This is a genomic window from Flavobacteriales bacterium (assembly GCA_020435415.1).
Classification (GTDB): Bacteria; Bacteroidota; Bacteroidia; order JACJYZ01; family JACJYZ01; genus JACJYZ01.
The window spans coordinates 57,672-102,149 of sequence record JAGQZQ010000002.1; the positions used below are offsets into that span (position 1 = coordinate 57,672).

Annotated in this window: 25 protein-coding genes (1 of these 25 cut by a window edge); 20 read left to right on the forward strand and 5 right to left on the reverse strand. The window is 47.6% G+C overall.

Translation table 11 applies throughout. From position 1 onward, the window contains the following. A protein-coding gene (locus KDD36_00980) for an MBL fold metallo-hydrolase (GenBank protein ID MCB0395192.1) crosses the window boundary here: on the forward strand, positions 1–199 show its 3' end. The gene continues 923 nt to the left of window position 1, outside the view; only the last 199 of its 1,122 coding nucleotides appear in the window; its start codon lies off the left edge, out of view; it ends in the stop codon at positions 197–199. A 160-nt stretch (positions 200–359) separates the two neighbouring features. Continuing rightward, on the forward strand, positions 360–1,160 hold the full coding sequence (locus KDD36_00985) for a hypothetical protein (protein MCB0395193.1): 801 nt from the start codon (positions 360–362) through the stop codon (positions 1,158–1,160). A gap of 59 nt (positions 1,161–1,219) precedes the next feature. On the opposite strand, the gene KDD36_00990 is transcribed toward KDD36_00985, so the two are convergent. Together KDD36_00990 and KDD36_00995 are read right to left on the reverse strand one after the other, a co-directional pair. Continuing rightward, positions 1,220–3,310, reverse strand: coding sequence for a M13 family metallopeptidase (locus KDD36_00990; protein ID MCB0395194.1), 2,091 nt, complete (start codon positions 3,308–3,310; stop codon positions 1,220–1,222). Between the two features lie 102 nt (positions 3,311–3,412). Beyond that, on the reverse strand, positions 3,413–5,158 hold the full coding sequence (locus KDD36_00995) for a glycosyltransferase family 39 protein (GenBank protein ID MCB0395195.1): 1,746 nt from the start codon (positions 5,156–5,158) through the stop codon (positions 3,413–3,415). Positions 5,159–5,201: 43 nt separating this feature from the next. Here KDD36_00995 and KDD36_01000 point away from each other — a divergent pair, with 43 nt between their 5' ends. From KDD36_01000 to KDD36_01015, 4 genes are all read left to right on the forward strand, one after another. Continuing rightward, positions 5,202–5,609 (forward strand): DUF1801 domain-containing protein, encoded by a 408-nt coding sequence (locus KDD36_01000; protein MCB0395196.1) that lies wholly within the window; start codon positions 5,202–5,204, stop codon positions 5,607–5,609. A gap of 3 nt (positions 5,610–5,612) precedes the next feature. After that, positions 5,613–6,455, forward strand: a complete 843-nt coding sequence (locus tag KDD36_01005) for a hypothetical protein (GenBank protein MCB0395197.1) — start codon at positions 5,613–5,615, stop codon at positions 6,453–6,455. A gap of 1,333 nt (positions 6,456–7,788) precedes the next feature. Continuing rightward, positions 7,789–11,031 (forward strand): PKD domain-containing protein, encoded by a 3,243-nt coding sequence (locus KDD36_01010; GenBank protein MCB0395198.1) that lies wholly within the window; start codon positions 7,789–7,791, stop codon positions 11,029–11,031. A 117-nt stretch (positions 11,032–11,148) separates the two neighbouring features. After that, positions 11,149–11,340: a cold shock domain-containing protein gene (locus KDD36_01015; protein ID MCB0395199.1), complete on the forward strand. Its 192-nt coding sequence runs from the start codon at positions 11,149–11,151 to the stop codon at positions 11,338–11,340. Between the two features lie 261 nt (positions 11,341–11,601). Here KDD36_01015 and KDD36_01020 read toward each other — a convergent pair whose 3' ends face one another. Continuing rightward, a complete protein-coding gene (locus KDD36_01020) occupies positions 11,602–12,195 on the reverse strand; it encodes a DNA-3-methyladenine glycosylase 2 family protein (protein ID MCB0395200.1) in 594 nt (197 codons plus the stop codon). A gap of 228 nt (positions 12,196–12,423) precedes the next feature. On the opposite strand from KDD36_01020, the gene KDD36_01025 reads away from it, so the two are divergent. From KDD36_01025 to KDD36_01090, 14 genes are all read left to right on the forward strand, one after another. Further along, positions 12,424–12,861, forward strand: coding sequence for an OsmC family peroxiredoxin (locus KDD36_01025; protein ID MCB0395201.1), 438 nt, complete (start codon positions 12,424–12,426; stop codon positions 12,859–12,861). A 74-nt stretch (positions 12,862–12,935) separates the two neighbouring features. Next, positions 12,936–14,513 (forward strand): SulP family inorganic anion transporter, encoded by a 1,578-nt coding sequence (locus KDD36_01030; GenBank protein MCB0395202.1) that lies wholly within the window; start codon positions 12,936–12,938, stop codon positions 14,511–14,513. A gap of 92 nt (positions 14,514–14,605) precedes the next feature. Beyond that, positions 14,606–15,061, forward strand: a complete 456-nt coding sequence (locus KDD36_01035) for a DUF1801 domain-containing protein (GenBank protein ID MCB0395203.1) — start codon at positions 14,606–14,608, stop codon at positions 15,059–15,061. A 2-nt stretch (positions 15,062–15,063) separates the two neighbouring features. Continuing rightward, complete coding sequence (locus tag KDD36_01040) at positions 15,064–15,552, forward strand: DUF4199 domain-containing protein (protein ID MCB0395204.1); 489 nt, start codon at positions 15,064–15,066, stop codon at positions 15,550–15,552. Further along, on the forward strand, positions 15,549–16,037 hold the full coding sequence (locus tag KDD36_01045; protein MCB0395205.1) for a MarR family transcriptional regulator: 489 nt from the start codon (positions 15,549–15,551) through the stop codon (positions 16,035–16,037). Before KDD36_01040 ends, KDD36_01045 begins: the two co-directional genes overlap by 4 nt. 234 nt (positions 16,038–16,271) lie before the next feature. Then, positions 16,272–17,798 carry a BCCT family transporter gene (locus KDD36_01050; protein MCB0395206.1) on the forward strand — a complete coding sequence of 509 codons (1,527 nt, stop codon included), beginning with the start codon at positions 16,272–16,274 and terminating at the stop codon, positions 17,796–17,798. Then, positions 17,795–18,622 carry a methyltransferase domain-containing protein gene (locus KDD36_01055; GenBank protein MCB0395207.1) on the forward strand — a complete coding sequence of 276 codons (828 nt, stop codon included), beginning with the start codon at positions 17,795–17,797 and terminating at the stop codon, positions 18,620–18,622. Before KDD36_01050 ends, KDD36_01055 begins: the two co-directional genes overlap by 4 nt. 3 nt (positions 18,623–18,625) lie before the next feature. Further along, on the forward strand, positions 18,626–19,465 hold the full coding sequence (locus KDD36_01060; protein ID MCB0395208.1) for a methyltransferase domain-containing protein: 840 nt from the start codon (positions 18,626–18,628) through the stop codon (positions 19,463–19,465). Between the two features lie 247 nt (positions 19,466–19,712). After that, a complete protein-coding gene (locus KDD36_01065; protein ID MCB0395209.1) occupies positions 19,713–21,224 on the forward strand; it encodes a hypothetical protein in 1,512 nt (503 codons plus the stop codon). Positions 21,225–21,278: 54 nt separating this feature from the next. Further along, positions 21,279–22,613 (forward strand): hypothetical protein, encoded by a 1,335-nt coding sequence (locus tag KDD36_01070; protein ID MCB0395210.1) that lies wholly within the window; start codon positions 21,279–21,281, stop codon positions 22,611–22,613. Positions 22,614–22,674: 61 nt separating this feature from the next. After that, positions 22,675–23,205 (forward strand): hypothetical protein, encoded by a 531-nt coding sequence (locus tag KDD36_01075; GenBank protein MCB0395211.1) that lies wholly within the window; start codon positions 22,675–22,677, stop codon positions 23,203–23,205. Between the two features lie 71 nt (positions 23,206–23,276). Further along, positions 23,277–23,699: a hypothetical protein gene (locus KDD36_01080; GenBank protein ID MCB0395212.1), complete on the forward strand. Its 423-nt coding sequence runs from the start codon at positions 23,277–23,279 to the stop codon at positions 23,697–23,699. Positions 23,700–23,768: 69 nt separating this feature from the next. After that, positions 23,769–26,024, forward strand: coding sequence for a TonB-dependent receptor (locus KDD36_01085; protein ID MCB0395213.1), 2,256 nt, complete (start codon positions 23,769–23,771; stop codon positions 26,022–26,024). Continuing rightward, positions 26,021–26,437: a hypothetical protein gene (locus KDD36_01090; protein ID MCB0395214.1), complete on the forward strand. Its 417-nt coding sequence runs from the start codon at positions 26,021–26,023 to the stop codon at positions 26,435–26,437. The genes KDD36_01085 and KDD36_01090 overlap by 4 nt, the downstream gene beginning before the upstream one ends. Before the next feature lie 268 nt (positions 26,438–26,705). On the opposite strand, the gene KDD36_01095 is transcribed toward KDD36_01090, so the two are convergent. Further along, positions 26,706–33,989: a hypothetical protein gene (locus KDD36_01095; GenBank protein MCB0395215.1), complete on the reverse strand. Its 7,284-nt coding sequence runs from the start codon at positions 33,987–33,989 to the stop codon at positions 26,706–26,708. A 501-nt stretch (positions 33,990–34,490) separates the two neighbouring features. Continuing rightward, positions 34,491–44,303, reverse strand: a complete 9,813-nt coding sequence (locus tag KDD36_01100) for a T9SS type A sorting domain-containing protein (GenBank protein MCB0395216.1) — start codon at positions 44,301–44,303, stop codon at positions 34,491–34,493. Positions 44,304–44,478 lie beyond the last annotated feature (175 nt).

Consider the following 44,478-nt stretch of genomic DNA (forward strand, 5'->3'; position numbering starts at 1 on the left):
GGCGGCCGTGGACCTGAACACGAAGGTTATGATGCCCATCCACTGGGGCGCTTTTACCCTCTCTTTGCACGCATGGAATGAGCCTCCGACACGCCTGATAAAGAGTGCATCGGAACTGAACATGCCCGTTATCACACCCAAAATCGGTGAGATGATTTTATTGGATCATTTGATGGAGTCCGGTTCAAAATGGTGGTAGCGCATACGAATAAATTCCACCCTTCACTATCCGCTCCACCATGTTCAAAAGGTCAATACAACAGCCACACTTCTTGCTATATTCCCAATTTTGCGCTTTCTTTAGTGCATACGTCCGACCGGAAGTTGGAAAGGATGCCTGATAATAGTGTCATGGAAGAATGAGAAGGCTTGTCTATATTATTTTTATTGCCGGAATTCTGAATTCATTCGGAGCACATGGACAATCAAATGCCGATACATCCGAAGTTCGTGCGAATGAATTGCTGGAGAAGCTGGCCTTCTATCCACTGACCCTTGATGAAAAGAACGAGCTCAGACATATCACTTTTTATATCCAGAACAAGGGTTTTCTACTGGAAGAGCAACATCGTAAGTACCGCGCCGCACTTAACTACATTGATAAAGCCTTGTATATCTGGCATGCGGTCAAAGACACTTTGAGCGAAGCCAATCTCCGAAAATACAGGGGCCTTTTACTGGGGCAACTGGAGCGCTATAACGAAGGTAAACATGAGATCCACATCGCGGAAAATTTATATGGACTTGTAGGTTTTACCGACGGATTGGCTGTGTGTCATTTTGATCTCGCCAAAGTTTATGGCCTGGAGGGGCGTTATGACTCTGCCTGCTTTTATGCACAAATGGCCATGGATCACTGGGATGCAAAGAAGGACACTTTCCGGATTGTGACCGTTCGCAACCTTATGATCCACCTCAATCTGAGCAATAACGATCTACAGGCCGCTGCCGAATTGGTCAGGATCACCGAGCCATTTCTGGTTTACCGGGGACTGCACTGGCTGCCCATGATCGATTTTTACTTTCTGGGATATGAAGTACATAAACTAATGAATTCGGGAGACCTGGCTGATAAATACCATACCCTTTATTACGACAGGCTGGTATGGTTGAAACAAAAAGAGATAGAAGCACGGTCAACGTACGCTCCGGATTCCTGATAAAAAAAGAACCGTCCCTTTTCAGGAACGGTTCTCTACAATCCGATTGATTTCTTTTATTACCAGATCACAGCCCGCTTATCCCCGGACTGCACCATGGCATCGCCTTCTGAACATCCGAATGCTTCCTTGAATTCGGAAATATTCGCAAGCGGTCCGAGGATGCGCTGACGTCCGGGTGCATGAGGATCGGTGACCAGACGCTGACTCAACTCAGCATCATTGATGTTCTGCTTCCACACATTGGCCCATCCGAAGAAGAACCGCTGATGATAGTTGTATCCATCAATATCCGCAGGCTTTTCTTTTCCCTCGTATGACTTTTCAAGTGCGTAATACGCAAGTATCAATCCACCCAGGTCTGCAATATTCTCTCCGAGCGTCAGGCTTCCGTTTACAAACTCTCCCGGCAGCGCCTCGAATTGATTAAACTGTGAGACCACCATTCCGGAACGGTCGTCAAAGCGCTTGCGGTCTTCATCACTCCACCAGTTATTCAGATTACCACTGCCATCATATTTACTGCCCTGATCATCAAACCCGTGGGTAAACTCATGGCCGATCACCGCACCGATCCCGCCGTAGTTCACAGCGTCATCCGCGTTCGGGTTATAGAACGGTGGCATGAGAATGCCAGCTGGAAAAACGATCTCATTCTGGTTCGGACTGTAATATGCGTTCACCGTTTGCGGCGACATGAACCACTCGTCTTTATCAATAGGCTTGCCCAGCTTGTCCACCATTTCCTTGAACTCATACTGTGACGCACGCTGACTGTTCAACACCAGGGATTCCCGGTCGATATGAAGTGAACTGAAATCCTTCCACTTATTCGGGTATCCGATCTTGTAGGTAAACGCTTCCAGTTTTTTCAGGGCACTGGCTTTTGTTGAATCACTCATCCATGTTAATCCGTTGATTCTTTCACGGAAAGCGGAGCGAAGATTTTCAACCATTTGCTCCATGTACTTCTTGGAAGAGGGAGGAAAATATTTCCCCACAAATGCCCTTCCCAATGCTTCACCCAATGCACCATTGGTCATTTGGAGCGCCTTTTTCCAGCGTGTCTTTTGCTCTTTTGTTCCCCTTAATACGGTATTGTAAAATGCAAAATCCGCATTCACGAAATCGCTGCTCAGGTAAACGGAGGAATGTTCCAGCAGATGCCAGATCATGTATGTTTTCCAATCATCCAGTTTCACATTGGTCAGGGTCACCTGAAGCGCTTTGAAAAATTCCGGTTGTCCTACCACAAACTCTCCTGCCACTTCACTATTCACACCCGCTCCGGCCAGAAAAGCATCCCAGTCCAATGAAGGGGCAAGGCTTTTCAACTTGGCCAGTGGCATCTTGTTATAATTCTTTTCCGGGTCCCTTAATTCAATCCGGGTGCGCGAAGCTTTCGCCAGTTTGGTTTCAATGTCCATTACGGTCTTGGCTTTGGCGGCTGCAGTGGCTTCATCGGCACCGATCAATTTGAACATGGTAGCCAGATGCTTCAGGTATTCATCCCGGATCATTTTGGAACGATCATCGGTATTGAAATAGTAGTCGCGATCCGGAAGCCCCAAACCACCTTGATAAAGCTGAGAAATGTATTGTGAACTATTGCGATCGTCCTGAGCTACAAAAAAGCCGAAAAGATTACGCACTCCTTTGGTTTGAAGGTTGGCAGAAAGCGTGGTCAGTTCCTTCAGTGAGGTAATGGCATTGATCTCTTCCAATTGGGCTTTGAGGTCTGAAGCGCCCTTCTTTTCAATATTATCGGTATCCAGTGCGGAGTAATAGTAGTCGGCTGCAACCTGCTCATAACTTCCCACCGACAGGTTTTCCTTTTGCAACAGTTCTTCGAGCAGACCTTTGAGCCGTTCATTATTTTCTTCTCCCAGAATATTAAAGCTACCCCAGCGACTTTCCGTTGAAGGCACCGGATTGTTCTTGATCCAGTTCCCAACGGCAAACTGCTCAAAGTTGGCACATGGCGATACTGTCGTATCCATGTAAGCAATATCAAAACCGACGGGACCGGCCGGCTTGCTTTCACCTGCAGTTTCTTCGCCGGTGGTTTTTTTTCCTTCACCGCATGCGGTCATGATCAGGGCCAACGAATAGGCCAGAACCCTTGCGGGACTAGTAAATGGGTGTTGCATAGAATTAGTTTTGAAACGTTAAGGGAGCCCCAAGATATTAATCCTTTTGGAGATTCCGAACAACAGACGGTAATAATTATGCGATGTTGCAGCAGGTTGAACTTACTTGACAAGAACTTCATAGGAAGGGCTGGACGCCCACCGGGTTTCCTGCAACTCACTCAGGTGAAAGCTCAGCATATAAACCCCTCGCTTCTCCGGCGTGGGAATACGCACCCTATGCACAACGGTATCCTGCCAGGGACGATCCACATCAAACACCGATGCATCCCAGGTGATGAGTTCATTGTGCTCTATATCCCGAAAATCAGCTGAAATAAATATCGGGTGATCTTCCGGACCAGGTGGCATGATGACTTTTCCCGGCGGAATAACAATACTAAGCGTGGCTCCGGCATAACGATCTTTGTGGAAAGTTGAAGCGATCTTCACCGCACTGATCTTCACAGCTCTCCAGTCATGAAAAGCATGAAGGTCCTGAACACGTAAGGGTATGCCGGTCGGGCTGACCATGGTATCACCGCCAAGTAAGTACTGATCCACCAACAACACCGAACGACCTTCCAGTTCATCATATCCGTTTGTCAGGTCAAACTGGTTGGGGCGGCGGCTGATGTTCAGCGGCATAACCTGCTCCCCTCCGTAATACCACAACTTGGACGCCAGCTGATATCCGCCGGCCACAACCGGACGACCACCGGCCCTGTCCATGATCTTCCCGGCGAAGGTCTTCCACCCATGAAATTCAGACAACTTTTCATTCATCGGACCAAAAGAAGCATCGGGAAAAAACATCATCAACCTAACGGTGAGCAAACAAGCAGTAACCGGACCTGCTATCCATAAAAATACTTTTCTCAAATCCTGTCGTTCAGATAAAAATCCATGGGCCAGGTATATCAAAGGAAACAAGGCCGACGCGGTCCAGTTGGCTTCCATCTTTCCCTGGATCGACCATCCAAGGAAAAAAAGGAAGATGCCTGCTAGGATAAATTTAAGGGTACGCTCATAGGGATTGTCACGACGATGACGCAAGGCAGCATACCAGATAAGCAATCCGCTCAACGGTCCCATCACAATGGCCTGACCGCTCAGGTAATCCAATACATTCATGATATTCGGAGTGCCTTCAAACCTTCCGTTCAGGGCAAAACCGATACCATCAGCTCCCCTGCTGTTCAACCACCAGAGGTGCGGCAGATATAACACAACGGAGGCCAGTGTCATCAGCCAGAACGAACGCCTCATCAGCCAGGACGGATTCGCCATCACCGTAAGGAGGATCACAATGGCACCATGATACTTACTGTACATCACGAAGGTAATACTGAGCACCATAAAGAGAACTGCCTTCGGTGTTGGTGCCTCCATATATTTTCTCAATGCCATGTAATAGCAAGTGACCGCCAGACCCAGCGGACTATCGGGAGCGGTAACAAAGCCTCCGGCATTCAACAGGATATTGGAAGATATGAGAGCGATCAATAAAAGAGGATCTTTAAAAGAAAGCATTCGCGCCCATAGCCATATGACCAGGGTTGAGGCGATTACCGTAAGGAAGCGAACACCCAGTTCTCCGTGAAAAATGCTGGTTCCTGCTTTGATCCATAGCGCCACCATCGGAGGATGCTCAATGTATCCCCAGGCGGGAAACAAAGACCATGTCCAGTAATAAGCCTCATCATGTGCCAGCTCCACCCATGCGGCCTGGAATAGATTAAGTAGCGTCCAGCCTATCAGAAATGATGGGAAAAGAAGTCGGTATGTACTGCCCGGTGATGACATGAGAAACAAATATAAAGGTTCAAAAGGAGATGAATGATGAATGTATTTCAATGCCTTCTCCATGCGGGTTGTGCATATCTTGATGTGATTTGCTTATCTTGTATTTATGCGGACAAGTTCAGATCAACCCATGAAGCAATCATCCATCGAAACGGTAGATGAATATATAAACAGTCAGGCGGCTCCATTTAAAAAAACGCTGACCGAACTCCGCGAACTGATCCTGTCCGTGGCACCTGAGGCAAAAGAGATGATCAGTTACCGTGTGCCATGTTTCAAGTACCATTATATGTTGGTTGGCATTGGTGTAAATAAAAAGTTTTGCAGTCTGTATGCCATGAACACCGCACTGCAAAAGGAATTGAAGGAAGACCTCAAAGGCCTGCGCATTTCCGGATCCACCATCCACTTCATACCGGGAGAGCCATTGCCGAAGAACCTCATCAAAAAAATCGTACGCTTTAAGAAAAAGCAGAATGAGGAAAGGGTGATGAAGAAAGAGAAAAAGAGCTAGCATATGAGATTGATGGGGAAACCCTTTTTCCGATTCGCTATCCATCTCTGCCTGTTTATCTCGCTTACGACGGGAACCCAGGTAGGGGGACTGATCTACCTGGCCTGCCTTCCCCTTTTCAAAATAATTAACCGAAAATACGCCGGGTACTGGAAACGCCTTACCGGAAAAACCGTCCTTTTCTTTCTTACCTACCTGATCACGGTGGTGACGCTGGTCCCTCCCCTGGCCGTTCGCCTTGGCAGGGTGCCATTGCCTCTATTCGGGAATAACAACCTTAAACCGTTGACACTGTTTACCTGTCTGCTGAACCGCCATTACGTCAAACCGGAACTGAGGGCATCTCTTGAACGCGTCGCCGATCAACTTCAGAAGCAATACCCCGGAACGTCGATCAGTTACCTGGATGCCAATTTCCCGTTCATTAACAAGTTTCCGTTGTTTCCGCACCTCAGCCACAATGATGGTAAGAAGGTAGATCTGGCATTTTTTTATACACAGAAGGGAATTGAGTTAAACGGTGTTTGTCCCTCTCCCATAGGATATGGCGTTTACGAAGGACCTGCCAGAAATGAATTTGATCAACCATCCGTCTGTGCTGCGCAAGGATACCGGCAATACGGGCTTCTTGAAAAACTGGTACCGCAATCTAAAAAAGGGCAAATGCCTTTTGACTCCGCCAGAACCAGAACGCTGGTTAACATGCTTGCCGGAGAACCCTTCATAGGTAAAATCTTCATTGAACCACACCTGAAAACCCGGCTGAACCTTCACTCCACCAAGATCAGATTTCACGGTTGCCAGGCCGTGCGGCATGACGACCATGTGCATGTTCAGCTTCGTTAATCAAGCACAACCCCGGAAAGAGGTCGAAACACCTAACCTTTCGGTTCCCCACCTCGTAAATAATTACGAGGTGTGGCTTTATTTAGAAAACTAAAATTTTTTTAGTAATTTCGTTCCATGCCCCCAAGGCATAATTGGTAGAGACTTAGAGTGTAATTCTGTATTTATTGCTTCACGAACCGACCGGGTGTTTAAACCCATGGTCGAATATAGCGGGTATTTCGTTAGATCGGAAACCTAAATATTTCGTAACCTAAACGTTGAACGAAATGAATGTTCATGTCCGTAACCTGATCATTGTATTCCTGTTGATGTGCGCTACAAACATCAGGGCACAAATCCATTCTCACCATGAATCATTGCCCTCCTGGGATGAAATCATGGCAGAAGAGGCCATCCAAACACAAGTCGTTCTCGACTATCATTTCCTGAACATTGAACTCAAGGAAGCCATCTTCAGGAGACTAAGGGACGCTCATCCGGAATTTGCTTCCATGCATGAGTTCTACTTCAAACACTATTACCTGATCACGGATGGCATGTACTATGAACTGGCAGGCAAACCATCCGTCACCCCGGCTGAATTAAAGGAAACGGTTGACCGTCTTGCTGAATCCATGATCGGACACTTTAAGAATTCCGGGTATACTCAATCTGCAAATACCAATGCAGTCACTCCTATTGACCCTATCAAGCTAAGCCAGGATAAGTTCAGACGGACACCTCAGGGCCCGGGAGATGATTGCAACAACCCCGATTTCGAAACGTGTGACTTCACCGGCTGGGAAACCTATATAGGTGAAGTGAATCCTAATCCATACCAAATGGTGAACATCACCTCCACCAATGTCTGGTGCAGCGAAGTCACCAACCAGTGCACCAATATGCCACCACCGGACCCGACCTGCGGATGCGACCTGGGTAACGGGCAAACCCAATGTGGAAATGGCTGTACGGGATCTTCTACGATCAATGGTGTTTGTACCTGCACCAGTTGTCCATGTGCAACCAATAGCCACCACTATATTGTGAACGGTGGCATAGATGAAGTCAGCAATGTGATTCCAAAAGTATTTCCTGGCGGCGGCGGGTGCACAGCCCTGATCGGCGATAAGACCGGAACCGGTGGCAAGGCAGCCAGCATCGTTCAAACTTTCAGGGTTAGTAAGGCAAACGCAAACTTTATCTACCACTGGGCGGCTGTACTGCAGGATCCCGGTACAAGCCATACAGCAGGAGAAAAACCTTTTATCAAGATCAACTTTTACGATTCCAATGGCAATACGATCCCATGCGGAAACTATGAGGCCTACTCAGGAGACGGCAAAGACGGATGGGTCGCCGGAGGTGCATTCAGTCAGTTTGTGTACAAGAACTGGACAACGGTATTTGTTCCGTTGGATGCCTTTATCGGTCAGGAGTCACTTTTGAATTCATTGTCGGAGACTGCTCACAGGGAGGACACTACGGCTATGGATATGTAGACCTCAGTTGTAACTCCTTTGACATCCTCGTAGGCTCGGAAGTCCCCTGCGGTGAAACAACACTGTGCGCCCCTGCCGGTGCAGCATCTTACCAATGGTCTACCGGTGAAACCACCGAATGCATCAACCCTCCGGTCACCGATGATTACTATGTAACCGTGACACCATACACGGGTGTTTCCTGTTCCGCCGTACTTGACACCTCCGTGGTCATCGGTCCGAAATCCGTGACGGCAGATTTCACTGCTACCAGCGGTTGTATTGGTGACGTGATCAACTTTACGGACAACTCAACCGCCTCTGGAACAACATTGGATACCTGGTCATGGGACTTTGATAACAACGGTACCATAGATGATACCAACCAGAACCCAACCCACATCTACAATACCGCCGGCACCTATACCGTAAAACTCACGGTAACAAGCCCGGATGGTTGCACCCACACCATCACACACACCGTAACGATTTCAGAATGCGGCGTTGATGTGGATCTTACCGGCGACGTCATCTGTGAAGGTGAATGCACGGACCTGGAAGCCACCATCGTATCCGGCGCAGGCCCCTTTACCTTCAGCTGGAGCCATGACCCGTCACTTACCGGGGCCGGACCGCACCAGGTCTGCCCAACCGTAACCACCGACTATACTGTAACCATTACCAACGGCTCAGGGTTTACGGACCAGGCCACTGCCACGGTCACTGTCAACCCGTTGCCCACGCTCACCACCTCCATGACAGGAACATCCTGCGGCGCCTGCGATGGTAGCATTACTGTTAATGCATCCGGCGCCACATCATACACCTATCAATGGAGCAGTGGTTGCTCAACTGCCACCTGCAACAACGTTTGCGCCGGGCCCTATTCTGTCACAGTAACCAGCGATGCAGGCTGCGTGTCCACAGCATCCGTTACCGTAACCAATACCAACGGACACCAGATTGAACTCGACTCAACAGATGTCGCCTGCTTTGGTGATTGCACGGGAACTGCTACCGCCAACGTGACCGTACCCGGTACACCACCATATACCTATACCTGGTCCAATGGTGCAACAGGGAACGGAACCAGCCACACGATTACCGGATTGTGTGCCGGAACATACGATGTGACCGTCACAGATGCCTCGGGTTGTGAGGCTATCGGAAGTACATCCGTTAACGAACCACCCGCATTGGTCATCAGCCATACGTCGGTTAACAACCCATGCTTCGGAGATGCTTTGGGGTCAATCGACCTTACCGTCTCAGGAGGAACATCAACGTATACCTATGACTGGGACAACGACGGAACCGGTGACAATAATGACACCGAGGATTTATCCAACCTGCCGGCAGGCACTTACTCAGTTACGGTAACAGACGCCAACGGATGCACCATCACCGATCAGGTAGTGATCACCGAACCAACCCAACTTGTAGTCAGCACAGTGGTAACGAATGTTAGCTGCGGAGGGGCCGACGGAGCCATTAACCTGACCGTTTCCGGGGGTACAACGGCATACACTTTCAACTGGAGCAACACCGCAACCACCGAAGACCTGACGGGTATATCGGCGGGTATCTATACCGTAACGGTCACCGATGCGAACGGCTGCACGATCAGCATCACCGACACAGTGATCGAACCTTCAGCCGTCGTATTGTCCGTGACCACGGTTGATAATCCGTGTTTTGGAGATCAAAGCGGAAGCATCGACCTGACCGCCAGCGGAGGCAACCCGGGATACACTTTCAATTGGAGCAATGGCTCAAATGCGGAAGACCCAACAGGTCTTGCCGCAGGGACCTATACAGTTACTGTGACGGATGCCAGTGGTTGTACGAAAACAATATCGGCTATCATTAACGAGCCTGCACCACTGGTGATCACCGGCTCCACCACCGATGAAAGCTGTGAAAACTCAAATGGAACGGCTACCATTTCTGCCTCCGGTGGCACACCAAATATTGGATACCTCTGGGATAACAATGCCACTACCTCTGCTATATCCGGGCTTCCTGCAGGAACCTATTGTGTCACGGCCACAGACGACAATGGATGTACCATTGACACCTGCCTGAGTCTCATCAATATTCCGGGTCCGGTTGCAGGTATCACCGGCACGAATGTTTGCCTGGGAACTCCAACGGATTTCACTGACCTGTCCACCGGAAATGTCGCTACCTGTTTGTGGGATTTCGGTGATGGCACAACCTCAACAACATGCGGAGATCAACCACATACCTATCAGGACACGGGCACCTATACGGTCATACAATGTGTTGCAGATGCAGGTGGTTGCCAGCATTGTGACAGCACCCAGGTGAGTGTTTACCCTGCACCGGTGGTCTGCTTCAGCGACTCTCTTACCGGATGCGTACCGCTCACTCAGCAATTCACGAATTGTTCCCAGTTCACCGGTACATGCTATTGGGATTTCGGAGACGGCAGCACCTCAACCGACTGCAACCCGAGCCATGTATTTACCATACCAGGATGTTATGACATCACCCTGACCGTCACATCACCGCAAGGGTGTGTGAGTTCACTTACCAAAGATTGTTATATCGAAGGGTATCCATGGCCAACTGCAGACTTTATCAGCAACCCTACAGAGGTCTCCGTGCTGGACCCCATTATCGATTTCTTTGATAAGAGCACGGATGCCGTGAGCTGGGAATGGGATTTCGGCGACAGCACATCGGCTGAATTCATCCAGAACCCGAACCATACATACCAGGATACTGGCTGCTATACAGTAAGACTGATCATCGAGAACCAGTATGGCTGCATTGACACCATGTACAGGGATGTTTGTGTGAAGGACATCTCTTCCATTTATGTACCCAACGTCTTCTCTCCGAACGAAGACGGCGTCAACGACATCTTCAGACCGGTCCATTACGGTTATTGCGAACTGGAGATGTATATCTTCGATAGATGGGGCAACCTGATTTACCAGACCACCTCACTGACCGGAGGCTGGGATGGAACAGCGAATAACGGCCCGGATCCCGTCCAGGAAGACGTATATATCTGGCTGATCAAAGCGGTGGATTGCAATGGCGAACCATGGAAAAGAATAGGCCATGTTAGTGTTGTACGATGAGTTGATCGGTCATTTCCATTCGAAATATGGTTTGAATGGTTGAAAAGGAAATTTGGCAATGTCGGAAATAACACTATCTTTGGCTCTTAACACATTTTTTAACAGTACAATACAATAATGAAAAAAGGAACAGTAAAGTTCTTCAATGAAACAAAAGGTTTTGGTTTCATCAATGAAGACGAGTCAAAGAACGAATACTTCGTACACGTATCGGGATTGATTGATGAGATCAGACAAGGTGACGTAGTGGAGTTTGAACTCAAAGAAGGAAAAAAAGGCATGAATGCAGTAAACGTGAAAGTCGTTTAATCATTCTACCTTAAACTTTTAACTGAAGCCCGCTGGTACCAGCGGGCTTTTTTTGTGGATGTTGCTAGGTGTGAGGTGGTGATTTGGTGATGTGATGACCTGCCAGCCGAAGCGCCAGCCATTGTGATAGCAGGCTGGCCTGCCAGCCGAAGCATTAGCCATTGCGCAGGCAGGCTGGTTGGGAAATTGCTACACTTCGGGTAACGACAAGCATACGGTACGGCAACTTTAAACCTTAAACCTTAAACTTTAAACCAGAAACTAACTTTCCAACGACCGCCACAAATACCAGCAACCGATGGTCCGGTAAGGTTTCCATGGGCTAGATATGCGGTTCATCGTGCGTTCGGAGGGGCCGGATTTAAAGCCGTATTGTTCCCGTATCGCCCGTTGAATGCCCACATCACCTACCGGAAGGATATCCATCCGGTTAAGGGAGAACATCAGGAACATATCTGCGGTCCAGCTTCCGATCCCTTTCAATTCAATCAGGTTCTTTTTAACCGTCTCGTCATCCATGTTTTTCATGGCATGGAAATCCACCATCCCTTCATGCACACGTTTTGACAAGTCCAGCACCCAGCTGGCTTTGGCATTGGATAATCCGGCGGCCCGTAATTGATCCGGGGAGTATCTTAATATGTTTTGCGGATTCATATCGTGATTAATGACATCCATCATCCGTTTCCAGATGGTATCAGCAGCTTTGGTAGACAATTGCTGGGAAACGATGGCCCCAAGCAAGGAGTGGTAGGGTTCTTTAGGCTTAAGGGTATATGGTCCATGGTCACGGATCAATTGCTTCATCACCGGATCAGCAGTAGATAAATGGTTAAGGATTTCTTCTTTCTTCATGGACATTGAAATTTGATAAGGCCTTACGCGCAGCCGCCAAATTAGACAAACTCCTGTTTTTTATTTACCCCCGCACGAAAATGCGATAACTTTTCCCAACGGTATAATCCATCTGCCATAACTTGTGATCGGGGTGGGGCCTGCAGCGTCCCTCACTAACTACTATCTACTATCTACTAACTACTATCTACTAATTCGTAACTTCGGGGTTCACAAAAAAACATAACCATGTCTATCAGAAAAGCCAATGCCGTATGGAACGGCACACTCAAAGAAGGAAAAGGCACCATGGCCTTTACCGGATATAACGGTCCGTTTACTTTTGCTTCCCGTTTTGAGGAAGGCTCCGAAACCAATCCGGAAGAACTGGTGGGTGCTGCCCATGCAGGATGTTTCTCCATGTTTCTTTCCGCTTTGCTCTCTGGCGAAGGACTGAACCCTGAAAGCATTGAGACCGTTGCCAGTGTGACGCTGGAAAGAGATGATACCGGTCCGGTCATCAACCGCATTGTTCTGAACAGCAAAGTAAAATGCGAAGGACTTTCAAAGGAAAAGTTTGATGAACTGACCGCCAAAGCAAAAGCCAACTGCCCCATCTCACGTTTGTATGCCGGAAGCACGGCAGAGATTGTGCTGGAAGCAAGTTTGCAGACAGTTCTTGCGTGAACGGGCAGTTCACGCCAAAGTTTTTCACTTTACTAAAACAAGGCATTTCCAGAAAGCAACTGGGTATCGACGTCATGTCCGGTATCGTTGTAGGCATCGTAGCGTTGCCTCTGGCTATTGCTTTTGCCATAGCTTCGGGAGTATCACCTGAAAAAGGATTGATAACAGCGATAGTTGCCGGCCTGACTATTTCCATCTTTGGAGGCAGCAAGGTCCAGATCGGTGGTCCTACCGGAGCTTTTATAGTGATCGTATTCGGCATTGTACAGCAACACGGTGTAGGTGGCCTTATAATAGCAACGTTCCTGGCCGGTTTTCTCTTAATCGCTCTGGGGTTGGTTCGTGCAGGTAAGTACCTTCGTTTTATCCCACATCCACTGATCATTGGTTTTACCAGTGGCATAGCGGTTGTGATATTTTCTTCGCAAATCAATGAACTGTTGGGGTTAGGGATTGACCATATTCCCGCTGGATTTGTGGAAAAATGGAGATCATACACCTCGCATATAAACAGCCTCAACATCTATGCTTTGGGGATTGCTGCCGGCACTATTATTATTACCGCGAGCTTTCACAGATTGTCTCGAATGGTTCCGGGGTCTATCATCGCTATTCTCCTCTCCACAATTGCCGTTTACGTTTTCCACCTGCCTGTTGACACCATTGAAAGTCGTTTCGGTGAAATCCCGGGCAGTCTGAGTTTGCCGGTGATTCCCGAAGTAGACTTCAACACCATGGGTTCGTTAATCAGGCCCGCTATTACCATTGCATTATTAGGAGCGATCGAATCACTTTTATCGGCCGTGGTAGCAGACGGGATGATCGGGGGAAGGCACCGACCCAACATAGAGCTGGTGGCACAAGGTGGTGCCAATATCATATCGGCGATGTTTGGAGGTATCCCTGCGACAGGAGCCATTGCACGTACAGCCACCAACATAAGGAATGGAGGAAGAACCCCCGTTGCCGGGATTGTACACGCGCTTACCCTTCTGATCATCATGATAGCATTGGCTCCATACGCCAAACTCATACCACTAAGTTGTCTTGCGGGAATACTTTCAGTGGTTGCTTATAACATGAGTGAATGGCGTCAGTTCGTATCAATACTAAGGAGCCGCAACCTTGAGATACTGATCCTTCTGACTACATTTCTACTTACAATTATTTTTGACCTTGTACTGGCTATTGAAATCGGGTTGCTGTTATCCTGTTTTCTTTTCATGAAAAGAATGAGTGATACCTTTTTGGTTCAGGGCGCAATTGTCAATCATAAAAGAGAGGATGAACTTTTCCAGCAAGAACTGAATTACCCTGCTGATAAGGTCACGTTATATGAGATTAACGGACCACTATTCTTTGGCGCTGCTCAGCAATTTGCCGATACATTGACCGACTTACGTGTCAAGCCCGGCATCATTATTCTGAGGATGCGTTATGTGCCGTTTATTGATGCAACGGGCTACCACAGACTTAAAGAAGTTATTCGTTCTTTTGAAAAGCAAGAAACATGTGTGTTAATTTCCGGCGTAAGTGAGGAACTCATGAAAGATTTTGAAGTCAACAACCTATTCACTTATGTCAAACAAGAAAGAGTATTTAAGGAAATTGAAGGTGCATTGAACTACGTACGGTCCGAACTAATTTGCTGATATTTATCAAATATGATATTCTCTTATATGGTTTTTTCACAAAGAATATCCATTTTTAGATTAATATATAGGTTAACAATATAACATAACCCATGCAGGTCAAAGCAAATTCCCCGGAAGATTACATCCGGAAGATACCGGAGGAAAGACAGGCGACAATGCAAAAACTGCGGCAGGTGATCAGTGATCACTTGCCGCCGGGTTTCACCGAAACCATGAACTATGGCATGATCGGGTATGTTGTGCCTCACTCCGTTTACCCCGATGGATACCACTGTGACCCAAAACAACCCCTGCCTTTCATGAATATCGCTTCACAGAAGAACTATATCTCGGTATATCACATGGGATTGTATGAGGGGCCCCTGCTCGATTGGTTTAAGACCGAATATCCAAAGCACACCGGTGCCCGGCTGGATATGGGAAAATGTTGCATACGTTTCAAAAAGCCGGAACAGATACCGTTTGAACTGATCGGTACACTTGCCGGAAAGGTAACTACAGAAGAGTGGATCCGGATCTATGAAAGTCAAATCAAGAAGCAGTAAGAATGGGAAAAATAAGCACTGAGATAAAATGGGCTTTGATTTTTGTTGTGACTTCCCTCACCTGGGTCACAGCGGAAAAACTTGCCGGTATGCATGATGAACATATCGATGTACATATGCTCACCACTTCTTTGTTTGCCATACCGGCACTCCTTATTTATGTGCTCGCTCTTCTTGAAAAAAGAAAGAAGTCGTTCGGTGGATTCATGACCTACAAGCAGGGTTTTTTGAGTGGCATGATCATCACCCTGATCATTACCGCCCTCAGCCCGGTTAGTCAAGTGATCAAATCCCTCGTGATCACACCGGATTATTTTGCAAACATGATTCAATATACTGTGGACCACGGACTGCTGCTTCCGGAAGATGCCGCTGCAGAATTCAATCTGACCAGATATATCAAAGGAAGCATATTCGGCGCATTTTTTATGGGTACCATTACAGCCGCAATCCTGGCGTTTTTCACCAAAAAACTACCCAACGGGCAATGAACGACTATTCAGATATTCTGACCGATATCCGTAAGATCGTTCGCTCGGTGAACCTGGAGTCTAAAAGGATTCAAAAGGATTTCGGAATCAGCATTCCCCAACTTCTTTGCCTATCACATCTGAGTCAATGTGAAGAATTCCAATCGACCCATAAAGACCTTACACGAATTCTTCACCTCAATTCCAGCACCGTTACCGGTATTGTAAACAGACTGGAAAAGAAAGGCCTGATCGCCCGGTTACCAAAAAAGGACGACAAGCGCGTTACCAATATCGCACTCACATCCGCCGGGTACGAAATGCTTGAAAAGACCCCTGATCTGCTGCATCAAAAACTGCTGGCCAGGATTACCGCATTGCCTGAAGAGCAGGTTCACTCCATTAAAGCTGCCCTTCAACTGATCATCACCGCCCTTGGCGTTGAGAACCTGGACGCCTCCCCGATGCTCACCATCGAAGACAACATCACACGGGACGCTACCTAAACACATCACCCCACCTTTCCCCTTGAACCTGTCACAATAGGCTTTATCTTTCTTTTTTGTATATTTGTTGTATCGAACATATTTTTAGATTTAATATGTCTATTTTACCCTTTTAAGTTTTAATTTATTCCTAAAATAACGTAATCATCAATTTTTTTAATAGCAATATCCTTTATAAACGTTATTTTGTTTCTACACAACCTTTCAGGTCACTAACTGCAAACCCCGACCGTTTTGCCTGAACATAAAAGCAAACGGTCCTCTTACCACGCCATACACCACCATGTGTTCTGGCCATCCCTGGCGGTGATCATTCTGTTTATCGTGGTTACACTGCTGAATCACAAACGTACCGGCGCCTTTTTCTCCGACATACAAACCATGATCTCGGTGAATACAGGCTGGCTAATGATCCTGGTTGTAAATATCCTTCTGATATTCTGCCTCTACCTGGCATTTGGGAAGTATGCCAATATCCGGCTCGGAGGACCACGCGCTAAACCGGAATTCTCTACATCTGCCTGGTTTGCCATGCTGTTCAGCGCCGGAATGGGTATCGGACTTTTATTCTGGAGCGTCGCAGAGCCGATCTCCCACTATGCCAATCCCCCTACCGGAACCGGAATGACACCAGCTGCCGCACAAACAGCGATGAATGTGACTTTTCTGCACTGGGGACTCCACGCATGGGGAATTTACGCACTGGTTGGACTGGCATTGGCGTACTTCACCTTTAATAGGAAGCTCCCTCTCACGATCAGTTCACTGTTTCATCCGATCCTCGGAAAACACGTAAACGGCCCGATCGGACACATCATTGATACCCTTGCCGTCATCGCTACGCTGTTCGGATTAGCAACCTCACTCGGTTTAGGTGCCAGACAGATCAATGCCGGTTTGCATTTCCTTCTCGAAACAGAAATCAGTACCAACGTGCAGATTTTCATCATCGCCGGGACAACCCTGGTAGCTACCGCTTCCGTTGTACTAGGACTAAAAAACGGGGTGCGGCGACTGAGCGAACTGAACATGTACCTGGCCGCCGCATTTCTCGCAGCCATGCTGTTGTTCGGTCCCACATTATTTATCATCGACTCCTTTGTTCAGAACACGGGGAGTTACATTCAACAGCTACCCCGCCTGAGCTTTTGGGCAGAAGCCTACAAACAAACCAGCTGGCAGAATGACTGGACCATATTCTACTGGGGGTGGTGGATCGCATGGTCACCATTCGTAGGAATGTTCATCGCCCGTATATCCAAAGGACGTACCATCCGGCAATTTGTTCTTGGGGTATTGCTGGTGCCCACCCTGCTTACATTCATATGGCTGTCAACATTCGGCGGGGCCGCCCTTCATTTGCAGATCACCGGTATGGCAGACATTGTGGGCGCTGTAAACGATAATGTGGCTACAGCCCTGTTCAAACTGCTCGCCCATTACCCCTACGCCTTTATTTCCTCCACCATCGGACTTGTGCTCATTTGCAGCTTTTTTGTCACATCCTCGGACTCGGGCTCACTGGTCATCGACAGCATCACCTCGGGTGGCCGGCTGGATGCACCTGTCGGACAAAGGATCTTCTGGGCTCTCACCGAGGGCGTCGTTGCAGCCATTCTTCTGATCGGAGGCGGATTACAGGCATTACAAACCGCTTCAATTACGACCGGACTTCCTTTTGCCGTGGTGTTGCTGGTCGTTTGCTACTGCCTTTACAAAGAATTAAATAAACACGAATCACCAAAAAAACAACAACCATGATGACGAAGGATTTGATGAAAGAGAAAAAGAACCAGGATTTTGGAAATAATCCAACTGAAGTCAGGGAAACAGATCACTACAAAGACGAATACGTTCACAAGTTCGTAGAAAAGTGGGACGAACTTATCGACTGGAAAGCCCGCGGCGAAGGCGAGGGTAAATTCTTTATTGATGAGTTAAAGAAGCGGGGTAAGCATAAGATCCTGGATGTGGCTACCGGCACCGGTTATCATTCCGTGAAACTACTGGATGAAGGCTTTGAAGTGTGGAGTGCAGACGGAAGTCCGGTCATGCTCTCAAAAGCCTTTGAAAATGCCAGAAAACACGGTCACCTTATGCATACCATTTATGCAGACTGGCGTTGGCTTAACAAGGATGTGCATGGTAAATTCGATGCCATCATCTGCCTTGGCAATTCTTTTACACACCTGTTCTCGGAAAACGACCGCCGCAAGGCACTGGCTGAGTTTTATTCCGCACTGAAACACGATGGGATACTCATCATCGATCACCGTAATTATGATGCCATACTGGATAATACGGAATTCACCAACAAGCATACATTCTATTATGCCGGAGATAAGGTCAAGGCTGAACCTGAGCATGTGGATGAAGGCCTGGCCCGTTTCAGGTACGAGTTCCCCGACAAGTCGGAGTTTCATCTCAACATGTTTCCACTTCGGGAAAAATATGTGCAAAACCTGTTAAAGCAGGTGGGTTTTCAAAACATCTCCACGTACGGAGACTTTCAGGAAACATACCGTTCCGAAACACCGGACTTCTTCATACACATTGCCGAAAAATCATACAGAGAAAACGAATAGATCATGAGCACAAACGAACTGATCCATACGACCAAAGCTTATTACGACAGCAACGATGCCGATGAGTTTTACCACCGCGTGTGGGGTGGCGAAGATATTCATGTAGGCATCTACGAACTGCCGGACGAACGCATCTTTCAGGCAAGTCAACGAACCGTTCAGCAGATGATCTCCATGCTACGGTATATTGACGAGAACACAGATGTTCTTGACATCGGCTCTGGATACGGAGGTGCTGCACGCTACCTTTCCTCCAGATTCAAATGCACTGTTACCTGTCTGAATCTTAGCGAAAAGGAAAATGAACGAAACCGCAAAAAGAACAAGGAAGTAGGCCTGGGTGCCTTTATCGACGTACATCAGGGAAATTTTGAGTATATTCCCTTTCCGGATAACTCATTCAACGTGGTTTGGTCGGAAGACGCCATTCTGCATAGCGACAACAAAGCCAAAGTTTTTCATGAGGTATCCCGTGTACTTAAGACCGGTGGGCAGTTTATCTTTACCGATCCGATGCAAAGTGATGATTGCCCTGCAGATGTACTCAAGCCGGTGCTTGACCGTATTCACCTGAAAGAACTGGGGTCTGTGAAACTATACCGAGCCCTTGCATCAGCCAATGGATTGGAAGAAGTACGTATCATGGAAATGCCGGAACAACTGGTGAACCATTATTCCTCGGTAAAAAGAGAGCTCCAGGGAAAAAAGGAAGAACTGAAAGATTATGTGAGTGATGACTATATCACCCGGATGCTTGCTGGCCTGGACCATTGGATAGATGGAGGGAAAAAAGGCTACCTGAACTGGGGAATCCTTCAGTTTAAAAAATCGGGTAAAGCGTGATGATGTCCGATTAAGAACAAGCCGTGACCCCAGCTTTCCTGTACGACTATCTATATTTAAACAAGCCTCTGTTCTTGTGATATTTATCAACATAAATATCAGATTTCCATACCTTAATGTAGATGGGTATATCGCAGACACCCCTTCCAAATGCTTTCGTAGTTTGCTATAAGAAAGCGTATTCGTAATTTTCCACCGGAGGTAGAGTCGTTAGGCACATTGTCTATCGCCGCGAAACAATTCGAGTATGCACAAGGAAAGCCTGTTCAACCTGATCAAATCACTGAACCGCAACGAAAAGGGGTACTTTAAAAAGTTTGTGTCCAGCCGTACGGATTCATCACGCAACAATTACATCAAGTTGTTTGACATCATCGACAAACAGGATGTATATGATGAAGCGGCCCTGAAGGAGAAGGTGGATGTAAAGAAGATCGCTAAGAACCTCAGTGTTTACAAGAACTATCTGTACGGCTCAATCCTTAAAAGCCTGAGATCATACCACCAGGAAATTTCCGTGGATGCAACCCTCCATGAAATGCTCAGGGATGCAGAGATTCTGTTCAACAAGTCGCTGTTGCGGGATTGTGAATCGGTGATACGCAAAGCAATTTCCCTTGCCTATAAACATGAAAAGTTCACTGCCCTGCTTGATCTCTACGCACTTCTTCACCGGTTGATCATGCAACTGGAGAACAGCGACGATGCCTATCAGCAATCCTTTACCGTACACTTCCAGGAACAGCAAAACATCCTTAATGCCTATGCTGAACTCGTGCATATGCGCATGCTGAATTCCCGGATGCGCCACTTCTTCACCAACAAATGGGAAGAGCCGGAGAAAAGCATGGAAGGCATGAAAAAGATCATGGAAGACCTGGCTGAACAGGAAAAGGCCCGACCCGTTTCATACAAAGCCGGCATCTACCACCATTACCTGCTCAGCTTTATCCACGGTTACTATTTTGAAGACAATCAAAAGGGTTACGAACACAGCATGAAGTTGGTGGAACACATCGAATCCAACCCGGTTTTGCTGAACGACGAACCGGAATCCTATATCACGGCACTGAACAACCTCATGATACGTGAGGTGAAATTGAAGAAGGACAGTGAATTCAATCTCACCCTGGAGAAACTCAAGAACATTCCGAATAAGTTTATCAACCGCGAGATCCGGATCATAGAAAAAGTCTGGAATGTAAGTCTGATGTACTTCATCGAACGCGGTAAGATTGATGAAGGAATCCTATTCGTAAAGGAAAATGAAGCGCTCTTTACTTCTTATGAAGAAGCCATCCCATCCAGCCTTCGTCTGGCTATTTATGATAGCGTGGTGTCCCTCTATTTTATCAACGGCGATATGTCGGCCGCCCTTCGCTGGGTGAACAAGATCATCACCAGAAAGTGGCACGGCAGGGAAGACTTTCAGTCATTCGCCAGGCTGCTGGCCATGATGATCCATTTTGAAAAAGGGAACAGTGATGTCATAGAAAGCAAGTACAACAGTTACTACCGCTTCATCACCGGATACCTTGGCAAAGATGGTCCGGAGGAAATATTGGTATCCTTTCTGCGTAAGGTCAGCCGCCTCACCGATCCTTCGTCCGTCAACCGCGCTTTCTCAAAGATCCTGGAGGAGTGGCCCTCGGATCACCGGAATGCACGAATATTCGAATGTGTGGATGTCCGCCTGTGGTTCCGTTCCAAGATCGAAAAGAGACCGTTGAAAGCACTTCACATCGAGCAAACCAGGTAGGACACAACAGTGTACCATTGATCAAAAGATCGCGTTATATACAAAAGCGCGGCCATGAAAAAATCCCTGTTGATCCTCCTGTTGCCCGTGATAGCCTATGCACAGGAACTTCCCCTTCCCTATTTGCAGGCACCACTTACCGATGAGGTGAAATCCGCCATGCAGCAAATCATTGCCTCCGGCAACCTTAAAGAAACCATTACCATCCCCTTGCTCTCCATAAAAGAGATACGGAAACTCAACATCGGTCAGCAAGCTGAACTGTCGCGCCACCGCGCCCTTCTGATCAGGGACTATTGCGTGGAAGAACTACAATTCAACCCTTATGACATAAACATCGCGGTGACTCCTTTTCAATGTGAGAACACCGCCAAACGCGGAGGACAAACTATCACTACCGCACAATACCAGTCGTTCACCAACCAACAGGGTATCTCACAATTGGTATTAAATAAAACCGGAAACCTGTTCGATTATTCCGGATCATGTATACCTGTGGACACACTGCCCTATGAAGAGTTCACCGTATCCAATGAAGAAGAGCAAGTCATCATTACCCGTCAGGGCGTCAGGGTGATATTCCCGGTGCATGCTTTCCGTTTAAAATCCACCGACTGCTACGAGGTTACCTTGCGTATCAAAGAATTCCTGACCACCGAAGATATCATCCGGTCACAACTCACAACACACTCCGGAACCCAGTTACTGGAAACAGGAGGCATGATCTCCATTGAAGCCACCTGTAACAACAAAAATATAGCCCTTCTCAAGCCGATCACCATTAAGATCCCCACCACAGGACAATCCAAAGACATGGACCTGTTCCGCGGGCATCAGGCACAGGACCTGATCAACTGGACAAAAGATGCAGGCACGAAGGTGTACCGGCAGCCAATAGGCTCACTGGTGACCGATGAACCTACAACAAACGTGCTGGTCACCACCAATGTGAATGAAGAAGGATTTTTGGATGAAGATGTATGGGAAGGTGAAGGCGAAAGCGCATTTGAATCCGAGATGGATTATTTTGTCATGAAAACCACCAAACTGGGCCTGATCAATTGCGATATCTTTCTGGATGTTCCGGAACCCAGGGAACTTCTGGTCAGAACAGATAGCACCAACATGATCGTCCGGCTGGTGTTTAAGGATATTCGAAGTATTCTTCCCGGTTATTATTTCGATAATAACAGAAGAGATATTAAATTATCAGGAATCCCAAATGGCATGCAGGCCACCCTGCTGGTTTTCGCTGATAAAGGGAAAGGTCAGGTCAGGTGGGCCGCACAACCCATCACAATAGGCACCGACCGTATTGTAGAAAACATGGCTTATGCGGTTTCCTCCAAAGAAGAATGGGGAAACTACCTGAAAAGCCTTCAATGGTAGTGATCTCTCGCGCACATCGTGGCAATACATTCAAAAATCATATATATTTGCTACGAGTGTTATGAGACAAGCCTCCTCTATCCTGTTATTGTTTTCCCTGCTGTTCAGCATAGCAGGCCCATATTCCTTGTTTCATATACTGCAATACCAGGCGAGAAGGGAGATGAAAACAGCCATCAAGAGTGGCATTCCCGAGAAAGACCTGCAACGCATCGTCTTTTCATCTGAACATGAGATCCATTGGGAAAAGCCCGGCAAGGAATTCCGGGTGGGCAACCGCCTGTTCGATGTGATCCGGTATGAAAAAACCGAAGAAGGGTTAGTCTTCACCTGCATCAACGATATACAAGAATCACAACTATTTGCCAACCTCGACGAATTGGTCAGAAGCAATGTCAATGACCAACGTTCTTCCCGATACCCCCTGACCAGGGTGGCTGTGAAACTTCTATCACAGGTTTACCTACCCGTGGAGCATTCTACCATATTTACAGATGTTCTCCACACGGTTCATCACACTGCGGTGCAGGCATCCCTTGCTTGTCCGGTTATTGAAACGCCTTCCCCTCCGCCCGACAATAGGTTCGCATAACGAGTCTATTATTTATCTTCCGGGCATCGGTCCCGGTTGCAACCTATTGTTATTCTATAAAATCTATTACTATGAAACGCAATTTGCTCATTGCATTCGTGGCTGTGGCATGTGTTCTTACAGCTTGCAAAAAATATGAAGAAGGCCCGGCCTTCAGTTTACGTTCCGCCAAAGCCCGCCTTTCCGGCGACTGGAAAGTGGCGTCCTTTTCCATTGACGGCGTTGACCAAACGGCGTCCTACCTGGCCACCATTGGTAACAACTTTGTCATTGACATCGAAAAAGATGGCAAATACCGTGTTGAAGGCAGCTTCACCGACGAAGGCAGCTGGGAACTCGGAGAAGACGGGGACGATGTCCGCTTCAAGTCGGATGCAGCCGGTTCTACTGAAGATTCATACCGGATTCTTAAGTTAAAGAACAAAGAATTGTGGCTCAAGCAAACCCAGACCAATGGCGAGGTGCATGAGACACACTTCGAGCCTGCCGACTAACTAAACCTTGTATAACCTCTGGTCCGCATTTGTTTCATCAGGTGCGGACCGGCATGGTTCTTTATCATCATGAGAATCGTTTTTTTATGGCTGCTTTGCCTGGTGTGGGCTGCGGCATATCCACAGGTATGCATTACAGGGAAGGTTGTGTCGGATTCTTCCGGAACACCCGTTACCCTGGCCAATGTGTACATTCCTGAATATGGGGTTGCCTCCGCCACTGACCACGACGGAGCATTTACCTTATGCAAACTTCCGGAGGGAACGGTGCACCTCCAGGTGACCTATGTGGGATACCGGACCTTTATATCCAGGGTACAGATCAGTGATACGCTACAAGAAATTAATATCACCCTGACACCTTCTGCCATCGATTACCAGGAAGTGACGGTGTACGGTGAACAAACCTCCGCGTCAAATGCAACGGCCAACAACATCGCGTCGCTGTCTACCATTTCTATGAGACAGCAAGGTGCACTGACGCTGGTGGATGGAATGGCCCAATTACCGGGCGTGCAGAAACTAACCACCGGTCCGGGCATATCCAAGCCGGTCATCCGCGGACTGTACGGCAACCGCATTCAAACTGTTGTATTCGGATTGAAGTATGACAGTCAGCAATGGCAGGATGAACACGGTCTCGGCCTCACAGATATGGGTGTTGACCGCATCGAAGTGATCAAAGGCCCGGCATCTCTGCTTTACGGTTCAGAGGCCATGGGAGGGGTTCTGAATATCCTTGAAGAGAAACCGGCGCCGGTCGGACAGACATTGGGAGATGCTACCGTGCGTTTCTCATCCAATACATTGGGCTTGTCTACCGATGCGGGCATCAAAAGTTCGACAGAAAATAATCACTGGCGTATACGTCTGGGTGAAGAAAATCATGCAGACTATACAGATGGCCGGGGAGAACGCGTACTGAATTCCCGATTCGCAGGTTATCATGCCAAGGCTTCCTACGGACATCTTTCAGGCAAATGGACCTCCGAAAACAACTATGCATTCTCCCTGAGCCACATGGGTTTCCTGCTTGAAGCCGGACAACCACTCGTTCCGGACGACCGCAACAGCAGGAGTTTTCAGCTTCCGCATCATACGGTATTCATGCACATTCTTGCGACCAAAAACACATTTTACCTGGGCCGTTCCGTCCTCAAAACAAACATTGGGGTTCACCTGAATAACCGTCAGGAGCAGGAAGGTGGCAACCGCATCAGTCTGGACATGCAACTGAACAGCTACACCGGAAATACGATATGGTCAAGGAGAATCGGAAAAAATTCAGAGGTGAGTGCCGGCATCCAGGCCATGCACCAGACCAATGTCAATAACGGCTCCCGGTCCATTGTCCCCGATGCATCGATCAGCGAGGGTTCAATCTTCACCTATTTAAAACATCATTTCAAATCGCTGGTGATGGAGGGTGGTTTCCGTTATGACCTGAAACATATCAACACACTGCCTACCGGCACCATTAACAACGACTTCCCCAATAATCCCGGGAAAGAGGTCATCCCCTTCAGCCGAACCTATGGCACTGTGAATAGTTCCGCCGGCGTGAGCTTTGTTAAAAAACACTGGAATGTAAAAGCAAACATCTCCACCGGCTACAGGGCAGGCAACCTGGCAGAGCTTTCATCCAACGGCTTGCATGAAGGCACCATCCGCTATGAGATCGGCAACATCCATTTGCCCATAGAACAAAATGCCTGCACCGACCTCACCGCCACCTATGAAGTTCGGGCATTGACAGTATCCGCCTCCGGATTTTACAATCAATTTCACGACTACATTTTCCTGGCTCCCATCAACAAGGAATACATCGGATTTCCCATTTACCTGTACATACGCGACAATGCCTCACTCATAGGATGGGAGGGCGATGTGCAGCTTCACCCGAAGGCCTTTGGAAATGTATCGCTTCGTGCAACATGTGCACAGGTAACCGGCAAGGCAGGTAATGGCGATTATCTGCCATTCATTCCCGCAGGAAAGATCACCGGCGAAGTGAAATGGAAATCGAAGGAAAACATCAAACGCAGACAAACTTTTGCGGGCTTCGGTGCAGATCACATCTTACCACAGGATCATCCCGCGCAATTCGAAACAAGCAGTCCGGGCTATACGCTCATCCATGCTTCGGCAGGTGTCAGCTTCATTGGTCAGCGACGCGATGTGATGCTGTCGGTGGCCGCCACCAACCTTTTGAATGAAGTCTACTTCGATCACTTATCACGCTACAAGTATTACAACATCTTTGACATGGGAAGAAACATTTCCGTGCACTGTCATATCACATTTCACAAAAAATCAACCTTATGAAACCGCAACTAAAATCAGGAAGTCTATTGGTCATGCTCGCGCTGACGGTCTCCTTCTTTTCATGCAAAAAAGAAAAAGATGCGCATGTGCCGCCGGATGTGGTATTCAAAACAAGTGCAGGCTACACGTCCGCCGATGCCACGGTAGGCCAGGGAGACACGCTGCTGGTAGGCATTGTGGCCACTAAAACAGAAGACGATCTGAAAAGCTTTAATGTCTCTTATGCCTACGACGGCGCCTCAAGCACCACCACATTTCACAACTACTTTATGACCTCATCGGAGTATGAAGGCTATTCCGCCGACACCGAGATCATCACGCGCAACCAGGTCGGCACAGAGAAGTGGGTTTTCTCCATCGTGGACCGGGATGGAAATATCACACAAAAGACGTTGATCCTGACGGTGCAGTAGGGAGGGTAGTTTCTGGTTTCTGGTTTAAGGTTTAAAGTTGCCGTACCGCATGCTTGTCGTTACCCGAAGAGTACTGCAATCACCAAACCAGCCTGCCTGCGCTATAGCTAATGCTTCGGCTGGCAGGCCAGCCTGCCCTGCAATGGCCTAAGCGGCGGCTGGCAGGTCATCAAATCATCACATCACCAAATCACTCAATCACCAAATGTTACCGTTTAGCGTACCGCAGACATCCTGCTTGTCGGCCATACAACATACGGGAACGCCATCACTCCACGACCAACCGCTTACTTTCGATGCCGTATCTGGAACTACCGGTGACCAGGTAAACGCCGGGCTTGAGTTTATCTAACATATCCAGTGCCAGAATAACGGATCCCGCCTGGCTCAGAAACACAACCTTCGAGTAATGTGTTTTTCCGAACATGTCCTGCAGGACAACCAGGACTTCTTCCTCCTGTTTGCTTGTGCGTTCAAGCATCACATAGGTGGTTGTTTTTGCCGGGTTTGGAAATATTGTCATGAATGATGCTCCGCTTCCGTCGTTGTTATTCACCGGCACCGGTGCAAATGTTTCTGTCTTCCCATCGAAGTCTGTTTGCTTCAGGCGATAGTACGACAACCCTTCATAGGGATGTGCATCAATGGTAGCATAGTGTCTTATTGTTTGACTATTACCTGCTGCTTCCAGGGTATCGATGGCTTCATAATGAATACCGTCCTTACTCCTTTCAACGGTAAAGAAATGGTTGTTTGTTTCCGTGGCTGTCCTCCAATCTACATTTACTGTATCATTATTAAGGGCAGCATCAAAGAACAACAGTTCTATGGGAAGTGCCTCATCCCCATCACCACCTGTCATATCACTGAAAGAGGTCACACCGTTCCATGTAAGGGTATTCGTGCCAGTGTTTACGGATCCACCCGTAAGCCAGCTGCCTCCGGAATATTTCATGGCAATGTATTGTGATTCATCTCCGTTGATATCCGCATCCACGTAGGTATAGCTCATATCATATTCAATGTCACCGGCACCCTCATCGCAGGCCCCGTTACAGGATATACCTGATGGTGTTACCACCCAGTACCTGGATATATAATCAGAAGTACCGCTGAGGTTGGGGTGTTTTGAATCCTTGACTTTAATGGTCACATACGCCAGTCCGCCAAGTGTTCCATCCTGAAGCGTAAACGTAAAAGGAGAATAATCATTGACATCTCCCAATGGCATGGTAAAAGCCGGTGCAGGCACAGAAGTATATATTTTCTTTAACACCCCGATACCATCCGCCTCTATGTAGCTTGAGCTACTTCCATTTGAAATGGTTGCAGAAGCACCCATAGTCAGATCAAAGCTCCCTAGTTCCAGGTTGCCGGAGGACATATCCAGGACACCGTTTATGGTAGTGTTACGCAAGAGTTTCACATTTCCGGAAGATTTACTGATGGTCAGATCAGTGAATGTCTGAGCCGTATTGGCAGTCAGATTTTGCGTACCGGCTCCATCAAAGATCACCGAAGCTGATCTTGGCGTAAATGTTCCATTGTTGTTCCATTTCCCCCCCAGGTTGATGTCATAATTGCTGCCTGACACATCCAACGTAATGCCACTTCCGGTGATCAGCAGATCGCTATCCACATCCACATTTCCTGCCAGGGTCTTGGTTCCCGATCCGCTCAGGGTCAATTTGTAATAATTCAATGCAGCTACATCCTGGTTTCCGGATGCGCCGTAATTCACCGTTCCGGTACCTGCATTAAATGTACCGGTGTTGGTTATTGTTCCAAGGTCCACCGTCAAACTTTTGTTGTTCAGATTAAGTGTTCCATTAATTGTAAGGGAACCTATCGACTGGTTGGCGGTCAAATCCACCACGTGTCCTGTTGCGATCAATGCATCTTCTCCGGTTCCAGGTACGATACCTATCAGCCATGTGGTGGGATCGTCAAAGTCTCCGGTTTGCTGGGTGATGTTCTGCCCTACGACCACCGTCATGTAGTCCCCATCAGCTACGGCTACTGAAGTAGCCCGGTAATTGCTTCCACTGACATAGATCAATGGATACATCGTGGCTCCCGAAGAAAAGTCACCATCTCCATCCACGGCCAGCATCATGGCCTGATACCCGGCCGGTTTTGCATCAAAAAGCGAGGTATCAATGGTCACGGAAATGGTCCCGACATCACCGGTTTCACCAAACCGCCACTCCCTTTCAATGCGCTCTGATCCTGAAGCGGTGGGCGCTTCTGTCGATGTCCAGCTATCCACTGCACCATCATCATGACCGAAGAGAAGATATTCTCCATCTCCCATCGCACTGGCATTGTGTACAAGGAACATTCCTGCAGACTGCGCGGCGGTATGCAGATTCGAAGCATCTTCACGGCCGATTCCCGCTACATCATAGTTGTGTCCCGCGTCATAGGAGAATTTATCATTTACTATGGTCACTCCGTATTTGGACGACAGGTAATTGTTGACAATGATCTGCTGGGCATCATTCAATACTGTGTTATACAGGATCACCTCCGCGATACTTCCGGCATAATAGCCCCATGCAGTATGTCCTCCAACGACCATGCCCGCTTCCCAGTTGAAATCGGAACCACCCTTGGTACCGGTCTTCACACTCGCCTCATTAATGAACAACTCCTGTCCGGAACCGCTGGTCACCTGGATCTCTGCAATCCTGGCCGTATTGTCGTTGTAGTTCGAGGCGGTGCTGATGACCTCTGTATTGTATATACGGCTGGACAGCTTATTACTGCTCAGTCCGAACTGACGGTCATGGGCTCCACCGGTGTATGTAGCCGGACTCGCTATGGTGGTGAATGGCCCGGTTACATCGGATGATTTGAAGATGACAAACTCCGTGTAGTTCGTTTCCGGGATGTCACTGGTCACAATGCTCATCCAATCAGCTGTACCGTCAAAGGTCAAAACACTTTGCCCATTGATACTGTTAGTCACCAGGGTAGGCTGACTGCCGCCGGTGGTCTGCACCGCATCATTGCCATTCCCGGAACGGTCATGCCACTCCTGAACTGCCGTCCCGTTTGTAGCCTCCGTAGATCCCGCATCGGTATACACATAGTCATTTGCAGACAGCCATATCTTGTTGTTGGTGGCCTCTCCCACACCTCCCGGCCCCACGTAGCCATCATTGTCGTCATCATTGATGGTAAGGGTCGTCACCAGATCCGTTCCGGGATCGGCATTGGTGGGATTGGACAATGTAACTTCTATGGTTTCTTCCGCCTCCACCAAGGCATCATCTATGATATCAATACTGATATCTCCGGTTGTATCACCCGCCGCTATGGTGAGCGTACCATCAGCCAGGGTAAAGTCTACACCACTACCGGAGGCGGTGCCGCCGGTCACGGAATAATCAACGGTCACATCAATTCCGGTCGGTGCAGACAAGATCACCGCCAAAAGAGCAGGTGAAGTATACTCATTGTTGCTTGATGTGAGCTGGGCAAACTCAATTGTTGGTTTCGTATCATTATCCGTAATGGTATAGGTATAGGTGGTATTGGAGCTTAGCAGGTTACAATTCGAAGGACTATACAGAACCACGGTTATCGTTTCATCATCTTCATATGTGGCATCATCGGTAATGGCAATATCAAATGTAATGCTGTCTTCGTTGGCAGGAATGGTTGCGGTACCTGTAGCCAATACGTAATCGCTTCCATTGACGGCCGTACCACCGGAAACGGCATACATCACGGTGGTCGGGTTCACCGCATCAACGGAGTTAATCTGGACGGTAACCGATACAGGACTAACAGCTTCATCACCGCTCCCTGTGGTAGTTCTGAACGATACTTTCCGGGAGTTGTCATCATCATTGATACGCAGGGTATCCGAAACATTGTCACCTATTTCTATTCCCGAGGTCGGATTTGACAGCGTAACCACCATGGTTTCATCGGACTCCACTTCCACATCATTAATGATGGACACATTCAGGTTGGTGGTAGTATTCCCTGCAAGAATAGTGGCTGTTCCATCTGCAAACACGTAGTCTACATTAGGTGTGGCTGTACCGGAGGTTACGGCATAATCCACGGTTACATCAGCATCCAGTGCAAAACTCAGAGATATTTGCATGGTGGCCGGACTGTTGGGTTCGAATTTACTTGAACTCACTGACGTGAATTGGATAATTGGTCTTACAACGGCTATTGCCAAATAATTACCATCCGAAACGGAAACGTTACTGGCCTGGTAATTGCTCCCTCCGGTGTTACTCATCGGATAAAGGGTGGCTCCTGAGGAGAAATTCCCGTCTGCATCCACCAGCAGAAAGTATCTTGTATAACCGGACGGGCGTGCAGGAAGGTCGGTCGTATCTATTCCGATACTCACATTCCCCACATCACCGGTTTCATCAAGTCTCCACTCCCTGGCCAAACGCTGAATATTTGTTCCGGCATTAGGCGCTTCTGCGGTTGTCCAGGTGGTAATATCGCCTTTGTCATGACCAAAAAGGAGGTAGTCGCCATTGCCCAGAGAAGTGGCACTTCCTACTTTCAGGATGCCTGCGGATTGTGCCGCCAGGTGTTCATTGGAAGCATCCTCACGGCCGATTCCCGCAACATCATTCTTATGGCTGGCGTCATAACCATAACGGTCATTTGCAATGGACACACCATATTTTGAGGACAGGTAATTATTCACAATGATCTGTTGAGCATCGTTCAGCAAGGTGTTGTACAGAATAACCTCGGCAATCGCACCGCTGTAGTAACCCCAGGCGTTATGCCCACCCAGCACCATTCCTGTTTCCCAGTTGAAATCAGACGCACTCTTGCTACCGGTTTTCACACTCGTTTCGTCGATGTATATCTCCTGCCCCACTCCGTTGGTAACCATCCACTCGGCAATATGGGTATTGTTGTCATTGTAACTGGTGGCAGTACTAATGGTTTCATCGCTCCATATTCTGCTACTCATCTTGTTTGCCTTCAACCCGAACTGGCGGTCATGGGAACCACCCGAATAGCTTACAGGATCCGTAATGGCAGTAAAACATCCGTCACCATCACTTGATTTGAAGATCACAAACTGTGTGTAATTGGTCTCAGGAATATCTCCTGTTGTGATCCCCATCCAATCCGCACTGCCGTCAAAAGTCATTACACTTTGACCGTTGATGCTGTTGGTGGTTAAGGTGGGCTGACTGCCGCCGGTGGTTTGCACCGCATCATTGCCATTGCCGGAACGATCGTGCCATTCTTCCACACTTTCACCGTCAGATGCCTCTGTGGTACCCGCATCGTTGTACACGTTATCATTGGCCGACAGCCATATCTTATTGGAATTTTCATCCCCTACACCGCCGGGTCCGGTAAAGCCGGTATTATCGTCATCACTGATCGTAAACTCGTGCGTTGTCTGACTTCCCAACGTCGCATTACCAGGGTTTGACAGGGTGATTGTGAAACTTTCACCACCTTCTTCAATGGCATCGTTGATGATCTGAGGGGAAATAAAATAGTAACTGCTGTCTTTGGGGATCGTTAGTGTTCCATCCGCAAGAGTATAGTCTACACCACCACCGGTTGCAGTTCCCGGCGTGATCGTATAATCCACCGTAATGTCCTGTCCTGCAACAGTAGAAACCTTCACCTGGATATTTGCAGGACTTATACTTTCCAGTCCGCTGGATGCGGCCAATGCAAATTCTACCTCCGGTTCAGTATCATTATCATTAATGGTATATGTGAATGACGTGGTAGCACCCAGGTTGGCGTTTATTGGATTGGAAAGTGAAATTACAATGGTCTCATCAGCTTCATCCAGTCCATCCTCGTTGATAAATATATCCACCGTCACATTATTATCTCCGGCAGCAATCGTTGCAGTACCGTCCGCCAGGATATAGTCCACGCCTCCACCCGTTGCACTTCCTCCGGAAATGATATAATCCACCGTGGTTGGATTACTTCCATCCGTAAGGTTTATCTCCAAAGCGAACTGACCGGGCGTTACACTTTCATCCCCATTGCCGGAGGCCGCACTGAACGTGATCTTACGTGGATTATCATCGTCATGAATGGTAAACGTATGCTGTGTGTTGGTGCCAAGCGTCCCCAGGGATGGATTGGACAATTCCACAATAAAATCCTCGTCATCTTCAATGTCTGTGTCATTGGTCAGGGGTACGCTGAGATCAACGGTGGTGTTTCCCGTGGTGATTGTAGCAGTACCGGATACCAGGGTATAGTCCGTGGCATTGATCGTGGTTCTGCCAATGATATCATGCTCCACCGCGATATCCTGATCCAGGGCATAACTTAAGGATATCTCTATGGAGACCGGACCATTGGGTTCATCATCATCAGAGGAAGCCAGGGTAAAATCAATGGCCGGTTCGATAATGGCGAAGGTTACGTAATCACCTGCAGAAAGACTTAGCCCGGAGGCTTCATATAAACTACCACCGCTTGAGACCAATGGATATGCTGTGGCGCCGGAACTGAAATTGCCATCGGAATCCACAAGCAATACATATGAAATATAGGTAGATGGGCGGGCTGGAAACAGCGCCGTGTCTAACTCTAGGGTGACGGTACCGACATCGCCGGTATGATCAAAACGCCACTCCCTGGCCACACGCTGAATGTGTGCACCGCCATCGGGTGCCTCCGTTGTAGTCCATGAAGAAATACTGCCGTTGTCATGTCCGAAGAGCAGATATTCATCGTCATCGAGGTCATCCGCCGCGCTGATTTGCAGAATACCTGCCGACTGTGCGGCGAGGTGCTCGTTAGAACCATCTTCACGACCGATGCCGGCCACATCATAAAAGTGAACATTGTCGTATGAAAATCTATCATTAACGATGGTAATACCATACTTGGAGGCGAGGTAGTTGTTCACGATGATCTGCTGGGCATCATTGATCACGGTATTGTAAAGAATCACCTCGGAGATGCTTCCGGAATAATAACCCCATGCACTATGTCCTCCCAGCACCATTCCCGCTTCCCAGTTGAAATCGGAACTTCCTTTGGTGCCGGTCTTGACGCTGGCCTCATTAATGAAAATTTCCTGTCCGACACCACTGGTTACCTGTATCTCTGCAATCCTGGCAGTATTGTCATTGTAATTGGTTACTGAGCTGATCACCTCAGAATTCCATATCCGGCTTGTGAGCTTGCTGCTGTTTAATCCGAACTGACGGTCATGCGCACCACCGGTGTAGGTGGCCGGACTGGCAATAGCGGTGAAGCATCCGTTGTCATCCGATGACTTGTAGATCACAAACTGGGTGTAGTTGGTTTCCGGGATGTCACCGGTAACGATACTCATCCAATCCGCGGACCCATCGAAGGTAACCGTACTTTGCCCGTTAATGCTATTGGTTGTTAATGTAGGCTGACTCCCTGCTGTGGTTTGCACTGCATCGTTTCCATTACCGGACCGATCATGCCATTCTTCGATATTATTGCCGTCACCGGCCGGCGTGGCACCCGCATCGTTAAATACAGAATCATTGGCAGAAAGCCATATCTTATTGGTGGTTGAATTTCCCACACCACCGGGGCCTGTTTATGCACGCACTGTTCCTGCAGGTTGCCACATCAGGGCAATCAACAAAAGAATGCTCACAGGAACACTTCCCGGTTGCCTTATTTTACCATAAAGCATCCTGTTTACAATGGTCTTCGGATATTTCATCACACCAGTTTTTACGTGATTATACGGAGAGGGTTCCCGGTAAAGGCATAAATACGCTGAGTTTGGAGGTTAGCTGGTTGGATAGTATAATATGCAGGATGAATGGTAGGCACAAACTGAGTTATTACAGAATAGCTGACCCATTCAAAGAAATAAATTTGACTTTAAGGTCATGCATTGTGCGACCGGGAGGTTAGATTTCCTATTACCCAGGGCGGCAGAAATACTAAAAGACGAACTGAAGGAACAGCCAGGAACCTGAAACAGCCCCCGCTCAGTATATTGAGTAAAGAGCAGACCTTCCGGTACTTATTTCTAATCAGGGGATAAAGATCACAGCAGGTGAGGCTAATCCATTTATGGTTCTACAATAAGTCGCTGGCTTTCTATCCCATACCTTGAACTGGCTGTCACCATATATAGTCCCGGTTTTAATCTCCCCAACATATCGAGTGCTACGATGGATGTTTTTGTCTGACCAATAAGTACCACCTTTGAGTAATAGGTTTTACCTAACATATCCTGGAGTACGATCAGTACTTCCTCTTCTTGTATCCGGGTTTGTTCTATCATCACATAGGTAGATGTCTTTGCTGGATTCGGGAAGATGGTAATGAAGGGATAACCTGTCCCGTCGCTGTTGTTCACAGGCACAGGAGAAAACGTTTCCGTTCTGCCATCGTAATCTGTTTGCTTCAAACGGTAATACGACAGCCCTTCATACGGATACGCATCCACAGCCGCATAGGATCGCATTGTGGAGCTGTTACCAGCACCTTCTACCTTCCCTAACACTTCGAAGTTAATACCATCTTTGCTTCGCTCAACGGTAAAAAAATGGTTATTGATCTCGGTGGCTGTTTTCCAGTTCAGTTGTACTGAATCATTTACAAGCTGTGCATCAAAGTACAGGAGCTTAATAGGCAACACTTCACCACCATCACCACCCGTCATTTCGCTAAAAGAGGTAACCCCATTCCAGGTAAGTGTATTGGCACCAACATTCACGGATCCACCGGTAAGCCAGTTACCGCCAGAGTATTTCATAGCGGTGTATTGCGATTCGTCGCCGTTCACATCGGCATCTACATATACATAACTCATGTCATACGATATATCCCCCGAACCTGCATCACATGTACCATTGCAGGAGATACCGTATGGTGTCACCACCCAATACCGGGATATAAAGTCAGTAGTACCTGTGAGATTAGGATGTTTTGAATCTGTTACTTTAAAGGTAACATATGCGCCCCCCGACAACGTAGCATCCTGTAATGTGAATGTAAATGGCGAATAGTCGTCCGCATCACCCATAGGTATAGCTAATGTAGCAGCTGGGACTGCGGAATACATTTTCTTTATAACACCTACTCCATCCGCCTGGATATAACTTGAAGCACCTCCATTGGTAATGGAACAGGAAGACCCTAAAGTGAGTGTAAGACTTCCCAACTGAAGGTTTCCTGCAGACATATCCAGTGTTCCGTTTACTGTAATATTCCTGGCAAGGCTCAGGTTTCCTGACCCTTTGCTAACCGTTAGATTATTGAATGTTTGTGTTGTACTTGCAGTCAGGGTTTGTGTACCGGATCCATCGAAGGTCACGGTGCCTGATCGAGGTGTGAAGGTTCCGTTGTTATTCCAGTTTCCACCAAGATTAATGTTATAGTTACTCGCTGAAACGTCAAGTGTCACGCCTGCGCTTGAGATCTGCAGATCACTTTCCACATCTATATTCCCCGTTAGCGTTTTAGTCCCAGACCCGCTTAATGTGATTTTATAATAATTCAATACAGCAATGGATTGATCAGCGGCAGCGCTATAAATGACCTTTCCGGTTCCAGGATTAAAACTACCATTATTGGTTATGGTTCCATTATCCACGGTCAGGGTATACGACGACAGGTTAAACGTGCCCGTTCCGTTGATTGTAAGTGCGCCAACCGTTTGATTGGCAGAAAGCGTAACAACATCACCATTATCGATGATGGCTTCCTGTCCTGACGCTGGAACCAAACCCGCCAACCAGGTTCCTGGGTTGTTATAATTTCCGGAACTCTGCGTGACATTTTGAACTGCTGCTATTCCAATCGTATAGTTTGCGGCCACATTTACGCCTGTGGCGGTATATAAACTCCCGGAAGAGTTGGATAAAGGATAGATATCCACCGAGCCGGTTGTAAAGTCGTCATCACCGTCGACATCTATCATGAGTACAAAATTATTGAAGCCACCGGGCATTGCAGGCAACATGGTCATATCAACAGTTACCTTAACCGTTCCGATATCACCGGTTTCATCCACTTTCCATTCGCGGGCCAACCGTTGAGAAGACGCAAGGGCTTCCGTTGTCGTCCATGTTGTTGCGTCGCCGTTGTCATGGCCGAAAAAGAGGTATTCCCCATCTCCCATAGCCGATGCGTTATCTATCTTTAGTATATCTGCAGACTCTGATGCAGCATGTATGTTAGAGGCATCCGCCCGACCAATACCCACTACATCATAACCGTGGGTTGCCTGATAATCGTACATATCTACTCCAATCGTCAAGCCGTATTTGGCGCCCAGATAATTTTCGATGATCAACCGCTCGGCGGTATTCAACTCCTTGGAAAATGCCAACACTTCATAAACATATCCGTTAAAATCATATGCGCTTTCGGGTATAATGTCCGCACCGGTCGAAAACCCACCTACAATTGTACCAAGCGCACTTGTATTAAGTGTATTGGCACTTTGTGCAGCTACTGTGGATAAGGCGGTGCCGTTAGCATAATATTGTGTAGCTGTTATATTAGCGCTTGCCCCGGATTGTGCGGAGATAATGGTAGGTGCTGCAGTACTTGTGGTATAGTTCATCATTTTATTACCTGATACACGAAGGCCCATTCCGGTTGAAGCTCCGGGACTTTCAAACATCAAACCATAACCCGCTCCGGCTGCAGCGTTTGGTGCAAGTGAAACGGCGCAGTTGGAAGCACTGGAAGCTAAAGAAAGTGGTCTTACAACCGTTATCAGGGTTCGTGCTGTTGTACCACTTATAGCAGAAGAACCAACGAGGTATTTCGACCCGCCGCTAAAGTCAACATACGATATACCTCCCGATATTCTGAACACGGGAAAGCTTCCGGTTTTCGCCATATCAATTCCATTACCACTTCGGTCTTCCCAACTGGCAATATTATCTCCATTGACTGCGGCTCCACCTCCACTTTTTATCACCCCATCATCACCTTTTAGCCATAATTTAAGTGAGGTAGAACCATCATCACCACCCACACCGCCAGGGCCGGTGTATCCATCGTTGCTGTCGTCATCATAAATGGTAATGGTTGCTGATGTATTTCCACCCAATGCTGCACCGGTTGGGTTGGATATATCAATAATAATGGTTTCAAGAGATTCAATGGTTGCGTCGTTGGTAATCGCCACGTTTATATTCCCTGTTTCGCTTCCTGCCGGAATTGTAAGAGTTCCCGCTACAAGCGTATAATCGGAACCGCCACCGGTTGCCGTACCACCGGACACAGCATAATCAACCATCACATTCTGACCTGATGCGGCAGTGAGGTTCACCTCCAGGCTTACGGTGCCGACATCTTCATCTACATCAGATGCGATACTTGTAAATTCTATTGTTGGTTCTGTATCGTTGTCCTGAATGGTATAGGTATACACTTTATTGGTAGCTGCGAGGTTACAGTTTGTCGGGCTTGACAATGAGATAATGATGGTTTCATCGGCTTCATCGACCATATCTTCATTAATCACAATGTCAAATGTTGTGGTTGTCCCTACACCTGCAGGAATAGTAGCTGTTCCGGCTGCAAGTGTATAGTCGGTTCCACCGGTAGCTGTTCCACCGGTAACACTATAGTTTACGGTTGTTGGATTCGAAGCATCGGCGGTATTAATCTGAACCGTAAGGGTTACCGGACTTACTCCTTCATCTCCGGCAGATGAAGATGCAGTAAAGTTGATCTTACGGCTATTATCATCGTCATTTATAGTGAATGTATTGGTGGTATTTGCTCCCAGAACGGCACCATTGGTAGGATCGGACAGTCCGATAACGATGGTTTCATCAGGTTCAACCAATACATCATTAACCATGGTAATGTTGATATTGGTTGTTGTGTTTCCTGCTGTAATGGTAGCTGTACCATTTGCAAGAACATAGTCTGTACCACCACCGGTAGCAGTACCTCCGGTGACGGTATAATTCACCGAAATATTCGATGACGTTGGAAAATTCAGAGATATCTCAACGGTTCCAGGGCTTGTAGGTTCAAATTGATTGCTTATAGTACTGGTAAACTCTATAACGCTTCTTGCAACCGCAATGGTCATAAAATCACCATCTGCCACAGCCACTCCCGATGCTTCAAACTCACTGCCTCCAAGGCTGGTCATAGGGTATTCCATTGCACCATTGCTAAAATCACCATCCGCATCAACCAAAAGAACAAACGTATTATAGCCAGGACTTCTCGCTGCCAGGTAGGTGGTATCAATGGTTACAGATATAGTCCCCACCCCATCACCCGGAACGGTTTCAGACTCATCCATCCGCCATTCACGGGTGATGCGTTCATAGTTTACTCCGGAATGAGGCGCTTCCATCGTTGTCCAACTGGTGATGGATGCATTGTTATGTCCAAAAAGCAGGTAGTCACCATCCTCAAGACTGGACGGACTGCTTACCGTTAAAATTCCTGCCGATTGTGCTGCAAGATGTTCATTGCCGGCATCGTCACGGCCAATCCCAGCGAGGTTGTGAGGATAGGAAGCCTGATAGCTATACTTGGTATCGGATGCCGACAAAGAAAATGAAGTAAAGTATCGTGCCCAGAGGTAGTTCCATACGATCTTGCGCTGGGCACTATTCAACTGCTGGTTGTATACAAGGACTTCTGCAAAATCACCGTTAAAATATTCCGAAAGATGATCTGAGAACCCAAGAGCAGACCCATTACCCCCCGTGTTGATTGTTGCTGCACTGGAACTTGCTTCAGTTCCCAGGGTACTTTCAAGATACATATTCAGGCTTGTGATATTCGCACCATCAGCCAGATCAACAGTCATTAATCTGAAACCGGATGTACCCAGGCTTTCATTGAACACCCGATTCCCACTCACCCTTACAGCTACTTCAGGTGAAATAGAGAACTCCGCTCCGGTGGCACCTGATTTCGGATAGTTAAGGCTCATCATGGTTCCGCCATAAGTTCCTGCCAGGGCGGATGCTTTGGAAATAAAAAATATGGTACGTCCACCATTTCCGGATAAAATACTGGAACCGGTAAGGAAGTCGCTGCTGCCATCGAATCTTACCACAGCATGCCCATTAACTACCCCGGTCGCTAACGCAGGTTTGGCAGATGCGGAACTTTGGGTGAAGTCATTACTATTTCCTGACAAATCATGCCATTCCGTGATCGCCTCACCATTGCCTGCCAGTGTGGTACCGGCATCACTATAGGCGCTACTGTCACCTATCAGCCATAATACATTGTTGTTGTCATCGCCGACACCCCCTGGTCCGACGTAACCCTGATTGTCGTTGTCACTGATTGTGAAGACATGCACGGTATTGGCGCCCAGGGATGCACCTGCAGGATTGCTAATGGTAATGGAAAATGTTTCTCCACCTTCTATCAGCGCATCTTCATTGATAACAGGATAAAGAAATGCGGACTGACTGCCGGCGGGTATGGTCAGTGTACCATTAGCCAGCACGTAGTCTATATTGTGGGTAGCTGTAATTGCTGCCACGGCATAGTCGACAGTAATATCCTGACCTGAAATTCCGGTTAATTGCACTTCTATATTGGCCGGAGAAACACCTTCCGACCCACTGCCTCCTGTACTGGTAAACTGCACCGCAGGTTCCGAGTCGTTATCCTGGATTGTATAGGTATATACATTGTCCGTACCCAGGTTGGAATTGGTCGGATCGGACAAGGTGATAATAATCGTTTCATCCGCCTCATCAAGTGCATCTTCATTAATCACAATATCAAAGGTTATACTTGATTCGGTAGCGGCAATGGTCGCAGTACCGGAGGCCAGAGTAAAGTCAACTCCCCCGCCGGTTGCGGTACCACCGGTCACCGAATAATTCACCGTGGTAGGGTTTACCGCATCCACCTGTGCAAGGGGTATCTCGATGGTAAGTGTCACCGGACTGACACCTTCATCTCCATTAGATGAAGGGGCACTGAAATCGATCTTGCGGGCGTTGTCGTCGTCATTAATGCTTACGATATGAACGCTATCTGCACCCAGCGCAATATTTGCAGATGGGTTTGAAAGTTTTAATTCTATCGTTTCCGTGGATTCTGAGATAATATCATTAATCAGTGTGATGTTAATATTGGTTGTGGTATTACCGGCTGTGATCGTAGCTGTACCGGCAGCAAGTGTGTAGTCTATGCCGCTGCCGGTCGCCGTACCACCGGTCGCTGCATACTGAACCGTTACATCTGTCCCCACGGGATAATTCAGGGATATTTGAACTGCCTTGGGAGAGTTCGGTTCAAAGGCTGATGAGGTGGTGTTTGCAAATTTTATCTGGCTTCTGACCACTGCAATTGCCAGATATGCCTGGTCGGAAATATCTACCGCATTTACTTCAAAACTGGCGGTAGACCCTATCTGTTGCATAGGATATAAAGCAGCGCCACTGGCAAAATTCCCATCTGCATCAATCATGATATAGTAGTTGGAATATCCCGCAGGACGTGCAGGTAATTTTGTTGTATCAATGGTAATGGTCACGGTCCCGACGCCATCATTGATCACGGATTCTGATTCATCCAGTCTCCACTCACGGGTAAGTCGCTGGATATTTCCGGATGTTGGTACATCCGTCGTATTCCACGATGCAATAGATGTGTTATCATGGCCGAACAATAAATAATCCCCATCTTCAAGACCGGAAGGACTGCTTATTTTTAAGATTCCTGCTGACTGTGCTGCGGTATGCTGATTGCTTGCATTATCGCGTCCGATACCAGCGACTTCTGTTCCATGTATTGTTTGGAATGCATACTTATCATCCGTTGCAGAAAGGTTGATATTGGCCTTGTATTTGGCAGCCAGGTAATTTTGAACGATCCTTCTTTGAGCAGAATTTAGTTCATTATTATAGACAATTATTTCTGCAAAATCACCATTATAATGCTCGGTTACGTGATCTGAATATCCAATAATTGAGCCGTTGCTTCCCGTATTAATTGCCACTGCACTTGAAGACAATTCCGTACCGATGGTACTTTCAAGGTACATATCAATACCTGTAACATTGGCTCCCGCCGCCATGTTCACTGTCATTAACCTGAAATTACTCGTACCCATACTTTCGTTAAAAACCCTATTACCATTTACCCTGGTTGCCATTTCCGGTGTAATAGAGAATTGTGCACCGTTGGTACCGGTTTGGGGATAGTTGAGATTTAACATACATCCTCCCCAGCTACCTCCGATCGTTGTGGCTTTGGATACCATAAATATGCTTCGTCCCACATTGCCAGACAAGAGGCTCGGACCGATCAAATGATGATTAACTCCATCAAAGCATATAACAGAATGGCCGCCTATCATACCCGTCTTAAAGCCGGGGCGATTCATAGCGGTGGTCATTGTGAAGTTGTTGCTGTTGCCGGACATATCATGCCACTCCTGAACCGCCTCATTATTACCGGCAAGCGTGGATCCGGCATCATTGTATACGCCACTATCACCAATTAACCATAACACGTTATTGGATGCGTTTCCCACACCACCCGGACCGGTATAACCATTGTTGTCATCATCACTGATTGTTTTTGTATGAACTGACGGGTTTCCTAAAAGAGCATTAGTGGGAATACCAAGTGTAACCGTAAATGTTTCACCCCCTTCGATAAGCACATCGTTTGTGATGGGAAAGGGAATGTTTGCCAACATGGACCCGGCAGGTATCGTCAAGGTTCCGTCTGCAAGGGTATAATCAGTGCCGCCTCCCGTCGCCGTTCCATCTGCAACAGTGAATGGTACAGTCACATCATGACCTGACACACCGGTAAGTGAAACTTCTATAAAACCAGAACCATAAGCTTCTGAACTGCCGGACACCGGTGAATTGAACTGCACGGTCACCGGGGAATCATTGTCATTGATATCAAGGGTAAAAACCTGTTGTGCTCCCAGATTCACATTAGGTCCTGGATTGGAAAGCTCTATAATAATGGTTTCCGCTTCTTCATCCAGCGCATCATCATTGATAATAATATCCAGGGTAGTAGTGGTATTACCTGCGGCGATTATGGCCGTACCACTCACAGAAAGATTGTAGTCGATAGAACCGTTGGTTGCGGTTCCTCCGGTGATGGTATAGTCGACCGTTGCATCCAAACCATCGGTGGAACTCATTTCTATGGTGACCTGAGCAGGAGAAACATCCTCATCCACTGCCCCGGTTGCTGTCTGGAAGTATATGGCTTTACCTATGTCGTCGTCATTAATTGTAAAAATGTACTGCACGTTAGCACCAAGATTCACGCTTGCGGAAGCCCCTGAAATATCGATAATGATTGTTTCGTCAGTCTCAGCAATACCTTCATCATTGATGATGAGGGTAATGTCCTGCGTTAACGAACCTGCTGCTATGGTAACAGGACTTCCTGTCACAGAATAGTCAGTGCCACCACCGGTTGCAGTACTTGTAACGTTCTCACTAAAACTGATGTCGGTTGAAAAAGAAAGCGGATAATTCAAACTTAGCTGTATGGTATAAGGACCCGCTGCTTCGAAACCTCTGGCTGAAGTTGATGTAAGCTGAACTTCAGGGCGAATTGCAACTATCGTTACAAAATCACCATCAACAATGTCCAGTGCGGTCAACTCATAAAGCGTACCACTGTTATGCGTAAGTGGATAAAATGTGGCACCGCTCGTGAAGTTTCCGTCGGAATCGATCAAAACACCATACTGAACATATCCTGCTGATGGTGAGGGAAGGTCCGCAACATCAACAGTAAGGGTAACATCACCCACCTCGCCGGTTTCCGTAAATCTCCATTCGCGGCTTATGCGCTGCATATTTACATCTCCATTCAGAACCTCAGTAGCTGTCCATGAAGCAATAGAAGAACTGTCATGTCCAAAAAGCAGGAACTCACCATCACCCAGATCGGTGGCACCACTGATCTCTAAAATATTTGCGGAACGGGAAGCCGTATGAAGATTGGATGCATCTACGCGCCCGATACCGGCTACTTCGTGTTTGTGTGATATTTCGTAATTAAAGAAATCATTCCCCAGGGCGATTCCGTACTTGGCTCCCAGGTAGTTTTCAACTAATATCCGATCTGCATTATTCAGTTGTTCAGAGAACGACATTACCTCATACAAGTCACCATTGTAATCAAATGAACCTGCCGACACCATAGTGGTTGCTGTCGCATAGCCACCTAAGAGATAGCCACTGTTATGCGAATTCATAACCGCAGCACTTTGTGTCACGAGTGTAGTTTGCTGTGTTCCATTAGCATAAAACACGGTTGCGGTGACATTTGCGCCTGCCGGTGACTGGGTAGAAAATATGGTTGGCTGGGTGGTACTGATTGCATAATTCATGGCTTTGTTGCCACTCACCCTCAAGGATAATCCGCTTGATGCACCTACACCCTCCAAAAACAAATGATATCCTCTGCCCGTCGCGCTGTTTGGTGATAAACACACCGCACTGTTACTTGAAGAAGCTGACAGTGAGGTGGGTCTGGCCACAACGATCATCGTTCTTGCCTGGGTACCGGTGATAGGGCCCGAAGTTGTATTATTCAGATAAACGGCCCCGGCACTAAAATCTACAGACCATATACCATTGTATACATTATAAGTAGGAGCACTTCCTGAAACAGTGGCATCTCTGCCATGACCACTTTGGTCCCGCCATGCTGTGATCAGATCCCCGGATTCCGCAGGGTCGGATACACCTTCCTCAACACCCTTGTTTGACTGGAGCCAAAGCTGAAGTGAGGACGACCCATCGGTTGTTCCAACACCTCCGGGGCCTGTTTGTGCGGTTGATGTCCGGACCCATGCTATAGCCAGCAATATCAGGAGAATGGTTACACGCAGCTTTCTCAATTCTATGATTTCACCTGTCAATGATCTGTACATACGAGTATCTGAAATGCATTTCAACGTTACTTACTTGTGCTTGTTTCTACGTATTTATACTATGATGGTTCGAGGTGGTCGGTTTCTTTAGGACAGCTTTAGATCAAAGTTAAGTTTTTTTTTGTTGTTTTTTGAGGGGGTCCGGGGGAGACTCATAACTTGCTGTTTTTGTAGA

Excerpts from the sequence above, each read along its gene's own strand:
- KDD36_00985 (MCB0395193.1), top strand. The coding sequence starts at position 360 with ATGAGAAGGCTTGTCTATATTATTTTTATTGCCGGAATTCTGAATTCA.
- KDD36_00990 (MCB0395194.1), bottom strand. The coding sequence starts at position 3,310 with ATGCAACACCCATTTACTAGTCCCGCAAGGGTTCTGGCCTATTCGTTG.
- KDD36_00995 (MCB0395195.1), bottom strand. The coding sequence starts at position 5,158 with ATGGAGAAGGCATTGAAATACATTCATCATTCATCTCCTTTTGAACCT.
- KDD36_01000 (MCB0395196.1), top strand. The coding sequence starts at position 5,202 with ATGCGGACAAGTTCAGATCAACCCATGAAGCAATCATCCATCGAAACG.
- KDD36_01005 (MCB0395197.1), top strand. The coding sequence starts at position 5,613 with ATGAGATTGATGGGGAAACCCTTTTTCCGATTCGCTATCCATCTCTGC.
- KDD36_01010 (MCB0395198.1), top strand. The coding sequence starts at position 7,789 with ATGGGTCGCCGGAGGTGCATTCAGTCAGTTTGTGTACAAGAACTGGAC.
- KDD36_01015 (MCB0395199.1), top strand. The coding sequence starts at position 11,149 with ATGAAAAAAGGAACAGTAAAGTTCTTCAATGAAACAAAAGGTTTTGGT.
- KDD36_01020 (MCB0395200.1), bottom strand. The coding sequence starts at position 12,195 with ATGAAGAAAGAAGAAATCCTTAACCATTTATCTACTGCTGATCCGGTG.
- KDD36_01025 (MCB0395201.1), top strand. The coding sequence starts at position 12,424 with ATGTCTATCAGAAAAGCCAATGCCGTATGGAACGGCACACTCAAAGAA.
- KDD36_01030 (MCB0395202.1), top strand. The coding sequence starts at position 12,936 with ATGTCCGGTATCGTTGTAGGCATCGTAGCGTTGCCTCTGGCTATTGCT.
- KDD36_01035 (MCB0395203.1), top strand. The coding sequence starts at position 14,606 with ATGCAGGTCAAAGCAAATTCCCCGGAAGATTACATCCGGAAGATACCG.
- KDD36_01040 (MCB0395204.1), top strand. The coding sequence starts at position 15,064 with ATGGGAAAAATAAGCACTGAGATAAAATGGGCTTTGATTTTTGTTGTG.
- KDD36_01045 (MCB0395205.1), top strand. The coding sequence starts at position 15,549 with ATGAACGACTATTCAGATATTCTGACCGATATCCGTAAGATCGTTCGC.
- KDD36_01055 (MCB0395207.1), top strand. The coding sequence starts at position 17,795 with ATGATGACGAAGGATTTGATGAAAGAGAAAAAGAACCAGGATTTTGGA.
- KDD36_01060 (MCB0395208.1), top strand. The coding sequence starts at position 18,626 with ATGAGCACAAACGAACTGATCCATACGACCAAAGCTTATTACGACAGC.
- KDD36_01065 (MCB0395209.1), top strand. The coding sequence starts at position 19,713 with ATGCACAAGGAAAGCCTGTTCAACCTGATCAAATCACTGAACCGCAAC.
- KDD36_01070 (MCB0395210.1), top strand. The coding sequence starts at position 21,279 with ATGAAAAAATCCCTGTTGATCCTCCTGTTGCCCGTGATAGCCTATGCA.
- KDD36_01075 (MCB0395211.1), top strand. The coding sequence starts at position 22,675 with ATGAGACAAGCCTCCTCTATCCTGTTATTGTTTTCCCTGCTGTTCAGC.
- KDD36_01080 (MCB0395212.1), top strand. The coding sequence starts at position 23,277 with ATGAAACGCAATTTGCTCATTGCATTCGTGGCTGTGGCATGTGTTCTT.
- KDD36_01085 (MCB0395213.1), top strand. The coding sequence starts at position 23,769 with ATGAGAATCGTTTTTTTATGGCTGCTTTGCCTGGTGTGGGCTGCGGCA.
- KDD36_01090 (MCB0395214.1), top strand. The coding sequence starts at position 26,021 with ATGAAACCGCAACTAAAATCAGGAAGTCTATTGGTCATGCTCGCGCTG.
- KDD36_01100 (MCB0395216.1), bottom strand. The coding sequence starts at position 44,303 with ATGTACAGATCATTGACAGGTGAAATCATAGAATTGAGAAAGCTGCGT.